The organism is Janthinobacterium sp. KBS0711 (assembly GCF_000988085.1).
Classification (GTDB): Bacteria; Pseudomonadota; Gammaproteobacteria; order Burkholderiales; family Burkholderiaceae_D; genus Janthinobacterium; species Janthinobacterium lividum_E.
This window is the reverse complement of the sequence record NZ_LBCO01000024.1, coordinates 81,613-125,154: the sequence shown is the minus strand read 5'-3', so window position 1 is coordinate 125,154 and position 43,542 is coordinate 81,613. Positions and strand designations below refer to the sequence as shown.

Annotated in this window: 39 protein-coding genes; 18 read left to right on the top strand and 21 right to left on the bottom strand. The window is 65.0% G+C overall.

Annotated features, from left to right (window positions below; translation table 11 throughout):
- The 8 genes from VM94_RS13145 to VM94_RS13110 all read right to left on the bottom strand — a co-directional run.
- On the bottom strand, nt 1–2,364 hold a 2,364-nt coding region (locus VM94_RS13145), incomplete at its 3' end, for an efflux RND transporter permease subunit (protein ID WP_046684689.1).
- Nucleotides 2,361–5,480, bottom strand: a complete 3,120-nt coding sequence (locus VM94_RS13140; RefSeq protein ID WP_046683896.1) for an efflux RND transporter permease subunit — start codon at nt 5,478–5,480, stop codon at nt 2,361–2,363. The genes VM94_RS13145 and VM94_RS13140, both read right to left, overlap by 4 nt.
- On the bottom strand, nt 5,477–6,844 hold the full coding sequence (locus VM94_RS13135; protein ID WP_046683895.1) for an efflux RND transporter periplasmic adaptor subunit: 1,368 nt from the start codon (nt 6,842–6,844) through the stop codon (nt 5,477–5,479). Before VM94_RS13135 ends, VM94_RS13140 begins: the two co-directional genes overlap by 4 nt.
- 403 nt (nt 6,845–7,247) lie before the next feature.
- A complete protein-coding gene (locus VM94_RS13130; protein ID WP_046683894.1) occupies nt 7,248–7,787 on the bottom strand; it encodes a GNAT family N-acetyltransferase in 540 nt (179 codons plus the stop codon).
- Nucleotides 7,788–7,862: 75 nt separating this feature from the next.
- Complete coding sequence (gene sppA, locus VM94_RS13125) at nt 7,863–9,737, bottom strand: signal peptide peptidase SppA (protein WP_046683893.1); 1,875 nt, start codon at nt 9,735–9,737, stop codon at nt 7,863–7,865.
- A gap of 63 nt (nt 9,738–9,800) precedes the next feature.
- Nucleotides 9,801–11,279 carry a sodium:solute symporter gene (locus tag VM94_RS13120; RefSeq protein WP_046683892.1) on the bottom strand — a complete coding sequence of 493 codons (1,479 nt, stop codon included), beginning with the start codon at nt 11,277–11,279 and terminating at the stop codon, nt 9,801–9,803.
- Nucleotides 11,280–11,347: 68 nt separating this feature from the next.
- Nucleotides 11,348–12,565: a YeeE/YedE family protein gene (locus VM94_RS13115; RefSeq protein WP_046683891.1), complete on the bottom strand. Its 1,218-nt coding sequence runs from the start codon at nt 12,563–12,565 to the stop codon at nt 11,348–11,350.
- Nucleotides 12,566–12,649: 84 nt separating this feature from the next.
- Complete coding sequence (locus VM94_RS13110) at nt 12,650–13,861, bottom strand: MFS transporter (RefSeq protein ID WP_046683890.1); 1,212 nt, start codon at nt 13,859–13,861, stop codon at nt 12,650–12,652.
- A 144-nt stretch (nt 13,862–14,005) separates the two neighbouring features.
- Between VM94_RS13110 and VM94_RS13105 the strand changes: the two genes are divergently transcribed.
- On the top strand, nt 14,006–14,236 hold the full coding sequence (locus VM94_RS13105) for a DUF3820 family protein (protein WP_046683889.1): 231 nt from the start codon (nt 14,006–14,008) through the stop codon (nt 14,234–14,236).
- Here the strand turns inward: VM94_RS13105 and VM94_RS13100 are convergent.
- On the bottom strand, nt 14,231–15,148 hold the full coding sequence (locus VM94_RS13100; protein WP_046683888.1) for a LysR family transcriptional regulator: 918 nt from the start codon (nt 15,146–15,148) through the stop codon (nt 14,231–14,233). The genes VM94_RS13105 and VM94_RS13100 overlap by 6 nt on opposite strands.
- 140 nt (nt 15,149–15,288) lie before the next feature.
- On the opposite strand from VM94_RS13100, the gene VM94_RS13095 reads away from it, so the two are divergent.
- Complete coding sequence (locus tag VM94_RS13095; protein ID WP_046683887.1) at nt 15,289–16,656, top strand: MFS transporter; 1,368 nt, start codon at nt 15,289–15,291, stop codon at nt 16,654–16,656.
- An 18-nt stretch (nt 16,657–16,674) separates the two neighbouring features.
- On the opposite strand, the gene VM94_RS13090 is transcribed toward VM94_RS13095, so the two are convergent.
- Nucleotides 16,675–17,058: a glutaredoxin domain-containing protein gene (locus tag VM94_RS13090; RefSeq protein WP_046683886.1), complete on the bottom strand. Its 384-nt coding sequence runs from the start codon at nt 17,056–17,058 to the stop codon at nt 16,675–16,677.
- A 125-nt stretch (nt 17,059–17,183) separates the two neighbouring features.
- Here VM94_RS13090 and VM94_RS13085 point away from each other — a divergent pair, with 125 nt between their 5' ends.
- Complete coding sequence (locus tag VM94_RS13085; protein ID WP_052755748.1) at nt 17,184–17,696, top strand: hypothetical protein; 513 nt, start codon at nt 17,184–17,186, stop codon at nt 17,694–17,696.
- Here VM94_RS13085 and VM94_RS13080 read toward each other — a convergent pair.
- Nucleotides 17,693–18,370 (bottom strand): GNAT family N-acetyltransferase, encoded by a 678-nt coding sequence (locus VM94_RS13080; protein ID WP_052755747.1) that lies wholly within the window; start codon nt 18,368–18,370, stop codon nt 17,693–17,695. The genes VM94_RS13085 and VM94_RS13080 overlap by 4 nt on opposite strands.
- A 32-nt stretch (nt 18,371–18,402) precedes the next feature.
- Nucleotides 18,403–18,915, bottom strand: a complete 513-nt coding sequence (locus VM94_RS13075; protein WP_046684570.1) for an Lrp/AsnC family transcriptional regulator — start codon at nt 18,913–18,915, stop codon at nt 18,403–18,405.
- A gap of 77 nt (nt 18,916–18,992) precedes the next feature.
- Between VM94_RS13075 and VM94_RS13070 the strand changes: the two genes are divergently transcribed.
- Nucleotides 18,993–19,889 (top strand): EamA family transporter, encoded by an 897-nt coding sequence (locus VM94_RS13070; protein WP_046683885.1) that lies wholly within the window; start codon nt 18,993–18,995, stop codon nt 19,887–19,889.
- On the opposite strand, the gene VM94_RS13065 is transcribed toward VM94_RS13070, so the two are convergent.
- Both VM94_RS13065 and VM94_RS13060 read right to left on the bottom strand, forming a co-directional pair.
- The gene (locus VM94_RS13065) at nt 19,867–21,168 is read right to left on the bottom strand and encodes an ATP-binding protein (RefSeq protein WP_046683884.1); all 1,302 of its coding nucleotides are present in this window, start codon (nt 21,166–21,168) and stop codon (nt 19,867–19,869) included. The genes VM94_RS13070 and VM94_RS13065 overlap by 23 nt on opposite strands.
- Nucleotides 21,165–21,842 (bottom strand): response regulator transcription factor, encoded by a 678-nt coding sequence (locus VM94_RS13060; RefSeq protein ID WP_046683883.1) that lies wholly within the window; start codon nt 21,840–21,842, stop codon nt 21,165–21,167. Before VM94_RS13060 ends, VM94_RS13065 begins: the two co-directional genes overlap by 4 nt.
- 202 nt (nt 21,843–22,044) lie before the next feature.
- Here VM94_RS13060 and VM94_RS13055 point away from each other — a divergent pair, with 202 nt between their 5' ends.
- From VM94_RS13055 to VM94_RS13045, 3 genes are read left to right on the top strand one after another with little or no spacing between them, the layout of a single operon-like run.
- Nucleotides 22,045–22,623 carry a porin family protein gene (locus VM94_RS13055; protein ID WP_046683882.1) on the top strand — a complete coding sequence of 193 codons (579 nt, stop codon included), beginning with the start codon at nt 22,045–22,047 and terminating at the stop codon, nt 22,621–22,623.
- A 9-nt stretch (nt 22,624–22,632) separates the two neighbouring features.
- Nucleotides 22,633–23,433, top strand: coding sequence for a MipA/OmpV family protein (locus VM94_RS13050; protein WP_046683881.1), 801 nt, complete (start codon nt 22,633–22,635; stop codon nt 23,431–23,433).
- Between the two features lie 5 nt (nt 23,434–23,438).
- Entirely contained in the window at nt 23,439–24,119 is a 681-nt protein-coding gene (locus VM94_RS13045; protein WP_046683880.1) for a hypothetical protein, read from the top strand.
- 2 nt (nt 24,120–24,121) lie between these two features.
- Here the strand turns inward: VM94_RS13045 and VM94_RS13040 are convergent, their stop codons facing one another.
- Nucleotides 24,122–25,294 (bottom strand): MFS transporter, encoded by a 1,173-nt coding sequence (locus VM94_RS13040; protein ID WP_046683879.1) that lies wholly within the window; start codon nt 25,292–25,294, stop codon nt 24,122–24,124.
- A complete protein-coding gene (locus VM94_RS13035; protein WP_235432907.1) occupies nt 25,291–26,403 on the bottom strand; it encodes an alpha/beta hydrolase in 1,113 nt (370 codons plus the stop codon). Before VM94_RS13035 ends, VM94_RS13040 begins: the two co-directional genes overlap by 4 nt.
- 98 nt (nt 26,404–26,501) lie before the next feature.
- Between VM94_RS13035 and VM94_RS13030 the strand changes: the two genes are divergently transcribed.
- The gene (locus VM94_RS13030; protein ID WP_046683878.1) at nt 26,502–27,395 is read left to right on the top strand and encodes a LysR family transcriptional regulator; all 894 of its coding nucleotides are present in this window, start codon (nt 26,502–26,504) and stop codon (nt 27,393–27,395) included.
- Here VM94_RS13030 and VM94_RS13025 read toward each other — a convergent pair.
- A complete protein-coding gene (locus VM94_RS13025) occupies nt 27,360–28,592 on the bottom strand; it encodes an MFS transporter (protein ID WP_046683877.1) in 1,233 nt (410 codons plus the stop codon). The genes VM94_RS13030 and VM94_RS13025 overlap by 36 nt on opposite strands.
- Before the next feature lie 97 nt (nt 28,593–28,689).
- On the opposite strand from VM94_RS13025, the gene VM94_RS13020 reads away from it, so the two are divergent.
- Both VM94_RS13020 and VM94_RS13015 read left to right on the top strand, forming a co-directional pair.
- Nucleotides 28,690–29,598 carry a LysR family transcriptional regulator gene (locus VM94_RS13020; RefSeq protein WP_046683876.1) on the top strand — a complete coding sequence of 303 codons (909 nt, stop codon included), beginning with the start codon at nt 28,690–28,692 and terminating at the stop codon, nt 29,596–29,598.
- A 64-nt stretch (nt 29,599–29,662) separates the two neighbouring features.
- Nucleotides 29,663–30,196 (top strand): DUF4256 domain-containing protein, encoded by a 534-nt coding sequence (locus VM94_RS13015; RefSeq protein ID WP_046683875.1) that lies wholly within the window; start codon nt 29,663–29,665, stop codon nt 30,194–30,196.
- Between the two features lie 11 nt (nt 30,197–30,207).
- Here the strand turns inward: VM94_RS13015 and VM94_RS13010 are convergent, their stop codons facing one another.
- Both VM94_RS13010 and VM94_RS13005 read right to left on the bottom strand, forming a co-directional pair.
- Nucleotides 30,208–32,364 carry a putative bifunctional diguanylate cyclase/phosphodiesterase gene (locus tag VM94_RS13010; RefSeq protein WP_046683874.1) on the bottom strand — a complete coding sequence of 719 codons (2,157 nt, stop codon included), beginning with the start codon at nt 32,362–32,364 and terminating at the stop codon, nt 30,208–30,210.
- Between the two features lie 165 nt (nt 32,365–32,529).
- The gene (locus tag VM94_RS13005; protein WP_046683873.1) at nt 32,530–33,456 is read right to left on the bottom strand and encodes a LysR family transcriptional regulator; all 927 of its coding nucleotides are present in this window, start codon (nt 33,454–33,456) and stop codon (nt 32,530–32,532) included.
- Nucleotides 33,457–33,623: 167 nt separating this feature from the next.
- Here VM94_RS13005 and VM94_RS13000 point away from each other — a divergent pair, with 167 nt between their 5' ends.
- The 6 genes from VM94_RS13000 (at nt 33,624) to VM94_RS12975 (ending at nt 40,480) form a co-directional block, all read left to right on the top strand.
- The gene (locus tag VM94_RS13000; protein ID WP_046683872.1) at nt 33,624–34,325 is read left to right on the top strand and encodes a pirin family protein; all 702 of its coding nucleotides are present in this window, start codon (nt 33,624–33,626) and stop codon (nt 34,323–34,325) included.
- A gap of 27 nt (nt 34,326–34,352) precedes the next feature.
- Entirely contained in the window at nt 34,353–34,739 is a 387-nt protein-coding gene (locus VM94_RS12995; RefSeq protein WP_046683871.1) for a DoxX family protein, read from the top strand.
- A gap of 156 nt (nt 34,740–34,895) precedes the next feature.
- The gene (locus VM94_RS12990) at nt 34,896–37,139 is read left to right on the top strand and encodes a PhoX family protein (protein WP_046683870.1); all 2,244 of its coding nucleotides are present in this window, start codon (nt 34,896–34,898) and stop codon (nt 37,137–37,139) included.
- A 220-nt stretch (nt 37,140–37,359) separates the two neighbouring features.
- A complete protein-coding gene (gene ribA / locus VM94_RS12985) occupies nt 37,360–38,013 on the top strand; it encodes a GTP cyclohydrolase II (protein WP_034749940.1) in 654 nt (217 codons plus the stop codon).
- A gap of 74 nt (nt 38,014–38,087) precedes the next feature.
- Complete coding sequence (locus tag VM94_RS12980; protein WP_046683869.1) at nt 38,088–39,503, top strand: S1 family peptidase; 1,416 nt, start codon at nt 38,088–38,090, stop codon at nt 39,501–39,503.
- Complete coding sequence (locus VM94_RS12975) at nt 39,500–40,480, top strand: FHA domain-containing protein (RefSeq protein ID WP_046683868.1); 981 nt, start codon at nt 39,500–39,502, stop codon at nt 40,478–40,480. The genes VM94_RS12980 and VM94_RS12975 overlap by 4 nt, the downstream gene beginning before the upstream one ends.
- A gap of 73 nt (nt 40,481–40,553) precedes the next feature.
- Here VM94_RS12975 and VM94_RS12970 read toward each other — a convergent pair whose 3' ends face one another.
- On the bottom strand, nt 40,554–41,210 hold the full coding sequence (locus tag VM94_RS12970; RefSeq protein ID WP_046684568.1) for a CCXG family PEP-CTERM protein: 657 nt from the start codon (nt 41,208–41,210) through the stop codon (nt 40,554–40,556).
- Between the two features lie 513 nt (nt 41,211–41,723).
- On the opposite strand from VM94_RS12970, the gene VM94_RS12965 reads away from it, so the two are divergent.
- Nucleotides 41,724–42,062: an MmcQ/YjbR family DNA-binding protein gene (locus VM94_RS12965; protein WP_046683867.1), complete on the top strand. Its 339-nt coding sequence runs from the start codon at nt 41,724–41,726 to the stop codon at nt 42,060–42,062.
- On the opposite strand, the gene VM94_RS12960 is transcribed toward VM94_RS12965, so the two are convergent.
- Nucleotides 42,063–42,683 carry a TetR/AcrR family transcriptional regulator gene (locus VM94_RS12960; protein WP_046684567.1) on the bottom strand — a complete coding sequence of 207 codons (621 nt, stop codon included), beginning with the start codon at nt 42,681–42,683 and terminating at the stop codon, nt 42,063–42,065.
- A 90-nt stretch (nt 42,684–42,773) separates the two neighbouring features.
- Between VM94_RS12960 and VM94_RS28995 the strand changes: the two genes are divergently transcribed.
- Nucleotides 42,774–43,542: MFS transporter (locus tag VM94_RS28995; RefSeq protein ID WP_046684687.1), on the top strand; the 769-nt coding region annotated here is incomplete at its 3' end.

The window sequence follows — 43,542 nt, the reverse complement described above, 5'->3', positions numbered from 1 at the left end:
CGTCGTGCCAGTGGCGGCGACGGCAGCCGCATTCGACGCCGGCACGTACACGGAGCGCAGCGCTTCCGGGCTTTGCGCATAGCGCGGCGCCACTTCCATGATCACGTGGTACTGGTTCAGTTCATCGTAGATGGTCGCCACCTGACGCTGGCCGAAGCTGTTGTACAGCGCATTGTCGATATCCTTGACTTGCACGCCCAGCTGGGTGGCGCGGTCCTTGTCGATGCTGACAAAGGTTTCCACGCCGTTTTCCGCCTGGTCCGTGTCCACGTCGATCAGGGCCGGCTGCAGCTTCATCTGGTCGGCCAGTTTCGCCGCCCATTTCTTCAGGTCCGCCTGGTTGTCGCTGATCAGGGTGTACTGGTAGGTGGAATTGCTGGAGCGCCCGCCCATGCGCAGATCCTGCACGGGATTGAGGAACAGCGAAATGCCCGTCACCTTGGCCAGCTGCGGACGCAAGCGGGCGATCACGGCCTGCCCCTTGTCCGTGCGCTGCGACGCGGGTTTCAGGTCGATGAACATGAAACCGCCCCCTGCCCGTCCGCCGCCCGTAAACCCGACGACGGTGGCGACGGCGGGATCGTCCTTGATGATGTCGACCAGCTGGCGCAGCTTACTTTGCATGGCCTGGAACGAGATGCTCTGGTCGGCGCGCATGCCGCCATTGATCTGCCCCGTATCCTGCTGCGGGAAGAAGCCCTTGGGCGCGGCCGCGAACAGGTACACGTTCAGGCCGACGACGAACACGAGGATGGTCATCACCAGCGCGGCGCTGGACAAGGCCCAGTCCAGGCAGTGCTCGTAGACTGTCAGCATGCGCTCGAAACCGCGTTCGAACCAGCGCGCGACTCTGCCTGGCGGCTTGTGCTGCTGCCCGCTTTTCAGCAGCCAGGCGCACATCATCGGCGTGGTCGTGAGCGAAATGACCAGCGAAATCATCACAGCGGCCGACAGGGTCACGGCGAACTCTCGGAACAGCCGCCCCACCTGCCCGCCCATGAACAGCAGCGGGATGAAGACGGCCACCAGCGACAGGCTGATCGACAGCACCGTAAAGCCCACTTCGCGTGCGCCCAGCAGGGCCGCCTTGAAACGGTCCATGCCCGCCTCGATGTGGCGCTGCGTGTTTTCCAGCACCACGATGGCGTCGTCGACGACAAAGCCCGTGGCCACCGTCAGCGCCATCAGCGACAGGTTGTTCAGCGAAAAGCCCAGCATGTACATCACGCCGAAGGTGCCCAAGAGCGACACGATGGTGGCCACGGCCGGGATGATGGTGGCGCGCACGCTGCGCAGGAAGGCGCTGACCACCAGCACGACGAGCACGATGGACAGGATCAAGGTGAACTCGATTTCATGCAGCGAGGAGCGGATGGAATTGGTGCTGTCGGACGCCACCTGCAGCTTGATGTCGCCCGGCAGCTGCGCCTGCAGTTGCGGCAGCAGCGCGCGCACGCCGTCCACCGTGGCGATGACGTTGGCGCCCGGCTGGCGCGTGATCAGCACGATGACGGCCGGGTCGCCGTTGAACAGGCCCAGGGTATTGTTGTTCTCCACGCCGTCGACCACTTCGGCCACGTCGTCGAGGCGGATGGCGGCGCCGTCGCGCCAGGCCACGACCAGGCTGCGGTAGTCGGCCGCGCTGCGCCCACCCGACGCCGTCGCCGCGCCCGAATAGATCTGCAGGCTGCGCTCGTCGCCGGAAATGGCGCCCTTGGGCCGGTTGGCGTTGCTGGCCTGGATGGCCGCACGCACGTCTTCCATCGACACGCTGTAGTGATTGAGCTGGTACGGCAGCAGTTCCACGCGCACGGCCGGCAGCGAACCGCCACCCAGCTCGACGTCGCCCACGCCTTTCACTTGCGCCACTTTCTGCTGCACCAGGTTCGACACGGCGTCGTAGATCTGCCCCGGCGTGCGCGTCTTCGACGTCAGCGCCAGGATGATCACGGGCGCGTCCGACGGATTGGCCTTGCGGTAAGTGGGGTTGCTGCGCAGGGTAGCAGGCAAGTCCACGCGCGCGGCGGCGATCGCGGCCTGCACTTCGCGCGCTGCCGAATCGATCTTGCGGTTCAAGTCGAACTGCAGGTTGATGCGCGCCGAGCCCGTGCCCGACGACGACGTCATCTCGTTCACGCCCGAGATGACGCCCAGGCGCCGTTCCAGCGGCGTGGCCACCGACGTGGCCATGGTCGCGGGGCTGGCGCCGGGCAGGCTGGCGCTGACGGAAATGGTCGGATAATCGACTTGCGGCAGCGGCGAGACGGGCAGCACGAAGAAGGCGCCGATGCCCGCCAGCGCGATGCCGATGGTCAGCAGCACGGTGGCGATGGGGCGCTTGACGAACGGTTCGGACAGGTTCACGCGGCGCTCCCCGCGTTATCGGCCGGCTTGTCCAGGTTCACCCCGGGTGTCTTGCGCGCGAAGCGCTGGCCCAGGCGGTCGAAGCCCAGGTAGATGACGGGCGTGGTAAACAGGGTCAGCACCTGGCTGACGATCAGGCCGCCGAAGATGGCCAGGCCCAGCGGACGGCGCAACTCGGCGCCCTCGCCCCAGCCCAGCATCAGCGGCACGGCTGCGAACAGGGCCGCCAGGGTCGTCATCAGGATGGGACGGAAGCGCAGCAGCGCCGCCTGGTGGATGGCTTCCTGCGGGCTTTTTCCTTGATCGCGTTCGGCTTCGATGGCGAAGTCGATCATCATGATGGCGTTCTTCTTCACGATGCCGATCAGGAGGATGATGCCGATGATGCCGATCACGCCCAGGTCCTGCCCGGAGATCATCAGCGCCAGCAAGGCGCCCACGCCGGCCGACGGCAGGGTCGACAAAATCGTCAGCGGGTGGATGTAGCTTTCGTACAGCACGCCGAGCACGATGTAGACGCAGACGACGGCGGCGAGAATCAGCCACAGCTGATTCGACAGCGAGTTTTCATACGCGCCGGCCGCACCCAGGAAGGTCAGGGTCACCGACGACGGCAAGGCGATGTCTTTCGCGGCCTGGCGGATGGCGTCGACGGCGCTGCCCAAGGCCACGCCCTGCGTCGTGTCGAAGCCGAGGGTGGTGGCCGGATATTGCGCCACGTGCGTGATTTGCAGCGGCGCCTGTTTTTCGCTGACGCTGGCAAAGGCGGATAGCGGCGTCGACTTGCCGGACCCCGTGCGCACCTGCAGGTCCGACAGGTCGGACGGCGTGGTGACGATGCCCGGTTGCGCTTCGAGAATCACGCGGTACTGGTTGGTTTCCGTGAAAATCGTCGAAATGATGCGCTGGCCGAAGGCGTTGTACAGCGCGTCGTCGACGGTGGCCGTGGTGACGGACATGCGCGCGGCGCTGTCGCGGTCGATCGCCACGGTGACGGCGGCGCCCGTGGCCCCCGCATCCGTGACGACGTTGCGCAGCTGCGATTTCTCGCGCATGCGGGCGGCCAGCTTGCCGGCCCATTCGGTGACGGTGGCCGTATCGGCCCCTTCGAGCGAGACGCGGTACTGCGTCGGGCCCGATTCCGCATCGATGGTCAGATCCTGCGTCGGCTGCAGATACAGGGTCACGCCGGCCACCTTGGCCACGCGGTTGCGCAACCGTTCCATGATCTCGTCCTGGCTGCCGCTGCGCGGACGCTTCAGGTTGATCAGCATGCTGCCCGTGTGCAGCATGGTATTGTTGGCCGCATCCACGCCGACGAGGGAACTCAGGGTGTCGACAGCGGGGTCTTCCAGCAGCGCGCTGGCGGCGGCCTGCTGCAAGGTGGCCATGCGTTCGTACGACACGGCTTGCGACGTTTCGATGCGCGCCTGCAGCTGCCCCGTGTCCTGCGTGGGGAACAGGCCTTTCGGGATGGTGATATACAGGATGACGGTCAGCACCAGAGTGGCCAGGGCCACCAGCAGGGTCAGTCCCTGGCGTTTCAGCACCCACACGAGCGCATGATCGTACTGCACGATCACACGGTCAAGGAAAGCCTGGATGCGCTGGCCAGTGGCGCTGATCTTTTCATCGGCGTGGCTTTTCAGCCAGCGCGCCGACATCATCGGCACCAGGGTCAGCGAGACCACGGCGGAAATCAGGATCGTGATGGCCAGGGTCATGGCAAATTCGCGGAACAGCCGGCCCACGACGTCGCCCATGAACAGCAGGGGAATCAGCACGGCGATCAGGGACACGGTCAGCGAGATGATGGTAAAGCCGATCTGCGACGCGCCCTTCAGTGCGGCGGCCATCGGCGTTTCGCCCTCCTCGATGTAGCGGGCGATATTCTCGATCATGACGATGGCGTCGTCGACGACAAAGCCCGTGGCGATGGTCAGGGCCATCAAGGAGAGGTTGTTCAGGCTGTAGCCGAGCAGATACATGACGCCGCAGGCGCCGATCAGCGAGATCGGCACGGACAGGCTGGCGATCACGGTGGCGCGCATGCTGTGCAAAAAGGCGAAGATCACCAGCACCACCAGCAGCACGGACAACAGCAGTTCCATTTCCACGTGTTCGACCGAAGCGCGGATGCCCGTCGTGCGGTCGCTCAGCACGTCGAGCTTCATGGCCGCCGGCAGGCTGGCCTGCAGGTCGGGCAGCAAGGCCTTGATGGCGTCGACCGTCTTGATGACGTTGGCGCCGGGCTGGCGCTGCACGTTCAAAATGATGGCCGGCTGCTTGCCCGACCATGCGCCCAGGCGCGTGTTTTCCGCGCTGTCGACAACATTGGCCACATCGGACAGGCGCACGGGCGCGCCGTTTTTATAAGTGATAATCAGGCGTTTGTAGTCTTCCGCCGTGACCAGTTGATCGTTGGCGTTGATGGTGAATGAACGCGTGGGGCCGTCGAAACTGCCCTTGGCGCTGTTGACGTTGGCCGCCGCAATGGCCGTGCGCAGGCTGTCGAGGCCCAGGCCGTACGACGCCAGCAATTTCGTGTCGCCCTGGATGCGCACGGCGGGACGCTGGCCGCCCGACAGCGACACGAGGCCCACGCCGTTGACCTGGCTGATCTTGAGCGCCAGACGCGTGTTGACGATGTTCTGCACCTGCGTCAGCGGCATCGTGTCCGACGTGATGGCCAGGGTCAGCACGGGCGCGTCGGCCGGGTTGATCTTCGCGTACACGGGCGGCGCCGGCAAGTCCGTCGGCAGCAGGGAGCCGCCCGCATTGATGGCCGCCTGCACTTCCTGCTCGGCCACGTCCAGGGTCTGGCCCAGGGTGAATTGCAGGGTGATGATGGAGACGCCTGCCGCGCTGGTGGAACTCATGCGCTGCAAGCCCGACATCTGCCCGAACTGGCGCTCCAGCGGCGCCGTGACGGTCTGCCCCATGACTTCGGGACTGGCGCCCGGGTACAAGGTCTGCACCTGGATGGTGGGGAAGTCCACCTGCGGCAAGGCGGCCAGCGGCAGGAACTTGAAGCCGACCAGCCCCGCCAGCACGATGGCCAGCATCAGCAGCGCCGTGGCGACGGGGCGCTTGATGAATGGCGTCGATGGACTCATTGCGCTGCGCCCTTCGCTGGCGCGGATGCAGGTGCCGATGCGGCAGCCGATGCGGCCGGTGCGCTGGCCGCGCCTTCAGCGTGCTGGCGGCGGTGGCGGCGTTCGCCGTTGCCTGCCCCCGCGCCACCGGCGCCGCCCATGGCCGGCTTGTCGCCCGCCAAGGTGACTTTCGCGCCTTCCTTCAGGCGGTCGGCGCCTTCCGTGATGACTTGCTCGCCCGCTTCCAGGCCGGCGCGGATTTCCACCATGTCGGTGGTGGCCTGCCCCCGCGTGACCATGCGCACGGTGACGGTTTTATCCGCTTTCAGCACATACACGAAATCGCCGTTATTGCTGTGGCGCAGGGCCGTGACGGGCACCAGCACGGCGCCCGTGATATTGCCCAGCTCCAGGCGCACGTTGACGAACTGGCTGGGGAACAGCGCCATCTTGTCATTCGTGTAGCGGGCCTTGGCGCGCACGGTGCCCGTCTGCACGTCGACCTGGTTGTCCAGCGCCGTCAAGCTGCCCTTGTCCAGGGTATGCGTGCGCGTGCGGTCCAGCGCCAGCGCCGCCAGCGCCGTACCGCCGTTCAGGCGTTCCTGGATGGTCTGCACTTTATCCTGCGGCACGGAGAACTCGACGTCGATGGGCGAAAGCTGCGTCACCACCACCACGCCGCCCGTATCGCTGGTGCTCACCAGGTTGCCGATGTCGACCACTTTCAGGCCCGCGCGGCCGCTGATCGGCGACACCACCTTGGTGTAGCCGAGGTTCAGCCTGGCCGTGCCTTCGGATGCGCGATCCGTCATCACCGTGCCTTCCAGCTGCTTGACCAAGGCGGCCTGCGTGTCGACGTCCTGGCGCGCGATGGAATCCTGGCCCAGCAAAGTCTGATAGCGTTTCAGGGTCAGGCGCGCGTTTTCCAGCTGCGCTTCGTCGCGCTGGCGCTGGCCCGTGGCCTGCATCAGCGCCATCTCGAACTGGGCCGGGTCGATCTGCGCCACCACCTGGCCCGCCTTGACCATGCCGCCTTCCTTGAATTTCAATTCCTTCAGGATGCCCGACACTTGCGGGCGCACCGTCACGGTGGACGCGGCCGTCACCGTGCCCAGCGCATCGAGCACCACGGGCAGGTCGGACTTGACGGCCGTGGCCACGCCCACGGTGGTCGAAGGGCCGCCGCGGCGCCCGCCGGGGCCACCTGGCCCGCCCGCGCCGCCAGGGCCACCCATGCCGGGGCCGCCCTGGGCGCTGGTGCCGGAGTGGGTCAAATACCAGGCACCGCCCCCCAGCGCAGCCATCACGGCCAGCGCGATGACCGTGCCGACGATTTTCGAACGGCGGCTGCGCCGCGGGGTATTGGGTGTTGTCTGCGAATCCATCGCTTATCCTTGTATAGGCCGCTGGCACGGCGAGTCTGTGGCGCCGGCCGAGGTGGAACACACTCAGGCCGGACGACCGTTTTTCGGGGTTGTTTCGGTACAAAGCCGGGGGAGTCAAGAGCTGAAAGTCAGCTGAAAAAACATCGCTCCCTAGCGTGAAACGACTCTAGCATAGTCATGTAACTGTTTCATTTCTGCTTGAAACAATTCCACACAGCCAGGCAGGCATGGGAGGATCAGGCGGACCGGCAGGCAGGCCGCCACTGCGGGGGAACGGTGGAAAAATCAGGCTTGCGGGGCGTCGCGCACCGGCGCCTGCGGCCTGCGGGCGACTCGCATGCAGATACAAACTCGCTACAAATCTCCCGCCAGCCGGCTTGACCTGGGGCCAGGCCGGCCGTTACTACAGGGTCATGCCGAGGATGACGTCCTGGTAGTCGGTGCGGCCCACGCGGAAAGTGCGCCGGCCCAGCTGCGCAAAGCCGCAGCGCGTGTAAAACGCCAGCGCATCGTGGTTTTCCGCATATACGCCCAGCAGCACGCGCCCTGCCCCGCTGGCGCGCGCCTGCTCCAGGGCCGCCTGCATCAGGCGCTGGCCCACGCGCTGGCCCTGGAAGCGGTGCAGCAGGTAGATGCGCTTGATTTCCAGGTCATTCGGGCGCGGGTCCGCCACCGGCAAGCCGGCGGGGCTGAGCACCAGGTAGCCGACGGGCGCGCCGCCAGGCGTGGCTTCGGCCAGCCACAGCCGCATGGCCGGCAGCGCCAGCCAGTCGCGGTACAGCTGCGCGTCGTGCTGGCGCTGGCAATGGGCGATGACGTCGGCGCCGTCGAGGATGCCGGCGAACGCTTCAAGAAAAGTCGCCTGCCCCACCAGCGCCAGCGCGTGTTCGTCGCCCTTGGCGCATGGGCGGATGGTGATTGTGTTGTCAGTGTCTGCATTCATATCGCTTGGCATATTGGGCTCCTCAAGGAAAACAAGCCGGGCGAAGCCGGCTTGAGAGTCATATCACTACTGCGATTACTTGCCGCCTAACGGCACTTCGCACAGGCAGTGTGTGAGGGCCATGAACGGTTTATGTTCGCGCGTGATGCCCGACAGCCAGGAGAGGTCCTGCGCCATGCCCAGCGCCGCGTCGGCCGGCAAGCCGGTCGTGGCCAGGCCCAGCTTCACGTGCTCGCCCAGGCCCAGCGAGGCCATCGCCTTGGAGCCGAACATGCCGAGCAGACGGTCCACATTCGACGTTTCCTGTTCCAGGTAGGTGACGCGGTAGTCGGTGCCCAGCTTGGCGCGCTTGGCGGCCGACGCCAGCGCATCGCCATAGCTGCCGATGCGGTCGACCAGGTTGCGCTCTTTTGCCTGCAAGCCCGTCCAGACGCGGCCCTGCGCCACTTCATTGATCTTTTCCGGCGTCGTCTTGCGCGCCTTGGCGGCCAGGCTCAGGAAGTCGCCATACACGTGGTTGATCGAACCCTGGATCACTTCGGCGAAGCGGGGGTCGAGCGGACGCAATGGGTTGCCCGCGTCGGCCAGCCAGGTGGTCGGCGAGCCCGCCGTGTGGATGCCCAGCTTTTCCACCACCTTGTCGGCCGTCGGCAGAATCGCGAACACGCCGATGGAACCGGTGATGGTGGCCGCGTCGGCGATCACTTCATCGGACGAGGTGCTGATCCAGTAGCCGCCCGAAGCGGCCACGTTGCCCATCGAGACGACCACGGGTTTGCCAGCGGCGCGCGTCAGTTCCAGTTCGCGGCGTATCAGTTCCGAGCCGAAGGCGCTGCCGCCCGGCGAATCGACGCGCAGCACGACGGCCTTGATCGATTTGTCTTCGCGTGCCTGGCGGATCAGTCGCGAGGTGGACAAGCCGCCGATGGCGCCCGGTGGCGCGATGCCGTCGCCGATTTCACCGGAGGCGATGATCACGCCGACGGCGTCGCCGACGTGCACGGGGCGCAGGCGCGCCAGGTAATCGGTGTAGTTCACCTGGCGGAAATTCGTGCCTTCCGTGTTTTTCGCGCCGCGCGCCATCATGAACTGGCGCAGTTCATCGCGCGTTTTCAGGCCGTCGACCAGCTTGGCATCCAGCGACAGCTTGCCCAGGTCGCCGCCGGCCGCCGTCATCAGCGCGGGCAGCGCATCGATAGCCTGCATGATGGCGCCGGCCGGCAGCTTGCGCGATTTTTCCACGTCCGTCGTGTAGGTGGTCCACAGGCCGTTGTTCAGGTAGCGGTCCGCTTCGGCCGCCGCTTCGGACGGGCCGTTGGCGATGAAAGGCTCGGCCGCGCTCTTGTACGTGCCCACTTTCAGCAGGTTGACCGTCACGCCCACTTTATCGAGCGCGTCGCGGTAGTAATTGCGGTAGCGGCCAAAGCCTTCCAGCATGACGCCGCCCATCGGGTGCAGGAATACCTCGTCGGCCTTGGCCGCCACCAGGTACTGGCGCTGGTTGTAGCTCGAACCCCAGGCCGTCACTTTCTTGCCGGTGGCGCGGAAGCGCTCCACGCCGGCCGCCACTTCGCGCAGCGAAGCGAGACCGCCGCCCTGCAATTCGTCGAGCAGGATCACCATGGAGCCGATGTCCTTGTCCTTGGACGCCGTGTCGAGCACCGCCAGCACGTCGCGCAGCTGCACGCTTTTCTTGACTTCGCCGCTGACATTGGCCAGCACGGCTTCGCGCACGCCGCCCGGGGTTTCCTCGACCAGCGGGCCTTGCAAGTCCAGCACCAGGGTGGTCTTTTCCGCCAGGGGCTTGGCGCCGCCGCCGAAGATGGCGATCAGGATGGCGATGACGATCAGCAGGAAAATCAGGTTGATGACCGCGCGGCGGGTGGCGTCCAGCGCGCGCCAGAATGCGCCAAAACCGCGGCGCAGCGGCGGGAAGGGGTTGAGTGACATTGATGCTCCGTGAGGTTGTGTACCTAAAGGAAATCAATATAACTGAAAACGGGCTGAATCGTCTTATTTTGACAAGTGTGCCGCGCCTTTGATGACCTGCCCTGCCGGCGTCGAAATGAGGAACAGGCCGGCCAGCACCAGGGCGCCGTTCAGGATCAGCAATTCCAGCCCGATGCGGTAATGTGCGAACAGCAGCGCCTGCTCCTGCTCGATCAGCGCGCACAGCAGCGGCCCCGCCACGGCCACCAGCGGCACCCAGCGGTCGCGCACGCCGCGCCGGCTCAGCAAGCCGAAGGCGAACAGGCCCAGCAGCGGACCATAGGTATAGCTGGCCAGCTTCAGGATCACGCCAATCATGCTGGGGTCGTCCAGCCACTTGAAGGCCATGATCAGGACCAGGAACAGCGCGGCAAACCCCAGGTGCACGCGGCGGCGCCAGCGCATCTGCGCGGCCGGGCTCAGGTCCGTCCTGCGCTGCAGGCCGAGGATATCGATGCAGAAGGTGGACGTGAGCGCCGTCAGCGCCCCATCCACGCTGGGAAACAGCGCGGAAATGAGGGCAATGAAGAAGATCAGCTGCACCACGGCCGGGAAATGTCCGAGCACGACGGCGGGAAACAGTTTGTCGCCCGTGGCCGTCACGCCGGCCAGCGGCGCATACAGGTGCAGCAAGCCGCCGAGGAACAGGAACAGCAGCAGCACGCCCGTCAGCACGACGGTCAGGCTGAGCATATTCTTTTGCGAGTCGCGCAAGGTCCGCACGGAGATATTCTTTTGCATCATTTCCTGGTCCATGCCCGTCATGGCGATCGTGATGAACATGCCGGCCACGATGTGCTTCCAGACATAGGCGGGGCTGTCCGGGTCGACATTAAAAATGCGCGTGAGGCCTTGCGCGCGCATGCGTTCGAGGCTGTCGACGAGGGACAGGTCCATTGCGCGCAATAAAAACACGCTGCAGATGACGAGACCGGCCAGCATGCATGCCGTTTGCAGGGTATCGGTCCAGACGATGGTTTTCACGCCGCCCTCATACGTGTAGAGCAGGATCAGCAGCAGCACGGCGCAGGCCGTCAGCCAGAACGGCACGCCCAGGCTGTCGAGAATCGTGGCTTGCAGGATATTGACCACCAAATACAGCCGCGCCGTGGCGCCCAGCAGCCGCGACACGATGAAAAACGCCGCCCCGCTCTGGTAGGAGCGCCGTCCCAGGCGCAATTCCAGGTAGCGGTAAATGGAGGTCAGCTGCAGCCGGTAGTACAGCGGCAGCAAGATGAAGGTGATGGCCAGGTAGCCGAGCACATAGCCGATCATCAGCTGGATGTAGCCGAAACCGTTGCTCCCCACGGCGCCGGGCACGCTGATGAAGGTCACGCCCGTGAGCGTCGTGCCCACCATGCCGAAGGCCACCAGCATCCAGTTGCTGTCCTTGTTGCCAATGAAAAAACTGTCGTTGGTGGCGTGGCGCGAGGTGCGCCATGCCACCCCCAGCAGGATCAGGAAATACGCGAGGACGACGGTAAACAGGATGAGGGGGGACATGGGCGATACGCTGGCGGCAAGGTGAACAGGGGCAGAAATATACAGCAAAGCCCCTGCTTACGCCGGCATCAGCAGCCAGTCGGTTTGACTTTCTCCACTTCCAGGCCGAACCACGGACGCAAGCGCGTGCCGATGACGTTGCCCAAAAAAGCGCAGACCAGCCACAGCCAGCCGTGCAGGCTGCCCGAGATGATGCCGCTGAAGTACGCGCCGATATTGCAGCCGTAGGCCAGGCGCGCGCCGTAGCCGAGCAGCAAGCCGCCGACGATAGCGGCGATCACCGAGCGGCGCGGGATGCGCCACACGGGCGCGTAGCGGCCGGCCAGCGCCGCCGCCAGCATGGCGCCCAGCACGATGCCGATGTCCATCACGGACGTCTTGTCTTGCGTCAGCGGCGCGGCCAGCGCGGCCGCATTCGCCTTGGTGGACCAGTAGGCCCAGCTGGCCGTGTCGATGCCGACCACGGACGCCGCTTTCGCGCCCCACAGCGCGAACGCGGACGTTACGCCCCACGGCCGGCCCGACAGCGCCAGGGTAGCGAAGTTCAGCACGACGAGGGCGACGGCGCCCGCCACCAGCGGCCACGGGCCGTGCAGCCAGGGCGAGGCCTGTGCCGGGCGCAATGGCGTGGCGACAAGCTTGCCATGGCGGCGTTTTTCAACGAAGACCGTGATGGCGGCGATCAGCGCGAAGACGATCCAGTTCAGCGCCAGCGCGGGCACCAGGCCCAGGGTCGTCACGAGGGAAATGGGCTGGAGTTGCGGCAGCGCCGTCCAGAACGGCATGTGCGCCGTGCCGATCACCGAGCCGATAATAAAAGCGGCCAGGGTGATGAGCATGCGCGTGCTGCCCCCGCCCACCGTGTACAGGGTGCCGGACGCGCAACCGCCGCCCAGCTGCATGCCGATGCCGAAGATGAAGGCGCCAAAGATGACCGAGGTGCCAGCGGGAGACACGAGACCCGCGACGGGCGTGCCGAACAGGGTGCCGGCCGACAGCGCGGGGAAGAACAGCGCCACGCCCACGGCCAGCATCAGCATTTGCGCGCGCAAGCCGTCGCCGCGGCCATCGGCAATGAAGACGCGCCAGGCGGACGTAAAACCGAAGGCCGCGTGATACAGGGTGATGCCGAGCAAGGCACCCACTACGTACAGCGCGGACAACGTGGCGCCGACGGTTTGCGCCAGATACCAGGCGCCGAGCACGATGAGCAACAGGGCGACGCCCAGCGGCTTCGGATTGATGGCGGCGCGCAGGCGCAGCGGTGACGTTGCTGTATCGGACATGGGGAGTATGGGCGAGAAAAAGGTAAGCACATTGTAAACCCTACTCTCGCCCGTGCCAGAAACTTGCTTGCAGATCAAGCCAGCTTAGTGCCCCACCGCATGGATCGACTTTTCACCGCCGGCACGCACAGGTATGGGACTCAAACGGTCCATCCGGCCGCTCAACGCTGTCAAGCCGAAGGCACCGAGCACGACCAGCGCACCGATCCAGCCCGTGTGCACGAGACCCAGGTGTTCCACGATCAGGCCGCCGCCCCAGGCGCCGCCAGCAATGCCCAGATTAAAAGCGGCGATGTTCAGGCCCGACGCCACGTCGACGGCGCGGGGCGTGAAGTGCTCCGCCTGCTGCACCACATACACTTGCAAACCGGCCACGTTACCGAAGGCCACGGCGCCCCACAGCAGCACGGTGATGACGACGAGTACGGGATGCGGCGCAGTAAAAGTCAACAGCAGCAAAACAAAGGCCAGCAGCAGGAAGATCAGTTTCAAGGCGCTGACGGGACCTTTCTTGTCGGCCAGCTTGCCGCCCCAGATATTGCCGAACGCCACAGAGATACCATACACGAGCATTACCACGCCCACGGCGCCGGCGCTGAAGCCCGACACTTGCTGCAGGATCGGCGCCAGATAGGTAAAGGCGATGAAGGAGCCGCCGTAGCCGACGGCCGTCATCGCATACACGAGCAACAGGCGCGGCTGGGCCAGTACCTGCACTTGCTGCAGCAGGGACGCCGGTTTGCTGTGGGCGATGGTTGATGGCACGTACAGCAGGCTGCCGATGAACGCCACCAGGCCCAGCGCCGAGACGGCAAGGAAGGTTTCGCGCCAGCCGAAATGCTGGCCGATGAAGGTGCCCAGCGGCACGCCCGTCACCAGGGCCACGGTCAAACCCGTAAACATGATGGCAATGGCGCTGGCCGCCTTGTCTTTTGGCACCAATGACGTGGCGATGGTCGAGCCGATCGAGAAGAACACGCCGTGCGCCAGCCCCGTCAGGATGCGGGCGACGACGAGGGTTTCATAGCCCGGCGACTTCCACGCCAGCAAGTTACCCAGGGTGAACAGGACCATCAGCGACAACAGCAGGGTCTTGCGGGGGATCTTGCCCGTGAGGGCCGTCAGCACGGGTGCGCCGACGGCCACGCCCAGCGCGTACAGGCTGACCAGCAGGCCGGCCGACGGCAGGTTCACGCCCAGGTCGGCGGCGATGGTGGGCAACAGCCCGACGATGACAAATTCGGTGGTTCCGATGGCAAATGCGCTGAGGGTCAGCGCGAGCAAGGCAATGGGCATGGCAAACTCCGATCAATGATGTTGGCATGCAGTATCGGGGTTTTCTTTATTCCGAAAAATACTTCATCGGGCAGAAGATAGTTGCGCACAGCTCAACAATTCGATGCTCTGCTACACTGGCAGCATCAACACGGGGTCACCACCATGAATTCAGAAAAACTGGCGCTGCTGCTCACGCGCGAAATGCCATACGGGAAATATCAGGGACGCTTGCTGGCCGACTTGCCGGGCCACTACCTGGGCTGGTTCGCGCGCGAAGGCTTTCCCTCGGGCGAACTGGGCAGTTTAATCGCGCTGATGTACGAGCTCGACCATAACGATCTGCGCAGCTTGCTCGACCCGCTGCGCACGCATCAAAACGGGCCGCGTTCATAAGGCCGCGCCAAACCGCTCCACTACGAAATCGACGAAGCTGCGCAGCTTGGACGACATGCGCCGGTCGCGCAGATAGATGAGATGCAAGGGCCGGCTGGGCGGCGTGTAGCCGTGCAGCAAGCGTACCAGATGGCCATCGGCGATATCCTGTGACAGCATAATCTCGGGCAACATGACGATCCCCATGCCGGCCAGCGCCGCCCGCCGCAAGCCTTGCGCGCTGTCGACCCGCATCCGGCCCGCAATCGGCACGCTGATGTCGCCCTCCGGCCCCGTCATGCGCCAAGATGGCTGTGCCGAACGCCACTCGGAGCGCGAGGAATAGGCATAGGCCAGGCAATTGTGCTGCGCCAGATCCTCGGGCCGCCGCGGCTCAGCATGCTGCGCCAGATACGCCGGTGCGGCGCACAGCATCAATTGATACGGCGCCAACGGGCGGGCCACCAGGTCGGCCCCGTGCTGGTCGCCAAGGTTGCCAAGGCGGATAGCCGCCTCGAAGCCATCCTCGGCCAGATCCACCACGGTGTCCGTGATGACCACGTCGATATCCACCTTGGGATAGCGCGCCGTATAGTCGGCAAGCGCGGGGATCAGCCGTTCCGTTCCGAATGTCGCGGAGGCGGTCACGCGCAGCCGCCCCTTGGGGCTGCTTTGCGTTTCCAGCGCCAGCGCCTCGGCATCGCCGACGAGGCCGAGGATCTCCATGCAGCGTTCGTAATACGCCTTGCCGAATTCCGTCAGGTGCTGGCGCCGCGTGGTGCGGTTGATGAGGCGCGTGCCGAGATGCTCCTCCAGCGCCTGCAAATGATTGCCCACCATCGTGGGCGACAGGTCGCATTGCGCCGCCGCGGCCGTCAAGCTGCCCGTATCGACGACACGGATGAAGATGGTCATCGCCTTGAAGATATCCATTACCAATATTTTCTAGGTAGTCAAACAATAGAAAACCAGTTTATCTAATTTTTCAAGGCAATACAATGAGAGCGGAACCAGTCGGCGTTTTTCGCGACGACTCCCTTCAACCAGAACACCCTCTTCGGGACTTCCTTCTCATGCCTACCCTGACACCGCGGCACGCCGTATCGCCACGCCTGACCTTGTTCGCCACCAGCCTGGGCTTCGTGCTCGTCATCCTCGACGTTACGGTCGTCAACGTGGCGCTGGAACGCATCCAGGCATCGCTGGGCACCGACGTGACCGGATTGCAATGGATCATCAACGCCTACACCCTGGTCTTTGCCAGCCTGCTGCTGACGGCCGGCGCCATCGGCGACCGTTACGGCGCCAGACGCATCTTCGTCATGGGCTTTGCCCTGTTTACCGTGGCATCGCTGGCCTGCGGCATGGCACACACCATCGGCGCCCTGATTGCCGGCCGTGTCGCCCAGGGCGTGGGGGCGGCGCTGTGCGTGCCGGCCTCGCTGGCCTTGCTGAGCGCCAGCTTCCCGGAAGCGGCCGCGCGTGCGCGCGCCGTGAGCATCTGGGCGGGCGTGGGCGGACTTGCGCTGGCGGCCGGGCCCGTGGTGGGCGGCATCATGGTCGACCGTTTCGACTGGCCCAGCATTTTCCTGCTCAACCTGCCACTGGGGCTCGTGGGCATCTGCCTGACCCTGGCCTACGCGCCATCGGGTTCAAAGTCATCCGGACGGGGCCTGGACCTGGGCGGACAAGTGCTGGCGATTCTCGCGCTGGGCGGACTCACTCTCGGTTTTATCGAAAGCGGCGCACTGGGCTGGACGCACCCGCTGGTGCTGTCCGGTTTTGCCTGCTTCGTCGTGGCGGGGGGCCTGTTCATCCTGGTCGAAGCGCGGGGCGCCGACCCGATGCTGCCGCTTGCCTTGTTCCGCTCGCCAGTGATGAGCGCTTCCTGTGCCGTCGGACTGCTCACCAACTTCGCCTACTACGGCCTGATGTTCGTGCTCAGCCTGTTTTTCCAGACGACCAAGGGGTATACGCCATTGATGACTGGGCTGGCTTTCCTGCCGATGACGGCGCTGGTCACGCTTGCCAATCTGCTGTCTGGCCGGCTGACGGCGCGCTACGGCCCCCGGCTGCCCATGGTGATGGGGCAAGCGCTGGCCGCCTGCGGCTATCTGGCGCTGGCCGGCATTGGCGCGTCCACGCCGTATGGCGTCATCGTCGGCCCGCTGCTGGCGGCCGGGGTCGGTGTCGCGCTGACGGTTCCCGCCATGACGACGGCCGTACTCGCCACTGCCGACAAGCAACGCACGGGGATCGCCTCTGGCGCGCTGAACGCCGCGCGCCAGACGGGCGGGGTGATCGGCGTCGGAGTATTCGGCTCACTGGTCGCTGGCGGCGCGACACACCTGCTGGCCGGCATGCATGTCGCGCTGCTACTGGCCGGTATCGCACTCGGCATCGGCGCCCTCATCAGTTTTGGCCAGATCAAGGCACGCTAGCTGCCTGCCCTGCCACGCTTAAAACTCGCGCACCTTCTTTGCCAGCATGGCGCTGAACTCGCCATTTTCCACGAGCTTGTGCAGCTCGCTGGCGCCGCCGATGAGCACGCCATTGACAAAGACCATGGGAAACGTCGGCCAGCCCGTCCACATTTTCAGCGCATTGCGGCGGTGCCACTGGCTCAAATAGCTGCCGTATTGCAGGTACTGGTAAGGCGTGCCCAGCACATCGAGTATCTTGCGCGCCTTGCGCGGAAACGGATTGAGCGCCATGCCGACGACGACTACCTGGTGCGCGGCGATGGCCGCCTGCACCTCGCGCACGATGTCCTTGTGCTTGCTGCCGATCAGGGGGCGGGCGGCGGGATGAATCTGGGCTTGGTCAAGGATGGCGCGGGTCATGAAAGTCCTGGGGTCAGTGGCACGTGGCGTGCGGATCCACGCATTGTGCCACGCACACAGGCCGGCGTGGGCTACACTGCGCCTCTCCTCCCCTTTGCGTGAAATATATGCAAGAAATCACTCTCATGCCTGCGTCTCGCACCCGCCACCTGCTGGGCGCTCTTCTGCTGGCCGCCAGCTGCGCCAGCACCCACGCCGCCGATTCCGGACTTGAAAGCGACCTGATCCACGCGCTGTACCTAAAAAAAGGCACGACGGAACGAGCCGGCACTTCCGGCAAGGCGATCCAGGCTTACGTACGCGAAGGCTATATCGGCAAACGCCCCGACCAGCGCTTCGACTACACCGATTACTACCTGCTGAAGAAGCCGGCCAGCTTCATGGGGCATGAACTGGTGCTCATCGAAGAGGAATACATCACGCAATACATAGGCTGCTGCGTCAGCCCCGGCGCCGGCGTGACGGTGAAGGTAAGCGGCAGCACGCAGAAGCTGCAAGCGTTCGCCAGCGCCCAGCGCTGCACCCTGACCGACCCCGTCGATATGCAACATGCGCTGAGCGAGGTTGCCATCAAGGCCCGGCTGCCCAAGGGCCATTACGCGTCATTGAGCTGCCGCGAACGCGATGCGCAGCCCTAGCTGCCCGATAGGGAGCACGGTATGCCAGCCTGAACGATCGTTGCCGTCGAATAGGGGGATGCGATATGCCAGCCCAGGCTCGCATACAATTTCGCCCCATCGTCCGTTGCCACCAGCACCCGGCGCGCGCTGGCCGATCGTTGCCTGGCCGCCAGCGCGGCCATCAGCGCCCGCCCCAGACCCCGGCGCCGGTGGCCGGCCTCGGTGGCGATGCGGTCAAAGACAAAGACACCGGCATATTCCACGGCATGGCCGCTGGCGGCAACACCGCCATCTTTGGCCAGAATACGCGCCGTCGTGATTTCCTGTGATGTTGCCACGTCCAGGCGGTAGCCGGCAGGCAGGTCCGGCGCCTGCAGACTGCCTTCATGGGTCATGAAAAAGCCGCCGGGACAAAGTTGCCACTGCGGCGGCAACAGCCGCAGCAATTGCTCCCCGTCGCCACACATCTTGATGAAGATATGCGGACCGTGGATCGAAGCTGCCAGCGCGCTGATGCCTGGAACAGGTCCCGCAAAAACGTGACGCCGGATTTCGCCCGGCAAGTCCGTATCGACGCGCCACCCGCCATGATCGGGCACGGGCAGCGCCAGGCCGCGCGCAATGGAACGCGCCGCCAGCCAGGCGGCAAGCAGGCCGGGATCGGCCAGATGCGACTTTCCTTGTTCTTCCAATCTTCATGCTCCTACATTCGCCCCTGTCCCGCTTATGCCAGGGTAAAATCTTCCGCCTGCCCCAGCGGCACGTGCAAGCCCATCTTCAGGCAAGTCAATGCCACCGACGTGCGGTAGCGGCGGATATTGTCGTCGCCGCCGAACAGGCGCTCCGTCAGCGCCTCGTATTCGGCCATGCTGCTGGCGGTAATGATCAGCAGGTAATCGGCCTCGCCCGTGATCCCGTAGCACTGCTGGATGGCAGGCTCGGCCATGATGCGCGCGCGCATGCCGGCCGTGCGCTGCGGGTGTTCGTCGTGCAGATGTACTTCCACCGTCAGGATCAGGGGGCGGCCCACGCGGCTCGCGTCGAGCACGGCCACTTCGTTGCGGATCACGCCGCTCTCGCGCAGGCGCCGGATGCGCCGCTGCACGGCCGGTGCCGACAAGTGCACGGCCTGGGCGATTTCGCGCTGCGAGGTGGTGTTATCGCGCTGCAGGATGTCGAGGATGGCCAGGTCGAAGGCGTCGAGCGTGACGGAGGGTGTGAGCGAAAGTTGCGTCATGAAGGTCAAAATACAGTGCAAAACTCGGAGCAGACACAATAAACTTTCGCTATTCCGATATCAAGCCTTTTATCTCCATGCCATTACGCCGCTATTCCTCGTTGATTCCCTTGCTGGCCATCCTCGGCTCCGTCACCTGCCTGGGACTGGGCACCTCATGGGCCAAGCACAGCCTGTTTCCGCTCGTGGGCGCGCAGGGCACGACGGCCGTGCGCGTGGGCTTTTCCGCCTTGCTGCTGTTGCTGTTCTGGCGCCCCTGGCGCTGGCAGCTGAGCCGCGCCGACCTGCGCACCGTGGCCCTGTACGGTGGGGCGCTGGGCTTGACCAACCTGTGCTTCTACATGGCCTTGCGCACGATACCGTTCGGCATCGCCGTGGCGATCGAGTTTTCCGGCCCGCTGGCCGTGGCCCTGCTGGCTTCGCGCCGCCCGCTCGACTTCGTCTGGGTGGCCCTGGCCGTGGCGGGGCTGGCGCTGCTGCTGCCGCTCGGCCACGACGTCAGCAAGCTCGATCCCACGGGCGTGCTGTTCGCCCTGGGCGCCGCCGTCTGCTGGGCTTCGTACATCGTCTTCGGCAAGCGCGCCAGCCATCTGCATGCGGGACACTCCGTATCGCTGGGCCTGGCCATGGCCGCGCTGGTGGTCGTGCCCGTCGGCGTGCTGCACAGCGGCGCCGCCCTGCTCTCGCCCGTCGTGCTGGGCGTGGGCCTGGGCGTGGCCCTCATTTCCAGCGCCATCCCGATTTCGCTGGAAATGGTGGCCCTGAAACGGCTGACGCCGCAAGCGTTCGGCATCATGAGCAGCATGGAACCGGCCGTGGCCGCCATGCTCGCGTACATCCTGCTCGACGAGCGCCTGGGCGCCGGGCAATGGCTGGCGATTGCCATGATCATGGCCGCGTCGATGGGCAGTTCGTACATGGCGCAGCGCCAGAGACGCGCTGCGCCGGTGCTCAGGCCCGAATATAAATCGTGAAGCGGGCGCCGCCCAGCGGCGAGTCGTCGATGGCGATGGCGCCGCCGTGCAGCGCGACGGCCCTGGCGGCAATCGCCAGTCCCAGGCCGTGGCCGGCGGTCGCATGATCCTGTTCGCGGGCCAGCCGATAGAACGGGGCAAACACCTGTTCGCGCTGGCCGGCGGGAATGCCGGGGCCATCATCCTCGATCACGATGCGCAGCCCATCGCCTTCGCGCACGGCCGACAGCGCGATGCGCGCGGTGGCATATTTGGCCGCGTTGCCAAGCAGGTTGCCGATGGCGCGCGCCAGCAGGCGGGGATCGCCGCGCAATTCGCCCAGGTCATCGGCGATGCCCGCGTCCACTTGCCGCGGCAAGACGGCCGCCATGCAGTCGCGCAGCAAGGGCGCCACGGCAAACGGCTGGCGCGGCAAGGCTTGCGCGTGATCGAGCTGCATCAGGCCCAGCAATTCGTTGACCAGCGTTTTCAATTCCTCGACATCGGCGCCCATGGCGTCGACGCGTCGACGCAGGGCCGGGTCAAGTCCCCCATGCCGTTCGTCCAGCAGCGCCAGGCCGAATTCCAGCCGCGCGATCGGCGTGCGCAATTCGTGCGACACCGACAGCAGCAAATGCCGGCGCGCTTCCAGCAGCGAGCCGATGCGCTCGGCCATCTCGTTGATGCGGCCAGCCAGCGGCGCGATGCTCGACGCGGGCTTGACCTGCGCCCGCGCCGCCAGGTCGCCCTGTCCGAAATCGTCGGCCATGCGCGACAGCGCGGCCAGGCTGCGCCCGTGCGCGCGCGTCCACCAGCCCAGCGGCAGCAGCAGACATAGCGCGATGACGGCAAAGCGGATCGCCTCCATGCGCAGGGCCTGGCCAACGTCGATGGGCAGGTTTTGCGCGTGGAGCACATCGTCCTCGCTGCCGGCATAGCGCGCGCCCGTGGCGTCCACGCGGCGATAGAAAGCCTTGCCGCCCACGTCCATCACGACGGCGCCCCGCAGCAGCAGCGCGCGCGCCTCGGTCGGCAGCGCCGGCAGCACGGCGGACAGGGGCTGCAATTCCAGCGCGACGTCCGACACTTCGCGCACCTTGTTCAGGCGCGGCAGCCATTCGTCGGCGGGCGCCTGGTCGATGTACTGCTCCAGCAGGAATATCTGGCCAGCGGCCTGGTCGCGCGCGATGTGCTCGAGCGGATCGCCGAACAGGCGGCTGAAGGTGAAGTAAATGACGCAGCTGGCCAGCGCGATGGCCAGCACCACCAGCAGCGCGAAACGCCAGAAAAGACGGTTCATTCCCAGGCGGAGGGCGTGAGCAGATAGCCTTCGCCCCACACCGTCTTGATGCGTTCCGCGCCGCCGTCGTCGAACTTGCGACGCAGGCGCGAGATGCAGTTGTCGATGCTGCGGTCGAGGCCATCGAACTCGATGCCGCGCATGCGCACGAGGATCTCGTTGCGCGACATGACCTTGCCCGCGGCGTCGGCCAGGATCGCGAACAGCTTGAATTCGGCGCTGTTCATGGCGATTTCCTGCCCGCGCCAGTGCACGGCGCGGTTTTCGCGCGACACGCGCAACTGGCCGATGACGATGTCGCTGCCGCCCGCCGCGCTGCCACGCCGCTGCAGCGCGCGCAGGCGGGCCAGCAGCACGCGGGGCTGCACCGGCTTGCTCACGTAGTCGTCGGCGCCCTGCTCCAGGCCCGATACTTCGTCGAAGGTGTCTTCGCGCGCGGTGAGTATCAGGATGGGCACGGCGCTGAGCTGGCGCAGCTGGCGACACACCACCAGGCCATCGACGCCGGGCAAGGTCAGGTCGAGTATGACCAGGTCGGGCTGGAGGTCGCGAAAGCGCGCCACGGCCTGGTCGCCGCGCGTCACCACGTTGACCGCATAGTCGTATTCATCGAGGTATTCCTTGACCAGCGCGGCAAGCCGCGCATCGTCCTCCACCAGCATTACACGTTGCATCGCCCCTCCGCGCCACCATTTTGTCGCGTATTGTAGTGGAGCGCGGCGCACAAGTGGCATATTCGACAATCAGGTACACATTTGTACACTTTCCATACAAATGCGGCCTACAAATTAAGGACAATTCAAGGACAAACCTGGGCGGATTCCGGCACGAGGTTTGCCTAACATGGATAGCTCTTACCTCAACCGGAATCCGAACATGAAAAAAATTGTCTGCAGCACCCTGTTAGCCATCGCCGCCACGTCGATGGTCCATGCTGAAGGCCTGTACGTGGGCGCCAACATCAGCCCTTCCAGCGATGGCAAGATCGAGCGTGCCGAGGGTGGCGCGACGGCGCGGCGCGGCCCCGGCAGCAAGGCGGTGCCGTTCGGCGTCTTTGCCGGCTACGAACTGACGCCGGCCTGGGCGCTGGAAGGCGGCTATCGCGCCAGCGGCGGCGCGACCAGCTTCGACCTCGATCCCGGCTACCAGCTCAAGGTACGCAATAGTGCCGCCTATGTGGCGGCACGCGGCACGTGGCGGCTGAACGACGACTGGTCGCTGTTCGGCAAGGCTGGCGTGGCGCGCAGCCATGCCGAATTTTCCATCGCCGGCAAGAATGCGCCGCCGGGCGAGTCGGCCAGCAAGACCGGCTTGTACCTGAGCGTGGGAGCCGCCTACCAGATCGGCAAGGACGTGGCGCTGCAGCTCGAATGGGAGCACGCCCCGAAAGTCAGATACGAAGGACTCAATAGCACGATGAACCGCCTGGCGCTTGGCGTGCGCTTCGGCTTTTAAAAGGATGGCATGAACAAGTTCGCTCCCCGTTTTTTCCCCTGTTTTTCTCCCCTGCTGTTGCTGCTGGCTGCCTGCGCCCCGGCGCTGGCCGAGGAAGCCAGCACCAGCACCAGCGCGCTGATGATGCCCGACGGGAGCAGGGATATGTACGTGGGAGCGGCGCTCACGGGCAGCTCGGCGGCGGACGATGGCGCATCGCGCGGCGCCGTCCTGCGCCCGCTGCTGCAGGTCCAGTGGAGCAACGGCCTGTTCGTTTCGGCCAGCGGCGTGGCGGGCATGCACCTGTCGGCCACGCCGGGCGTGGAATACGGCCCGCTGCTGGCCGCCAGCAATGCGCGCGCTCCGGAAGACAGCCGGCGCCTGCGCGGCACGCGGCGGATCAAGGGCTCGCCCGACGTGGGCGGCTTCTACGGCTATTACCTGGGCGACCAGGCGCGCGTCACGGCTAACCTGATGTACGACACGAGCGCGCACGGCTGGCGCGGCCAGCTCGGCCTGCAAAAGACCCTGCCCTCGCTGGCGGCCCATCACACGGTGACCTTGTCGGCCGGCGTGTCCCTGGCCAGCGGCGCCGTGATGGACGAGCTGTACGCCGTCAGCGCGGCGGCCGGCGGCGCGCGCGACTACAGCCCGGCCGGCGGCGTCGCGTCCGTCGACATGGGCGTCAACTGGAACTGGGCCCTGAGCAGCAAGTGGCTGATCAACAGCGCCGTGACGGGCACGCGGCTGGGCAACGGGCCGGCCCACAGTTCCTTCATCGAACGCCGTAACGTCATCACCTGGTCCAGCGGCCTCGGTTACCGGTTTTAAGCGCCATGCTCAAATCCCTGCTTCTCGCCCTGGCACTGCTGCCCGCGTTCGCCTGCGCACAGGAAGCGGGCGACTGGATCGCCTACCGCGATGCCTACCGCCACATGATCTGGTTCGAAAAATACGGCAAGCCCAAGCAATTCCTGCAAAACCATCTGCGCCTGCGCCCGCGCGACGCCGGCGTGTCCACCGATGGCTTGCGCCTGACCTTGCACGGCAAGGGCGCGCAGCTGGCGCTGCCGCTCGATGCGCTGGGCCGGGCCGTCTTCCCGTTTTCCAGAGCCGCCTACGACGACAACGCGGAGCTGGCCTGGAACCGCAAGCCGGGCCAGATCACGTCAAGCGCCTGGGTCTCCATCGTCACGCGCCCCGATGGCGTGTATGCGGCGGCCGACTTGCGCGCCGCCTGCGAACAGCTGCTTGCCTACCTGCGCTCCACGGGCGGGGCGAACGGCAAGCGTTGCGCCGGCGTACAGTTTTCGTATGCGAGGACGGACGGGGCGCAAGTGCGCTACCAGGGTGGCGATGGTACGGCCGTTCCGCTGGCGGCGCAGGAAGGCCCCGCGTTTCCCGGCGACGCCGTGGCCGGTTTCCGCGTCTTCGCCTACCGTTTCAGCGCGCATCCGGACGCGGGGCAAGTCCTCACCAGCGCCACGCCGCTGGCCATTGCCGCGCTGCTGGAATAAGCTCACCTCAGCCGCGCGGTGCGCCAGGCCAGCAGCGCGGCCAGCACGAGCAGCGCGGCGCTGGCCGTGAAGGTGGCGCGAAAGCCGTGGCCATCGAGCAGGATGCCGCCCACGGTGGAACCAAAGCCTATGCACAGCTGGACGACGGCCACCATCAGGCCGCCGCCGGCTTCGGCATCATCAGGCAAGGCCTGCGCCAGCCACGACCACCAGCCCGTGGGCGCGGCCGTCGCCAGCAATCCCCACAAGCCCAGCAGCACGAAGACGGACGCCAGTTCGTCACCGAACGCCAGCAGGGCCAGCGCGATGACGGCCATCAGCAAGGGAATGGCGACCAGCGTGCGGTACAGGCCACGCTGCAGCACTACGCCGATCAGCGCCGTACCGATGAAGCCGGCCACGCCGATCGCCAGCAACAACATCGACAAGGTGGGCACGCCGACGCGCGTGACGTTTTCCAGGAACGGTCGCACATAGGTAAACAGCACGAACTGCCCCATGAAGAACGCGCCGACGGCCAGCATGCCCAGCGCCACCTGGCGGCGTTCGAGCAGGCGCAGGAGCTGGCCGAAGCGGGCCGAACGCGGCGCCGCCGGCATCGATGGCAGGCTGCGCCACTGCCAGGCCAGCGCCAGCAGCGCGACGGGCGCCAGGCACAGGAAGGCGCCGCGCCAGCCGATACTGGCGCCCAGATAGCTGCCCAGCGGCGCGGCCACCACGGTCGCCAGCGCGTTGCCGCCGTTGAAGATGGCCAGCGCCCTGGGCACGCTGTGGCTGGGTACGAGGCGCATCGCCACGGCGACCGACATCGACCAGAATCCCCCTACCACGACGCCGATCAGCGCGCGTCCCGCCATGTACATCGCGTAGCTGGTGGCCAGTCCCACCACCAGCGCGGACACGCACATCAGGCCCGTCAACAGCAGCAGCAAGGTCTTGCGATTCATCGATGCCGCCAGGGTAGCGATGGACAGGCTGGCCAGCACGGCGAAGGCGCCCGAGATGGCGATGCCATAGCCGGCCAGGCCTTCGCTGACGTGCAAGTCCGCCGCCAAGGGCGTGAGCAGGCTGACGGGCATGAATTCGGAAGCGATCAGGGTGAACACGCACAGGGTCATGGCAAAGATGCCGCCCCAGAATGCGGGCGCTGGCGCCTCGCTGCGGACCGCGCTCATGCCGCCAGGGCGCGCTGGAAGAATGACGCCAGCTTGTCCCAGGGGATCAGGGTCACGCGGTCATACAGGTCGACGTGGCCGGCGCCGGCAACGTAATGGAGTTCCTTCGGCTCGGCGGCGCGCCGGTAGGCATCCTCGCTGAACTCCTTCGAGTGCGCCTGGTCGCCCGTGATGAACAGCAGCGGACGGGGCGAGATCGTCTCGATATCCATGAAGGGATAGAAATTCATGAACTTCACGTTGCTGCTCAAGGTGGGACGGGTGGCGCGCTCGGGCAGCTGGCCGGCAGGGATGTAGGCGCCGCGCGGTGTGCGGTAAAAGTCGTGGAATTCGCGTTCGATGGGGCCCGCGTTGGCGCTCAGCTCGGGCAAGGTGCCGCTCGTGTACGCGGTGGCGCCGCCGGCAAATTCCACCTGGCGCTGGCGCGCGGCTGCGGCGATATCAGCCTGGCGCTGCGCCAGCGTTTGCGAGCGGCGCAAGCCATGGCGGCTGGCGCTGCCCATGTCGTACATGCTCACCGTGGCGACGGCCTTGATGCGCGGGTCGATCTTGGCCGCGCTGATGACAAAGCTGCCGCTGCCGCAAATGCCGATGGCGGCGATGCGTTCGCTGTCGACCAGGGCTTGTGCGCCGAGAAAATCGACGGCCGCGCTGAAATCCTCGGCGTAGATGTCGGGCGAGACGGCGTTGCGCGGCCGCCCCTCGCTCTCGCCCCAGAACGACAGGTCCAGCGACAGGGTGACGAAGCCCTGCTCGGCCATTTTGGTCGCATACAGGTTCGCGCTTTGCTCCTTGACGGCGCCCATCGGGTGGCCAACGATGATGGCGGCGTACCGGAGAGCGGGGTCCAGCTGCGCCGGCAGGAACAGATTGCCGGCAACCGTCATCTGGTACTGGTTCCGGAAGCGCACTGGCTGCACCGTCACCTTGCCGCTCTTGTAGAAATTGTCAGCGCCAGTCGGCAAGGCCGGCGCAGCGGCTGCGCCCTGCGCGGCGGCAAAAACGGGTGCGCCCAAGACGGACAGGACGCCCAGTGCCGCCATGCCCGTGCCCGCTGCCTTGACGAATTCGCGGCGGCCAGCTGTCGTTTTCATGCGTGTTGTCTTCATGCCCATGCTCCTTTAAAAGTCAGGGCACCATCTTGACGCAGGCAAGCTCTTTTGATTAGCGGGTACAATCTTGATGTAGTTATGAGAAAAATTCAGTAATGAGCCAGACCAAAGTCAACGATCTGCAAGCCTTCCTCGCCGTGGCGCGGGAACGCAGCTTTACCAGGGCGGCCGCCAGGCTGGGCATCACTGCGTCCGCGCTCAGCCACACTATCCGCACCCTGGAAGAACGGCTGGGCGTGCGCCTGCTGGCGCGCACCACGCGCAATGTGGCGCCCACCGACGCGGGCGAAAAGCTCATGCTGGCCATCGCGCCCCTGTTCGAGCAGATCGCCGCCGAGGTCGAGGCGCTGGGCGCGCTGCGCGACAAGCCCAGGGGCACCATCCGCGTCACCTGCACGGACGACCATATCGAATTGCTGCTGCGCCCCATGCTGGCCGGCTTCCTGCGCGACTATCCCGACATCAGCCTGGAACTGGTGGTCGACTACGGCTTTACGAATGTGGTCGAGCAGCGCTTCGACGCGGGCATCCGCCTGGGCGAAGCGATCAGCAAGGACATGATCGCCGTGCGCATCGGCCCCGACTGGCGCCTGGCCGTGGTAGGGTCGCCCGCGTATTTCGCGCGCCATGGAGCGCCCGCGACGCCGCATGCGCTGACAGAATACGCCTGCGTGAATATCCGCCATCGGCCCGCTGGCGCCATCTACGCCTGGGAATTCGAAAAGGATGGCCATGCTTTTGCCGTCAAGGCCGAAGGCCAGCTGGTGTTCAACAGCATCATGCACGTGCTCAACGCGGCGCTCGACGGCATCGGCCTGGCCTACGTGCCAGAGCCGCTGCTGGCGCCTTACCTGGCCGATGGCCGCCTGGTCGAGATCCTCGCCGACTGGTGTCCCACCTTCCAGGGCTACCACCTGTACTATCCGAACCGGCGCCAGGCCACGCCCGCGTTTTCAGCCTTCGTGGAGGCGCTGCGCTACCGATCCTGATTTCGCCACGCTCCTGCGCGCCAGCCAGGCCAGCGGCAGCAAGGCGAGCAATGCCGCCGCCACGCCGGCCCACGGCGACAAGGCCATCATGTGGCGCGAGACCATCAGCGCACCGAGCATGGAACCGAATGAAATGCCCAGGTTAAACGCGGAAATGTTCAGGCCCGAAGCGAAATCGACGGCTTGCGGCGTATAGCGCTCGGCCGTGGCCAGCATGCCGGCCTGCAGGGCGGGCGACAGGCCGAAGGCGAATACGCCCCAGACGAACAGCATCACCGTCATCATCCATGGCGAAGCGATGCTGAGCGCCACGCCCGCTTGCGTGACAGCCAGCAACAGCAGCATCACACGCAAGGCCTTTTGCCAGCCCAGGTGGCTGGTCAGGTAGCCGCCCGCCAGGTTGCCGGCAAAGGTGGCGACGCCGAACACGATCAGCAAGGCGCTGGCCATGGTGGCGGAAAAACCCGTCACGTCCGTCAGGATGGGCGTAATGAACGTGAACGCGGCAAAGCTGCTGCCAAAGCCGAACGTCGTCACGGCCATCATGGTGATAATGGGTCCGCTGCCCAGGGCCGCCAGCTGCGTCATGGCCTTGCCGCCCTTGCCTTGCGCTAAACCGGCCGGCAGCCAGCGCGCCATCGCGGCCAGGCCCAGCGCAGCCAGCACGACGACGGCAAAAAAGGGCAAGCGCCAGCCCATCAAATTGCCAAGGAAGCTGCCGAACGGCACGCCGATCACCATGGCCAGGGTCAAGCCCGCAAACATGACGGAAATCGCCCTGCCCGCCTGCGCCTTGCTGACCAGGCTGGCCGCCACGGTGGCGCCGATGGCAAAGAAGGTGCCGTGCGCCACGGCCGTAATGACCCGTCCCAGCAGCAACAACTCAAACGTGTGGGAAAAGGCGGCCAGCAGGTTGCCGGCGAGGAACACGCTCATCAGCCCCAGCAGGGCCGCCTTGCGCGGCAGGCGCGACATCAGCAGCACCAGCAGCGGCGTGCCGATGGCCAGCGCCAGCGCGTACAGGCTGACCAGCGAGCCGGCCGATTCAATGGAAATGTGCAAATCCTTGGCAATCGTGGGCAGGATGCCGACGACGATGAATTCGGTCACGCCGATGGCAAAGGCGCCGACGGCCAACGCCAGCACGCCGGGCGGCATCTTGCTGGATTGAGGGGAAACAGGGCTTGCGGTGATCATGGCATTCTCCGGCTGAGTTCAAGCTGGCCAGTGTATCGATACAAATGCTTTTGATATAGACTCTAATAATGGAAACACCTGTGAAATGGATTCAATAATGGCCAGGCAAGACATCAACCGCGCGTTCGAGATGGCCGTGTTTGTGGCCGTGGTGGAAACGGGCGCCTTTTCCGCCGCCGCGCGCCGCCTGGCCTTGACGCCGTCGGCCGTCAGCAAGCTCGTCAACCGCCTGGAAGCGCGGCTCGGCGCACGTTTGCTCCAGCGCAGCACGCGCCAGTTGCACACGACGCCGGAGGGCGACGCCTTCTTCGTGCAGTGCAAGCGCATCCTTGACGATATCGATGGCGCCGAGCGCGAAGCGGCGCAGGGTGCGGCGCCGCGCGGGCGCTTGCGCATCAACTGCTTCGTGCCGTTCGGCGTGCGCCATCTGCTGCCCATCCTGCCCGAGTTCGCGCAGCGCTATCCCGACATCGTGCTCGACGTCGTCGTCAGCGACGCCATCGTCGACTTGCTGGAAGACCGCACCGACATCGCCATCCGCACGGGCAAGCTGAAGGAATCGAACCTGGTGGCGCGCAAACTGGGCGAAGACGCGATGGTCGTCGTGGCGTCGCCCGCCTACGCGGCGCGGCACGGCTTGCCCCGCACGCCGCAGGAATTGTCCTCACATAATCTGCTGGCCTTCAATTTCCGCTGCCAGAACGAAACCTGGCCTTTCCTCGATGGCGCGGGCGGAACGTTGCAGGTGGCGCCGCAGGGCAATACCTGCGTCAGCGATGGCGAAAGCATGCGCCAGCTGGTGCTGGCCGGTATGGGATTGGGACGCTTTTCACGCCAGCACGTGCTGCGCGATATCGAGCGGGGCGATTTGGTCCCCGTGCTGCAGGATTACAATCCCGGCGACAGGGAACTCGTGCACGCCGTCTTCGTGGGACCTGGCCTGCAAGTGCCGGCCAGGGTACGCGTGATGCTCGATTACCTGCTGGAAAAGGTCAAGCTGGGGTGAGCGCCGCCTGCCCGCATCGCGTCTTATAATCGGCTGTCTCGTTGAAAGCCCACGGAGCCGCGCCATGCATGATGACTTGATCCACACCTTGCAAATCCGCTTCAGCCAGCACATGCACCGCCATCCGGGTTGGACGTGGGACAAGGTGCTGGCGCGGCTGGATGCCGCTCCCGCCAGCCTGGCGATATTGCAGCAAATGGAAGACACGGGCGGCGAACCGGACGTCATCGGGCACGCCGACGACACGGGCGCCGTCACGTTTTGCGATTGCTCAGCAGAAAGCCCGCTCGGCCGGCGCAGCCTGTGTTTCGATGCTGATGCCCTGGCCGCGCGCAAGGCCAACAAGCCGGCCGGCAGCGCCATGGCCATGGCGCAAACCATGGGCGTCGCCTTGCTGACGGAAACGCAGTACCGCCAAATGCAGGCACTGGAACCGTTCGACCGCAAGACATCGAGCTGGATCGCGACGCCGGACCCTATCCGGGCGCTGGGCGGCGCCCTGTTTTGCGACCGCCGCTATGAGCAGGTTTTCGTCTATCACAATGGCGCCGACTCGTATTATGCGAGCCGGGGTTTCCGTGGCTTGCTGCGCGTCTGATCGCTAAGGCTTCAGACTGCCGCTTCCAGGCGCAATTGCCGGCCTTCATCGAGCATCAGCTCGAATTCCGCCGCCGGCACGGCCGGGCTGAACAGATAGCCTTGCAGCTGGTCGCAGCCGAGTTCGCGCAGGAAGCGCATCTGCTCGGCCGTTTCCACCCCTTCGGCGACGATTTCCTGGCGCAGCTGCTGCGCCATGGTGACGATGGCGCGGGCGATGGCGCAATCGTTTTCCTCGAACGGCAAGCCGATGACAAACGAGCGGTCGATCTTCAAGGTACTGATGGGGAATTTCTTCAGGTAGGCGAGGCTGGAATAGCCGGTGCCGAAGTCGTCCAGCGCCAGCGCCAGGCCCATGGCCACCAGCTGGTTCATGATGCCGATGACCTTGTCGGCGCCGCGCATCAGCAGGCTTTCCGTGATTTCCAGCATGATCTGGTCGGGCCGCACGCCATAGCGCTCGAGCACGGCCGCGATGCGCGCAGGCAACTGCTCATCGAACTGGCGCGCCGACAGGTTGACGGCGATGGCCGGCATGTGCAGGCCCCGGTCTTCCCAGTTGCGGATCTGGCGGCAGGCCTCGTCCAGCACCCAGGTGCCCAGTTCCAGAATCAAGCTGGTTTCCTCGGCGACGGGGATGAAGACGCCGGGCGAGACCATGCCGCGCATCGGATGCTTCCAGCGCAGCAAGGCTTCCGCGCCCACGATGCGCCCGCTGGCCAGGCTCACTTTCGGCTGGTAATGCAATTCCAGTTCCTTGTCGCCCAGCGCCAGCCGCATTTCGCTTTCCAGGCGCAAATGTTCCTTGGCCCGGCGGTTCATGTCTTCGCGGTAGAACAGGAAGGTCGATTCGATGGTCTGCCCCGCCTTGGACACGGCCACGTCGGCAAAGCGGAACAGGGCCGGCGCTTCCAGGCCGTCTTCCGGATACACGGTGATGCCGATGCTGGCGCCCACGTGCAGCGCGTGCGCATCGATATTGATCGGCGCCTCGAGCAGGTTGAGCAGCTTTTGCGCCACGTTCGCCGCATGTTCGCGCTTTTCGATATGCAGCAGGGCCACGACGAATTTGCTGTTGTCGACGCGCGCCAGGATGTCCGCGTCGCGCAGGGCGCCACGGAACAGCTGGCCGATGGCGATCACCAGCTGGTCGCCCACTTCATGGCCCAAGGTGTCGCTGATGGAACCGATGCGGCTGATGTCGATGACCATCAGTGCGCCATGCGTCCCCTGCCGTTTCGCTTCGGCCAGGCCCTGGTCGACCAATTGATTGAGCAGGCAGCGGTTGGGCAAGCCCGTCAGGCTGTCGTAGTTGGCCATGCGCTGCATGCGCGCTTCCGCATCCTTGTGCACCGAGATATCGGAAAACAGGGAAAACACGTGGCTGATTTCGCCAAATTCGTCGCGCACGACGCTGATGGTGACGTCTTGCGGAAACAGTTCGCCATTCTTGCGCTTGCCGATGATTTCGCCGCGCCAGGAACCGTGCCCGCGCATGGCGGCGCGCACCTTGGCGCGGAAATCGGGGTCGTGCACGCCCGAGCGCAGCAAGTCCGGCGTGCGGCCGATGGCTTCGGCCGGCGAGTAGCCGGTGATGCGGCTAAACGAGCTGTTGATGGAGACGATGCGCTCTTCCGCATCCGTGATCAGCACGGCCTGCTCGCTGTCTTCGATGATACGCGCGTGCAACCTGACCTTGTCCACGTCGGACAGCGGCTCGCTCATGGCCGACAGGCGCACGGCCATGCCGCACGCTTTGCCCGCCTGGTCGTGGATCACGTGGCGGTGCATGCGCAGCCACGTCACCATGCCCGACTTCTTGCGCCGGCGCACATCGGTGGCCACGTCGCCCTGCATGAAATGCAGTTCCAGAACGCTCGCTTCCGCGTCGTCTTCCGGATACAAAAACAGGATGTGCTGGCCCAGCGCCTCGATTTCGGAATAGCCGAACATCTGTTCGGCGCCATGGTTCCAGCCGATCAAAAAACCGTCGGGATCGATTTCCAGCAAGGCGTCGGGAGGGGCCACACGCACCACGGGCCGGCTGGCGCCGCGCAGGCGCTCCAGCTCTTCCTCCAGCCGCGCCAGGGTGGCGGCCTGCTGCGGCCCCGCCTGTTCACGGGCATCCTGGGCCAGGCGCAGGCACAGCGCGACCTTCGCCTCAAGCATGGCAACCCCACGCTTGGGCCAGGTCAGGGGAAGGTATCGGGGGCGCTGCGGTGTGTGTAATCATCAAAATCCCACTGTGGGGCATGGAGGTCGGGCAAGAAATACAATTGCAATACTGCGAATATGGTAACTTAAAAATGTTGGCGTATGTCAACATTTTAAGGCCTACGCCGAATGGCCCGGCAGATGCTGCGCCAGGCGGGCAAACACATCCGGCTCGCGCATGCGCGCCATCCACCAGCGCAATGCCGCGCCATCCTCGCCTACGCGCCAGGCCAGATAAAACGTTTCCGACGGTTTCGGCTCTTCCACGGCCTTTTCCACCAGCAAACCACGGGCGATGGCGGCGCGCGCGCATGGTCCCGGCAGGAAGCCAAAGCCCAGGCCCAGCACCTGGTAATCGAACTTGACCTGCATGTTCGGCACGCTCAAGGCATCCTGGCCCAGCAGCAGCCCCACCGTGCGCGGCGCCATCTGGCGCGCCGAATCGGCCACCACCACGGCCCGGTGCTGCTGCAGGTGGCCGCGCGACAGGGGCTCCTGCACCTGCGCCAGCGGATGCGTGGGCGCCACGGTAAACACGAAGTCGAGCATGCCGATCGGCTGCGCGATATAGCCGCCGCCCGCCGGCCCGTCGCCGGGCGCCCCAACGAGCAAGTCGGCGCGCCGGTCCAGCAGCGCTTCCCACGTGCCCGACAGGGTGTCTTGCGACAGGCGCAGGCGCGTCTGCTGCGCCACGTCGTAAAAGGCGCGCACGTCGTCGGCCAGGGCCACGGCGGAAAACATGGAATCGATGCCGATGGACAATTCCGTTTCCCAGCCGGACGCCACCCTGCGCACGCGGTGCTCGAGGTCCTGTGCCGCCTTCAATAGATAGCGGCCCTCTTTCAGCAATTCCTGCCCGGCCGCCGTCAGCATGACTTTCGGGCCATTGCGCTGGAACACTTGCACGCCCAGGTCGTCTTCCAGCTTGGCCACCGTATAGGAAATGGTGGACGGGACTTTATGCAACTCCTTGCCAGCCGACGAGAACGACCCGCGGCGGTCGATGGCGTCAACGATTTGCAGGGCTTCCAGGCTCAGTCTTAACATTCGATTTTTTCGATCATAGGTCGCAAGATTTTCCGTTTTTCTTTCTCCGCTAGGGGGCCTATACTTTGTTCATCGTACAGCGAAGGGCAGAAAAGAAGCCACGGCGTAGCGCCAGGCAACGGTCCTTCGAAATTATCGCACATTAACCTTTAGAAACGGAGTCCACCATGTTACAGATTCGTCATAGCGAAGAACGCGGCGCAGCCAACCACGGCTGGCTCAATTCCCACCACAGCTTTTCCTTCGGCAGCTACCACGATCCGCTGCACATGGGCTTTGGCCCCTTGCTGGTGATCAATGAAGACCGGGTCACGCCTGGCCAGGGTTTCGGCACGCACGGCCACCGCGACATGGAAATCATTTCGTATGTGCTCGACGGCGCGCTGGAACACAAGGACAGCATGGGCACGGGTTCCGTCCTGCACTACGGCGATGTGCAGCGCATGAGCGCCGGCAGCGGCGTGCGCCACAGCGAGTTCAACCACTCGGCAACGGATGGCTTGCACTTCCTGCAGATCTGGATCCAGCCGAACGTGATGGGCATTCCCCCCAGCTATGAAGAGAAACACTTCACGCCGGAAAGCAAACGGGGCAAGCTGCGTTTGATCGCCTCCTCCGACGGCCGCCAGGGTTCCGTGCTGATCCACCAGGATGCGGCCATCTACGCCAGCATCCTGCAGGAAGGCGAACAGGCCGAACATGCGCTGGAAGAAGGCCGCCTCGCCTATGTGCACCTGATCCGCGGCAGCCTGGTCGTCAACGGCACGCCGTTGAAAGCGGGCGATGCGCTGAAACTGACGCAAGAGGCTAGCGTGATCATCACTCAGCCGGAAGATGCGGAGTTCCTGCTCTTCGACCTGCCTAAATAATTGATAAATACAAAGAAAGAGAAAATCATGGAAAACAGAAGCAATGTATTGTTCCCCCTCGGCCGTGCCGCCCTTGGCGTGCTGTTCTTTGTCTCGGGCTTGCTGAAAATCGGCGGCTTTGCGGGAGTGGCCGGCTACATGGCCAGCCAGGGCTTGCCGATCGCCAATATCTTGCTGGTGGGCGTGATCGTGCTGGAAGTGGGCGGCGGCCTGCTGCTGATCACGGGCTGGCAGGCGCGCTGGGCGGCGCTGGCCCTGGCGCTGTTCCTGATTCCGACGACGCTCATCTTCCACGCCTTCTGGAGCGCCGATGCGGCCCACTTCCAGGATCAGCTGACGAACTTCCTGAAGAACCTGTCCATCTTCGGCGGCATGCTCTTGCTGGTGGAGCGCGGCTTTCGCCAGGCCAAGTAAGACCAAGGCTGCCTGACCGGACGGGCCCGTCATCGACGCGGCCCGCCCGGCCGGCAGCCTGTCACCGTTTTGTCATCAGGCTGACATGGCGCTGTCACATTCGACAACTATCATGCGGTTGCCTTTAAATCACGCAACCACAGGACATCGCAGCCCATGAACAAGCCCAACGATCTGGCCATCAGCGCCACCGATCTGAACGACATTGACAGCAACGCGTCCCACGACAACCATTTCAACAGCATCCTGAACGCCCGTCTGAGCCGCCGCAACTGGCTGCGCGGCAGCGCCGTCACGGCCGCTACCGCCGTCATGGGTTCGATGGGCCTGTCCGCTTGCGGCGGCGGCAGCGATGCGGTCGCCGTCACGCCGACGCCGACGCCAATACCCGAAAAACTGCTGGCCTTCACGGCCGTGCCGAAAAGCCTGGCCGACGTCGTGTCGGTGCCGGCAGGCTACACGGCCACGGCCCTGTATGCGCTGGGCGACTCGCTGCGCGCGGCCACGCCAGCCTACAAGAATGACGGCAGCGATACCGATTTCGACAACCGCGCCGGCGACCACCACGACGGCATGGAATACTACGGCCTGTCCGCCGCCGGCGCACCGCTGGCGTCCGGCGCCGAACGGGGCTTGCTGGCGATGAACCACGAAGCGACCACGGACGAAAAACTGTCTTCGCACTTCCTGCACGTGAATGGCGGCACCACGACGCTGCCGCGCCCTGCGGCCGAAGTCGACAAGGAAGTGGCCGTCCACGGCCTGAGCGTGGTGGAAGTCAAGAAGACGGGTAGCGCCTGGGCCACCGTCAACGATTCCGCTTTCAACCGCCGCGTCACGCCGCTGACGGACATCGAGATCGCCGGCCCCGTGCGCGGCAACGCCCTCGTCGTCACCAAATATTCGCCGACCGGCACCAAGACGCGCGGCACCATCAACAATTGCGGCACGGGCAAGTCGCCTTGGGGCAGCTACCTGTCCGGCGAAGAAAACTGGGCCGGCTACTTCACGCGCTCGTCCACCGACAATGCGGCGCGCGGCGACAAGTCCGTCGTGTCGCTGAACCGCTATGGTCGCAGCCAGGGCGGCGCCTCGCGCCACGGCTGGGAAACGGGCGGCAGCGACGACAAGTACGCGCGCTGGAACCTGAGCAAGATCGGCGCCTCGGCCAACGGCAGCGACGACTACCGCAATGAACTGAACGGCATGGGCTACATCGTCGAGATGGACCCGTACGACAAGACCAAAGCCATCCGCAAGCGCACGGCGCTGGGCCGCTACGCGCACGAAAGCGCCGCCTTCAGCGTGCCGACCGTGGGCCAGCAACTGGCCGTCTACATGGGCGACGATTCGCGCAACGAATACATCTACAAGTTCGTCACGACGGCCGTCTGGGCCGCCGCCGATGCCAATCCGGCCGACCGCATCGCCACCGGCGACAAATACCTCGATTCGGGCAAGCTGTACGTGGCCAAGCTGGCCGCCGACGGCACCGGCCAGTGGATCGAGCTGGCCATGTCGAACGCGCTGATCCAGGCCTACAGCGCCTACAAGTTCGCCGACCTGGCCGACGTGCTGGTCAACGCCCGCCTGGCGGCCGACGCCGTGGGCGCAACGAAGATGGACCGTCCGGAATGGTGCTCGGTCAACCCGGCCAATGGCGAGATCTACTACACGCTGACCAACAACTCGAACCGCACCGTCAATCCGAGCGGCTCGTCGCAGCTGGCGCCGGACAGCGCCAACCCGCGCGCCTACACGGACATGAAGGGCAGCAGCGCGCAGAACGGCAATCCGAACGGCCACATCATCCGTTTCAAGGAAGGCACGGGCGCGGCAGCGGCCACCAGCTTTACGTGGGACGTCTACCTGTTTGGCGCCGAGAGCGGCGCCGACGCCAGCAAGATCAACCTGTCGAACCTGACGGCCGACCAGGATTTCTCAAGCCCTGACGGCCTGGCGTTCAGCCCGTACACGGGCATCTGCTGGATCCAGACAGACGATGGCGCGTACACAGATGTGACCAATTGCATGATGCTGGCGGCCATTCCCGGCAAGGTGGGCGACGGCGCCAAGTCCACGTTGAACTACGCGACGGCGGCCGGCGGCAACCTGGCCGTCGACACCTTCATCGGCAAGAAACCCACGGCCGACACGCTCAAGCGCTTCCTGGTGGGCCCGGTCGGCTCGGAAATCACGGGCATCAGCGAAACGCCCGATGGCAAGACCATGTTCATCAACATCCAGCATCCGGGCGAAAACACGGCGCTGGCGAATATCGGCGATCCGTCCAAGTACACGAGCCAGTGGCCGGCCAACGCCGGTTATGGCGCCGGCAAGCGTCCCCGCTCGGCCACCATCGTGATCACCAAGAACGACGGCGGACGCATCGGCAGCTGATATCGCGTGCCTGGCGGCGGCATCCGCCAGGCAAAGCCAGCAATTCACCTTGTAAAAGGAGGAAGTGCCCCTAAGTAAGGTTCATCACCAGACATTGCGACGACCGAATGGCAGCCAGGGAAAACGTTTCCCTGCTTTTTGGTATGATGGCAAGGCGCGCCGGCACCGGAGTGGTGTCGCGCGCCTTTTATTTTTGATAATTACTTATATGAGCACAACCATGCAAAGCGGCGCAGACATCCTGGCGACAGGCGAATTGGATTACACGACTTCCTGCGCACTGCCGACGCCGTGGGCCCAGTTCACCTTGCACGCCTTTGTCGAACATGCCACGGGCAAGGAACACCTGGCCATGGTGCTGGGCGATATCGGCAACGGCGAACCGGTGCTGGCGCGCGTGCATTCCGAGTGCCTGACGGGCGACGTACTGTTTTCCCAGCGCTGCGACTGCGGCGCCCAGCTCGAGGGCGCCCTGAAACGCATCGCCGAAGAAGGCCGCGGCATCTTGCTGTACCTGCGCCAGGAAGGGCGCGGCATCGGCCTGATCAACAAGATCCGCGCCTACCGCCTGCAGGAAGCGGGCGCCGACACGGTGCAGGCGAATGAACAGCTGGGCTTCAAGGCCGACGCGCGCAACTACACCTTGTGCAAGCCGATGTTCGCGCAATTCGGCATCCACAGCCTGCGTTTGATGACGAACAACCCGCGCAAGATCGCGGCAATGGAAGCGCTGGGCATCACGGTGGCCGAACGGGTACCGCTGCTGGTCAACCGCAACGCCTTCAACCAGCACTACCTGAATACCAAGCAAAGCAAGCTGGGTCACATGATGACGCCGGAAACGGCGCCGGCGCTGGAAGACGGCGCCCTGTAATTGCTGCCCCGGCTTGCCGGGCCGGCGCATGCCGGCCCTCGCCCGCCGCGCTCCTGCTCACGCACAAAGGATGCATGAAATTATCTGACTACGCCTTCCTGCTGGCCAGCCTGTGCGCTGCAGCGGGCGCACACGCGGCCCCGGCGCCTGCGCCAGCCGCTGCGCCAGCCACTGCCCCCGCCGCTTCGACTCCTCCCGCCAAACCGCCGCCGGCCACCGCCGCGCCCGCCGCCACCGAACATGCGGCCCTGCCGCCACCCTCGTCGGCCGCGCAAAAACTGTACACGGCCGCACGTGCCGACATCCTGCAAGTGCGCGTGCTGCTGAAAAACGGCCGCACGCAATCGTCGGTCGGCTCGGGCTTCTTGATCGGCACGGGCGACCTGGTGGTGAGCAACTATCACGTGGTGTCCCAGTTCGCGCTCGACCCCGACACCTACGTGGGCGAATGGGTCGATACGAGCGGCCAGCGGGGCAATGTGGAATTGCTGGCCGTCGACGTGCTGCACGACCTGGCCGTATTGCGCGTCAACCGCCACGGCACGGGCTTTTTCAAGATGCCGGAAGCGCTGGCGCCGCTGACCCAGGGCCAGTACCTGTATTCGATGGGCAATCCGCTGGACCTGGGCTTCGCCATTTCGGAAGGCTCGTACAACGGCGTCGTCACGCGCAGTTTCTACGACCAGCTGATGTTTACGGGACCGATCAATTCCGGCATGAGCGGCGGCCCCAGCGTCACGGCAAATGGCGACGTGGCCGGCGTGAACGTATCGAAACGCCTCGACGGCGAACTCGTCAGTTTCCTCGTGCCCGCCCGCTATGCCCAGCAACTGCTGGCCAAGGTGGCGCAGCAAGGCAAGCCGCCGAAGGACTTCAAGCCGCTGGTGACGGCGCAACTGCTGGCGCACCAGGAAGTCATGCTGGCACGCCTGCTCGACACGCCCCTGAGCCTGAAAGCCATGGGCCCGTACCGCGTGCCCGTGCGCGAGTCCGACCAGATGCGCTGCTGGGGCCGCTCCAACGTGAAGTCCGACAAGCCCTACATGCTCGACAACACCAGCTGCGCCATGGAATCGGCCATCTTCATTTCCGGCGCCCTGCAGACGGGGCAAGTATCGATGCGCCACGAATTCTTGCGCAGCAGCGAACTGGGCGCGCTGCGCTTTTCCGAACTGGCCAGCGCCTCGTTCAAAAATGAAAGTTTCGGCAGCTACAAGAGCGCGAATCTGACCGGCCCGCAATGCACCGAACAGTTCGTCAAGAACACTACCCTGCCCCTGCGCGCCGTGCTGTGCGTGCGCGCCTACCGCAAGTTTACGGGACTGTACGACTTTGCCCTGCTGGCCGCCAGCACAGATGAGCCACTGATGAGCCTGCAAAGCCGCATCGACGCGCGCGGCGTGTCCTACGCCAACGGCATGCGCGTCACGCGCACCTTCCTCGAAGCGCTGTCGCGCGCGCCCTCCACCACCAGCAGCCGCAAGCCATGAAGCCGCCCTATTACCTTGAAATCCTCGCCGAGAATGGCGAAGTGCAGCGGCGCCAGCGGATCGAATCGCTGCCGATCCGCCTCGGCCGCGGCTACGGCAACGACTTCATCCTCGACGACCCGCATACGGCGGCCGAGCACGCCATTGTCGAAGACGATGGCGCAGGCGGTCTGCTGCTGCGCGACCTGGGCAGCCAGAATGGCGTGATCCACCGGGGACAGCGGCAACTGCAAGTGGCCCTGAGCGGCAACAGCATCGTGCGCCTGGGCCACACACGCCTGCGCGTGCGCGCCAGCGATCATCCTGTGGCGCCCGAACTGGGCGACACGACCCGGCACGACTGGGAAGGCTTGCGCCCCGCCGTCGCCGGCCTGGCCATGATCGGCGCCACGGCCGCCTTCAGCAACTGGCTCAGCGATGCGGACGCCTTCGAGCCGATTTCCTACCTGATGATCGTCGCCACCGCGCTGGCCGGCGGCCTCGTGTGGGCCTCGATCTGGGCCGTGGCAAACCGATTGTTCGGCCATGTGGCGCGCTTTGGCCGCCACGTGTTCATCATCGGCTGCGGCTTGCTGGCCATGGAAGTGTGGGAATTGGGCAGCAGTGTGGCGGCGTATGCGCTGTCGCTGGAAGCGCTGACGCGCTACGGACGGCATATGTTCATCGTCATCGTCTGCGCCATGATCTACTACCATTTGTGCACGATCAAGCCGCAGCATCCGCGCCGCTTCGGCCTCGTTGCCGTCGTGCTGGCCATCCTTGGCTCGACCCTGATTTTGCTGAGCAACCTGCAGATCAGCGGCCGTCTGGCCGATGAGTCGTACATGTCCGTGATCTACCCGCCGGCCTTGCGCCTGAGCCCGAATCACACGACGGACGCCTTCTTCCGCGACGCGGCCAGCCTGCGGCGCGCCGTCGATGCCGAACGGGGCAAGGCGGCCAAGGGCGCTGACGAAGACGAAGACAGCGGCGATTAAGAGGCCGACATGCAAAAAGCCCGCCGTGTCCTGACAGACCGGCGGGCTTTTTATTATTGCCTGGAACTTCTGCTTAGAACTTAGCTTCCTGCTTGCGGCGCGCCGTAAAGCCCAGCAAGCCCAGGCCGATCAGCAGCATGGCGTAGGTGCTTGGCTCAGGAACGGCCGAGATCAAGCCGTCATTGGCGCCGAAGCTGACGAAATTGTTGTTGCCCGCCTTGAATTGCGCTTGCTGGCCGCCATCGCAGCAGCCTTCCAGGCCGTAGATACTCAGGGTATGGTTGCCGGCCGCCAGGGTGCTCGAGCCGCTGAAGAACTGGCTGCCATTGTTGTAGTTGCCTGCCCACCACATGTCATTGCTCTTGAAGTCCAGCGCCACGCCGTCGAGGAACAGGGCGCCGCCCTTGCCGAAATCGACGCCGCTGCGGAAGCTCCAGGCGCCCGCATCAGCCGCGCTGACGCCAAAATTGATCACCGACTTGAAGGCGATATTCGAGCCGCTGCCGAACAGGCCACTGTTGTTGACGTTGTTGTAGCTGGCAATCGTCGTCGAACCATAGCCGGCGCCTGGCGTGGCCACGGCGGCATTCACGACGGACTGGTAGTCGGCGGCGGAGCTTTGCGCGCTGGCGCCCGAATAGCCGGTGGACAGGGTGATGGTGCTGGCGTTCGCGTGGGCAAACACACCGACAGCGATCAGGGACAGGGCGATTTTAGGCAAGTTTTTCATGATGGTATCCATTAAGTAAGTATTCAGTGGGCGCAGCAAGGGGCGCTGGAGCTGAATACACGCTGCATTGAGGCGTGTCGGCGTAGCGCTAGGGATTGCAGGAATGAGCGGTCGGGGACGTGGCTTCCGCGAAACAGCGCGGACTTGCGGCGTGCCATGGCGGCACTGCAAGCGTCCTGGAAAGGGTTCGGGTTCCCGGGACAAGGCCAGACAATTGACGGGTCAGGTAAGACGTTGAAGCTATTCTAGCTTAAATTCCCTGGAAGAAAAGTATTTTTCTTTTAACCATGAAAGATATTTTTCTGGCAAGCAGCTATCCAGCGGCAGAAAAACGCCATCCCCACTCTGTCGCGATGACCATGCGCGGTGCGCGGCGTGTCGCGGCGGCACCACAGACCAGTCCGTTAGTGTCGCATCTTGCGCATTTCTTTTCGCATGCCGCTGCACCACGGTGCGAAACAGCATGGCAAAATGTAGTCACGCTGCTATCTGTCCGATGAGGGGGAAAGAGGAATGGTCGACCTGGAAGAACTACGCTATCTGGCACTGTCGTTTCCCGACACGAGCGAGGAAGAACACCACGACCGTCCGGCCTTCCGCGTGGGCGGGAAGATCTTTGCCACCCTGCCCGACGACGAGCACATCAACGTGCTGCTCGATGCGGAAGCGGCGCATATCGCCACGGTCATCACGCCATCGGGTTGCGAGAAACTCTGGTGGGGCGAACGCCTGGCCGGCATCACGGTGTGCCTGGCGGACGCGGAACTGGACATGCTGGCCGCCGCCCTGACGGCCGCCTGGCGGCGCAAGGCACCTAGCGACCTGGCCAAGACCATCGCCCCGACGGGCTAGTTACATCGGCCAATTGCGCAGCAGCAAGCCCACCATCTGCTGCAATTGCTCGCGCGAAACGCCGGCCGCCGCCTGGATAGCCATGCCCTGCGACAGGGTCACGACAAAGCGCGCCTGCTGCTCCGGGCAGGAATCGGGCGGCAAATCCCCCTCTTCCTTCGCGCGCCGCAAGCGGTCGCGCAACTTGATTTCACCGCGCAGCCGGCGCGCGAACAATTCATCGCGGATCGGCAAGGCATCGTCGCTGCAGGCCAGCGCCGCATTGACGCCCATGCAGCCGTGCGGACCGTCCGGCATCGTTTGCGCATCGACATACTGCGTCAGCAAGGCTTCCACCACCTGGCGCGCCGTCGGCTGCTCCAGCGCCGCATCGAAAAACCGCATGCGCGTATCGCTGTAGCGCTCGAGCGCCTTGTGGAACAGCTGCTCCTTGTTGCCGAAGACGGCATACAGGCTGGGCCGGTTCATGCCCATGGCTTTCGTCAACTCCGGCAGGGAACTGCCCTCATAACCCTTTTCCCAGAACACTTTCATGGCGCAATCGAGCGCCTCGTCCGCGTCAAACGTGCGTGGCCGTCCCGTTTTCGCCTTGGGCGCTTGCTCTTTTTTATCTTGTTTCATACCGTTCGGTAAAAAATTATTGACAACGATGTCCACCTGCCCTGATTATATACCGACCGGTTAAAAACCTCCCGCTTTTCAGGAACCCACATGCACACTCCTTCCAACACTTCCGGCGACGATACCACCGTGGCGCCGTGGCTGGCCGTCCTGTCGGTCGGCATCGGCGCTTTCGCCCTCGTCACCTCCGAATTCCTGCCCGTCGGCCTGCTGCCGGCCATGGCGGCCGAGCTGGCCATCAGCAAGGGCCAGGCGGGGCTGATGATCACCACGCCTGGCATCGTTGCCGCGTTTGCCGCCATCTTCGTCACCGTCGGCTCGGGGCGCCTGGACCGCCGCATCGTGCTGCTGGCCCTCACCGCCCTGCTGGTCGCGTCGAACCTGCTGGTGGCGCTGGCACCCTCGTATGCGTGGATACTGCTGGGCCGCGCCATGCTGGGCGTGGGCGTGGGCGGCTTCTGGGCCATCGGCAGCGCTATCGGCCCGCGCCTCGTGTCGCCGCAGCATGCGTCGCGCGCCATGTCCATCATCTTCGCCGGCGTCTCGCTGGGCACGGTGGCGGGCGTGCCGGCTGGCGCGCTGGTGGGCGAACTGGTGGGGTGGAGGGTCGCTTTCGGCGCGGCCAGCGCCATTGCCGTGCTGGTCTTCATCGGCCAGTTGCTGCTGCTGCCCAAGCTGCCGCCGACGCAGGCCATCCGCTTGCGCCAGCTGCCGATGATATTCGGCATCCCCAAGGCCAGGCTGGGCCTGATCGCCACGGCGATGATCTTCACGGGCCAGTTCGCCGCCTACACGTATATCGCGCCCTTCCTCACGCAAGTGTCGCACCTGGCGGCCGGCACGGTCAGCGCCATGCTGC

Excerpts from the sequence above, each read along its gene's own strand:
- VM94_RS12995 (WP_046683871.1), top strand. The coding sequence starts at position 34,353 with ATGGAAAACAGAAGCAATGTATTGTTCCCCCTCGGCCGTGCCGCCCTT.
- VM94_RS13050 (WP_046683881.1), top strand. The coding sequence starts at position 22,633 with ATGAACAAGTTCGCTCCCCGTTTTTTCCCCTGTTTTTCTCCCCTGCTG.
- VM94_RS13060 (WP_046683883.1), bottom strand. The coding sequence starts at position 21,842 with ATGCAACGTGTAATGCTGGTGGAGGACGATGCGCGGCTTGCCGCGCTG.
- VM94_RS13140 (WP_046683896.1), bottom strand. The coding sequence starts at position 5,480 with ATGAGTCCATCGACGCCATTCATCAAGCGCCCCGTCGCCACGGCGCTG.
- VM94_RS13025 (WP_046683877.1), bottom strand. The coding sequence starts at position 28,592 with ATGATCACCGCAAGCCCTGTTTCCCCTCAATCCAGCAAGATGCCGCCC.
- VM94_RS12980 (WP_046683869.1), top strand. The coding sequence starts at position 38,088 with ATGAAATTATCTGACTACGCCTTCCTGCTGGCCAGCCTGTGCGCTGCA.
- VM94_RS13065 (WP_046683884.1), bottom strand. The coding sequence starts at position 21,168 with ATGAACCGTCTTTTCTGGCGTTTCGCGCTGCTGGTGGTGCTGGCCATC.
- VM94_RS12990 (WP_046683870.1), top strand. The coding sequence starts at position 34,896 with ATGAACAAGCCCAACGATCTGGCCATCAGCGCCACCGATCTGAACGAC.
- VM94_RS13020 (WP_046683876.1), top strand. The coding sequence starts at position 28,690 with ATGGCCAGGCAAGACATCAACCGCGCGTTCGAGATGGCCGTGTTTGTG.
- VM94_RS12960 (WP_046684567.1), bottom strand. The coding sequence starts at position 42,683 with ATGAAACAAGATAAAAAAGAGCAAGCGCCCAAGGCGAAAACGGGACGG.
- VM94_RS13100 (WP_046683888.1), bottom strand. The coding sequence starts at position 15,148 with ATGGATATCTTCAAGGCGATGACCATCTTCATCCGTGTCGTCGATACG.
- VM94_RS13055 (WP_046683882.1), top strand. The coding sequence starts at position 22,045 with ATGAAAAAAATTGTCTGCAGCACCCTGTTAGCCATCGCCGCCACGTCG.
- VM94_RS13135 (WP_046683895.1), bottom strand. The coding sequence starts at position 6,844 with ATGGATTCGCAGACAACACCCAATACCCCGCGGCGCAGCCGCCGTTCG.
- VM94_RS13090 (WP_046683886.1), bottom strand. The coding sequence starts at position 17,058 with ATGACCCGCGCCATCCTTGACCAAGCCCAGATTCATCCCGCCGCCCGC.
- VM94_RS12970 (WP_046684568.1), bottom strand. The coding sequence starts at position 41,210 with ATGAAAAACTTGCCTAAAATCGCCCTGTCCCTGATCGCTGTCGGTGTG.
- VM94_RS13120 (WP_046683892.1), bottom strand. The coding sequence starts at position 11,279 with ATGTCCCCCCTCATCCTGTTTACCGTCGTCCTCGCGTATTTCCTGATC.
- VM94_RS13085 (WP_052755748.1), top strand. The coding sequence starts at position 17,184 with ATGCCTGCGTCTCGCACCCGCCACCTGCTGGGCGCTCTTCTGCTGGCC.
- VM94_RS12965 (WP_046683867.1), top strand. The coding sequence starts at position 41,724 with ATGGTCGACCTGGAAGAACTACGCTATCTGGCACTGTCGTTTCCCGAC.
- VM94_RS13040 (WP_046683879.1), bottom strand. The coding sequence starts at position 25,294 with ATGAGCGCGGTCCGCAGCGAGGCGCCAGCGCCCGCATTCTGGGGCGGC.
- VM94_RS13045 (WP_046683880.1), top strand. The coding sequence starts at position 23,439 with ATGCTCAAATCCCTGCTTCTCGCCCTGGCACTGCTGCCCGCGTTCGCC.
- ribA (WP_034749940.1), top strand. The coding sequence starts at position 37,360 with ATGCAAAGCGGCGCAGACATCCTGGCGACAGGCGAATTGGATTACACG.
- VM94_RS13110 (WP_046683890.1), bottom strand. The coding sequence starts at position 13,861 with ATGCCCATTGCCTTGCTCGCGCTGACCCTCAGCGCATTTGCCATCGGA.
- VM94_RS13105 (WP_046683889.1), top strand. The coding sequence starts at position 14,006 with ATGAATTCAGAAAAACTGGCGCTGCTGCTCACGCGCGAAATGCCATAC.
- VM94_RS13000 (WP_046683872.1), top strand. The coding sequence starts at position 33,624 with ATGTTACAGATTCGTCATAGCGAAGAACGCGGCGCAGCCAACCACGGC.
- VM94_RS13010 (WP_046683874.1), bottom strand. The coding sequence starts at position 32,364 with ATGCTTGAGGCGAAGGTCGCGCTGTGCCTGCGCCTGGCCCAGGATGCC.
- VM94_RS13070 (WP_046683885.1), top strand. The coding sequence starts at position 18,993 with ATGCCATTACGCCGCTATTCCTCGTTGATTCCCTTGCTGGCCATCCTC.
- VM94_RS13075 (WP_046684570.1), bottom strand. The coding sequence starts at position 18,915 with ATGACGCAACTTTCGCTCACACCCTCCGTCACGCTCGACGCCTTCGAC.
- VM94_RS13130 (WP_046683894.1), bottom strand. The coding sequence starts at position 7,787 with ATGAATGCAGACACTGACAACACAATCACCATCCGCCCATGCGCCAAG.
- VM94_RS13030 (WP_046683878.1), top strand. The coding sequence starts at position 26,502 with ATGAGCCAGACCAAAGTCAACGATCTGCAAGCCTTCCTCGCCGTGGCG.
- VM94_RS13095 (WP_046683887.1), top strand. The coding sequence starts at position 15,289 with ATGCCTACCCTGACACCGCGGCACGCCGTATCGCCACGCCTGACCTTG.
- VM94_RS13005 (WP_046683873.1), bottom strand. The coding sequence starts at position 33,456 with ATGTTAAGACTGAGCCTGGAAGCCCTGCAAATCGTTGACGCCATCGAC.
- VM94_RS13115 (WP_046683891.1), bottom strand. The coding sequence starts at position 12,565 with ATGTCCGATACAGCAACGTCACCGCTGCGCCTGCGCGCCGCCATCAAT.
- VM94_RS13035 (WP_235432907.1), bottom strand. The coding sequence starts at position 26,403 with ATGAAGACAACACGCATGAAAACGACAGCTGGCCGCCGCGAATTCGTC.
- VM94_RS12975 (WP_046683868.1), top strand. The coding sequence starts at position 39,500 with ATGAAGCCGCCCTATTACCTTGAAATCCTCGCCGAGAATGGCGAAGTG.
- sppA (WP_046683893.1), bottom strand. The coding sequence starts at position 9,737 with ATGTCACTCAACCCCTTCCCGCCGCTGCGCCGCGGTTTTGGCGCATTC.
- VM94_RS13015 (WP_046683875.1), top strand. The coding sequence starts at position 29,663 with ATGCATGATGACTTGATCCACACCTTGCAAATCCGCTTCAGCCAGCAC.